General features: G+C 68.2%; 50 protein-coding genes, 2 tRNA genes and 2 pseudogenes (1 of these 54 only partly in view). 30 read left to right on the top strand and 24 right to left on the bottom strand.

Features of this window, described 5'->3' with window-relative positions; all coding sequences use genetic code 11:
- Positions 1–1,760: the 3' portion of an ABC transporter ATP-binding protein gene (locus tag FV218_RS05225; RefSeq protein ID WP_147708943.1), read on the top strand. 112 nt of this gene lie to the left of the window's left edge; the window shows 1,760 of its 1,872 coding nt (coding positions 113–1,872); its start codon lies beyond the left edge, outside the window; the stop codon is at positions 1,758–1,760.
- Here FV218_RS05225 and FV218_RS05220 read toward each other — a convergent pair.
- On the bottom strand, positions 1,739–2,962 hold the full coding sequence (locus FV218_RS05220; RefSeq protein ID WP_147708942.1) for a GGDEF domain-containing protein: 1,224 nt from the start codon (positions 2,960–2,962) through the stop codon (positions 1,739–1,741). The two genes, FV218_RS05225 and FV218_RS05220, sit on opposite strands and share 22 nt — an antisense overlap.
- 319 nt (positions 2,963–3,281) lie before the next feature.
- On the opposite strand from FV218_RS05220, the gene FV218_RS05215 reads away from it, so the two are divergent.
- From FV218_RS05215 to eda, 3 genes are all read left to right on the top strand, one after another.
- Positions 3,282–4,757 carry a SulP family inorganic anion transporter gene (locus FV218_RS05215; protein ID WP_056095009.1) on the top strand — a complete coding sequence of 492 codons (1,476 nt, stop codon included), beginning with the start codon at positions 3,282–3,284 and terminating at the stop codon, positions 4,755–4,757.
- Between the two features lie 115 nt (positions 4,758–4,872).
- Positions 4,873–6,696, top strand: a complete 1,824-nt coding sequence (gene edd / locus FV218_RS05210; RefSeq protein WP_147708941.1) for a phosphogluconate dehydratase — start codon at positions 4,873–4,875, stop codon at positions 6,694–6,696.
- A gap of 28 nt (positions 6,697–6,724) precedes the next feature.
- On the top strand, positions 6,725–7,342 hold the full coding sequence (gene eda, locus FV218_RS05205) for a bifunctional 4-hydroxy-2-oxoglutarate aldolase/2-dehydro-3-deoxy-phosphogluconate aldolase (RefSeq protein ID WP_147708940.1): 618 nt from the start codon (positions 6,725–6,727) through the stop codon (positions 7,340–7,342).
- Positions 7,343–7,591: 249 nt separating this feature from the next.
- On the opposite strand, the gene thpR is transcribed toward eda, so the two are convergent.
- Both thpR and FV218_RS05195 read right to left on the bottom strand, forming a co-directional pair.
- A complete protein-coding gene (gene thpR, locus FV218_RS05200) occupies positions 7,592–8,134 on the bottom strand; it encodes an RNA 2',3'-cyclic phosphodiesterase (protein ID WP_147708939.1) in 543 nt (180 codons plus the stop codon).
- Positions 8,134–8,763 (bottom strand): arylesterase, encoded by a 630-nt coding sequence (locus FV218_RS05195; protein ID WP_147708959.1) that lies wholly within the window; start codon positions 8,761–8,763, stop codon positions 8,134–8,136. The genes thpR and FV218_RS05195 overlap by 1 nt, the downstream gene beginning before the upstream one ends.
- A 183-nt stretch (positions 8,764–8,946) precedes the next feature.
- Between FV218_RS05195 and FV218_RS05190 the strand changes: the two genes are divergently transcribed.
- The 3 genes from FV218_RS05190 to FV218_RS05180 all read left to right on the top strand — a co-directional run bounded on the left by FV218_RS05190 (position 8,947) and on the right by FV218_RS05180 (position 13,217).
- A complete protein-coding gene (locus FV218_RS05190) occupies positions 8,947–9,654 on the top strand; it encodes an ABC transporter ATP-binding protein (protein WP_147708938.1) in 708 nt (235 codons plus the stop codon).
- A gap of 2 nt (positions 9,655–9,656) precedes the next feature.
- On the top strand, positions 9,657–12,233 hold the full coding sequence (locus tag FV218_RS05185) for an FtsX-like permease family protein (RefSeq protein ID WP_147708937.1): 2,577 nt from the start codon (positions 9,657–9,659) through the stop codon (positions 12,231–12,233).
- A 216-nt stretch (positions 12,234–12,449) separates the two neighbouring features.
- The gene (locus FV218_RS05180; RefSeq protein ID WP_056094992.1) at positions 12,450–13,217 is read left to right on the top strand and encodes a Bax inhibitor-1/YccA family protein; all 768 of its coding nucleotides are present in this window, start codon (positions 12,450–12,452) and stop codon (positions 13,215–13,217) included.
- A gap of 72 nt (positions 13,218–13,289) precedes the next feature.
- On the opposite strand, the gene FV218_RS05175 is transcribed toward FV218_RS05180, so the two are convergent.
- Complete coding sequence (locus FV218_RS05175) at positions 13,290–13,664, bottom strand: DUF2794 domain-containing protein (protein WP_056094989.1); 375 nt, start codon at positions 13,662–13,664, stop codon at positions 13,290–13,292.
- Positions 13,665–14,091: 427 nt separating this feature from the next.
- Here FV218_RS05175 and bluB point away from each other — a divergent pair, with 427 nt between their 5' ends.
- Together bluB and FV218_RS05165 are read left to right on the top strand one after the other, a co-directional pair.
- On the top strand, positions 14,092–14,724 hold the full coding sequence (gene bluB, locus FV218_RS05170; protein WP_147708936.1) for a 5,6-dimethylbenzimidazole synthase: 633 nt from the start codon (positions 14,092–14,094) through the stop codon (positions 14,722–14,724).
- Between the two features lie 205 nt (positions 14,725–14,929).
- On the top strand, positions 14,930–15,412 hold the full coding sequence (locus FV218_RS05165; RefSeq protein ID WP_246684996.1) for a L,D-transpeptidase: 483 nt from the start codon (positions 14,930–14,932) through the stop codon (positions 15,410–15,412).
- A 41-nt stretch (positions 15,413–15,453) separates the two neighbouring features.
- Here the strand turns inward: FV218_RS05165 and FV218_RS05160 are convergent, their stop codons facing one another.
- Both FV218_RS05160 and FV218_RS05155 read right to left on the bottom strand, forming a co-directional pair.
- The gene (locus FV218_RS05160) at positions 15,454–15,765 is read right to left on the bottom strand and encodes a cupin domain-containing protein (RefSeq protein WP_056094984.1); all 312 of its coding nucleotides are present in this window, start codon (positions 15,763–15,765) and stop codon (positions 15,454–15,456) included.
- 62 nt (positions 15,766–15,827) lie between these two features.
- Positions 15,828–16,046 carry a DUF1674 domain-containing protein gene (locus tag FV218_RS05155; protein ID WP_147708934.1) on the bottom strand — a complete coding sequence of 73 codons (219 nt, stop codon included), beginning with the start codon at positions 16,044–16,046 and terminating at the stop codon, positions 15,828–15,830.
- Positions 16,047–16,135: 89 nt separating this feature from the next.
- Here FV218_RS05155 and FV218_RS05150 point away from each other — a divergent pair, with 89 nt between their 5' ends.
- Positions 16,136–17,506 (top strand): RsmB/NOP family class I SAM-dependent RNA methyltransferase, encoded by a 1,371-nt coding sequence (locus FV218_RS05150; RefSeq protein ID WP_147708933.1) that lies wholly within the window; start codon positions 16,136–16,138, stop codon positions 17,504–17,506.
- A gap of 31 nt (positions 17,507–17,537) precedes the next feature.
- Here FV218_RS05150 and garD read toward each other — a convergent pair.
- Positions 17,538–17,699, bottom strand: a pseudogene (garD, locus tag FV218_RS23120) (galactarate dehydratase); the annotation flags it as partial.
- 136 nt (positions 17,700–17,835) lie between these two features.
- On the opposite strand from garD, the pseudogene FV218_RS05140 reads away from it, so the two are divergent.
- A pseudogene (locus FV218_RS05140) lies at positions 17,836–18,248 on the top strand (transposase).
- 150 nt (positions 18,249–18,398) lie between these two features.
- Here FV218_RS05140 and FV218_RS05135 read toward each other — a convergent pair.
- Positions 18,399–18,474, bottom strand: a tRNA-Ala gene (locus FV218_RS05135).
- A gap of 122 nt (positions 18,475–18,596) precedes the next feature.
- Here FV218_RS05135 and FV218_RS05130 point away from each other — a divergent pair.
- Both FV218_RS05130 and FV218_RS05125 read left to right on the top strand, forming a co-directional pair.
- Entirely contained in the window at positions 18,597–18,899 is a 303-nt protein-coding gene (locus FV218_RS05130; protein WP_056094975.1) for a YggT family protein, read from the top strand.
- A gap of 33 nt (positions 18,900–18,932) precedes the next feature.
- Positions 18,933–19,979, top strand: a complete 1,047-nt coding sequence (locus FV218_RS05125) for a MaoC family dehydratase (RefSeq protein ID WP_056094972.1) — start codon at positions 18,933–18,935, stop codon at positions 19,977–19,979.
- A gap of 46 nt (positions 19,980–20,025) precedes the next feature.
- Here the strand turns inward: FV218_RS05125 and FV218_RS05120 are convergent, their stop codons facing one another.
- Positions 20,026–20,829 carry a TSUP family transporter gene (locus FV218_RS05120; RefSeq protein ID WP_147708932.1) on the bottom strand — a complete coding sequence of 268 codons (804 nt, stop codon included), beginning with the start codon at positions 20,827–20,829 and terminating at the stop codon, positions 20,026–20,028.
- An 86-nt stretch (positions 20,830–20,915) separates the two neighbouring features.
- Positions 20,916–21,434, bottom strand: coding sequence for a L,D-transpeptidase (locus FV218_RS05115; RefSeq protein WP_246684995.1), 519 nt, complete (start codon positions 21,432–21,434; stop codon positions 20,916–20,918).
- Between the two features lie 280 nt (positions 21,435–21,714).
- On the opposite strand from FV218_RS05115, the gene FV218_RS05110 reads away from it, so the two are divergent.
- From FV218_RS05110 to FV218_RS05100, 3 genes are all read left to right on the top strand, one after another.
- Positions 21,715–22,173, top strand: a complete 459-nt coding sequence (locus tag FV218_RS05110; protein WP_187272964.1) for a hypothetical protein — start codon at positions 21,715–21,717, stop codon at positions 22,171–22,173.
- A gap of 325 nt (positions 22,174–22,498) precedes the next feature.
- The gene (locus FV218_RS05105) at positions 22,499–23,740 is read left to right on the top strand and encodes an efflux RND transporter periplasmic adaptor subunit (protein ID WP_246684992.1); all 1,242 of its coding nucleotides are present in this window, start codon (positions 22,499–22,501) and stop codon (positions 23,738–23,740) included.
- Between the two features lie 3 nt (positions 23,741–23,743).
- Positions 23,744–26,908: a multidrug efflux RND transporter permease subunit gene (locus FV218_RS05100; protein ID WP_056094961.1), complete on the top strand. Its 3,165-nt coding sequence runs from the start codon at positions 23,744–23,746 to the stop codon at positions 26,906–26,908.
- 69 nt (positions 26,909–26,977) lie between these two features.
- On the opposite strand, the gene FV218_RS05095 is transcribed toward FV218_RS05100, so the two are convergent.
- The 7 genes from FV218_RS05095 to FV218_RS05065 form a co-directional block, all read right to left on the bottom strand.
- Positions 26,978–27,781: a succinate dehydrogenase iron-sulfur subunit gene (locus tag FV218_RS05095; RefSeq protein WP_147708928.1), complete on the bottom strand. Its 804-nt coding sequence runs from the start codon at positions 27,779–27,781 to the stop codon at positions 26,978–26,980.
- 64 nt (positions 27,782–27,845) lie between these two features.
- Positions 27,846–29,660 (bottom strand): succinate dehydrogenase flavoprotein subunit, encoded by a 1,815-nt coding sequence (gene sdhA / locus FV218_RS05090; protein ID WP_056094956.1) that lies wholly within the window; start codon positions 29,658–29,660, stop codon positions 27,846–27,848.
- 29 nt (positions 29,661–29,689) lie between these two features.
- Entirely contained in the window at positions 29,690–30,094 is a 405-nt protein-coding gene (gene sdhD, locus FV218_RS05085; RefSeq protein WP_056094953.1) for a succinate dehydrogenase, hydrophobic membrane anchor protein, read from the bottom strand.
- An 11-nt stretch (positions 30,095–30,105) separates the two neighbouring features.
- Positions 30,106–30,507, bottom strand: a complete 402-nt coding sequence (sdhC, locus tag FV218_RS05080) for a succinate dehydrogenase, cytochrome b556 subunit (protein ID WP_147708927.1) — start codon at positions 30,505–30,507, stop codon at positions 30,106–30,108.
- Positions 30,508–30,674: 167 nt separating this feature from the next.
- Positions 30,675–31,994, bottom strand: a complete 1,320-nt coding sequence (locus FV218_RS05075) for an SLC13 family permease (RefSeq protein WP_147708926.1) — start codon at positions 31,992–31,994, stop codon at positions 30,675–30,677.
- Positions 31,995–32,121: 127 nt separating this feature from the next.
- Positions 32,122–34,344 (bottom strand): glycosyltransferase family 2 protein, encoded by a 2,223-nt coding sequence (locus tag FV218_RS05070; RefSeq protein WP_246684991.1) that lies wholly within the window; start codon positions 34,342–34,344, stop codon positions 32,122–32,124.
- 73 nt (positions 34,345–34,417) lie between these two features.
- Complete coding sequence (locus FV218_RS05065) at positions 34,418–34,918, bottom strand: hypothetical protein (RefSeq protein WP_147708925.1); 501 nt, start codon at positions 34,916–34,918, stop codon at positions 34,418–34,420.
- 192 nt (positions 34,919–35,110) lie between these two features.
- On the opposite strand from FV218_RS05065, the gene argC reads away from it, so the two are divergent.
- Both argC and FV218_RS05055 read left to right on the top strand, forming a co-directional pair.
- Positions 35,111–36,049: an N-acetyl-gamma-glutamyl-phosphate reductase gene (gene argC, locus FV218_RS05060; protein WP_147708924.1), complete on the top strand. Its 939-nt coding sequence runs from the start codon at positions 35,111–35,113 to the stop codon at positions 36,047–36,049.
- Positions 36,050–36,177: 128 nt separating this feature from the next.
- A complete protein-coding gene (locus FV218_RS05055) occupies positions 36,178–37,221 on the top strand; it encodes a cytochrome c peroxidase (RefSeq protein ID WP_056094941.1) in 1,044 nt (347 codons plus the stop codon).
- Positions 37,222–37,287: 66 nt separating this feature from the next.
- Here the strand turns inward: FV218_RS05055 and FV218_RS22635 are convergent, their stop codons facing one another.
- Complete coding sequence (locus tag FV218_RS22635) at positions 37,288–37,449, bottom strand: hypothetical protein (RefSeq protein ID WP_187272963.1); 162 nt, start codon at positions 37,447–37,449, stop codon at positions 37,288–37,290.
- A 302-nt stretch (positions 37,450–37,751) separates the two neighbouring features.
- Here FV218_RS22635 and FV218_RS05050 point away from each other — a divergent pair, with 302 nt between their 5' ends.
- Positions 37,752–38,789 (top strand): hypothetical protein, encoded by a 1,038-nt coding sequence (locus tag FV218_RS05050; RefSeq protein WP_147708923.1) that lies wholly within the window; start codon positions 37,752–37,754, stop codon positions 38,787–38,789.
- Positions 38,790–38,819: 30 nt separating this feature from the next.
- Here FV218_RS05050 and FV218_RS05045 read toward each other — a convergent pair whose 3' ends face one another.
- On the bottom strand, positions 38,820–39,167 hold the full coding sequence (locus FV218_RS05045; protein ID WP_338011695.1) for a hypothetical protein: 348 nt from the start codon (positions 39,165–39,167) through the stop codon (positions 38,820–38,822).
- A 378-nt stretch (positions 39,168–39,545) separates the two neighbouring features.
- Here FV218_RS05045 and FV218_RS05040 point away from each other — a divergent pair, with 378 nt between their 5' ends.
- Together FV218_RS05040 and FV218_RS05035 are read left to right on the top strand one after the other, a co-directional pair.
- On the top strand, positions 39,546–42,338 hold the full coding sequence (locus tag FV218_RS05040; RefSeq protein WP_246684990.1) for an EAL domain-containing protein: 2,793 nt from the start codon (positions 39,546–39,548) through the stop codon (positions 42,336–42,338).
- An 838-nt stretch (positions 42,339–43,176) separates the two neighbouring features.
- Positions 43,177–43,365, top strand: coding sequence for a hypothetical protein (locus FV218_RS05035; RefSeq protein WP_147708921.1), 189 nt, complete (start codon positions 43,177–43,179; stop codon positions 43,363–43,365).
- Positions 43,366–43,600: 235 nt separating this feature from the next.
- Here FV218_RS05035 and FV218_RS05030 read toward each other — a convergent pair.
- Positions 43,601–43,676, bottom strand: a tRNA-Thr gene (locus FV218_RS05030).
- Positions 43,677–43,906: 230 nt separating this feature from the next.
- On the opposite strand from FV218_RS05030, the gene FV218_RS05025 reads away from it, so the two are divergent.
- From FV218_RS05025 to FV218_RS05015, 3 genes are read left to right on the top strand one after another with little or no spacing between them, the layout of a single operon-like run.
- The gene (locus FV218_RS05025; protein WP_056094929.1) at positions 43,907–44,374 is read left to right on the top strand and encodes a TerB family tellurite resistance protein; all 468 of its coding nucleotides are present in this window, start codon (positions 43,907–43,909) and stop codon (positions 44,372–44,374) included.
- A gap of 10 nt (positions 44,375–44,384) precedes the next feature.
- Positions 44,385–44,780 carry a CidA/LrgA family protein gene (locus FV218_RS05020; RefSeq protein WP_056094926.1) on the top strand — a complete coding sequence of 132 codons (396 nt, stop codon included), beginning with the start codon at positions 44,385–44,387 and terminating at the stop codon, positions 44,778–44,780.
- Complete coding sequence (locus FV218_RS05015; RefSeq protein WP_056094923.1) at positions 44,777–45,493, top strand: LrgB family protein; 717 nt, start codon at positions 44,777–44,779, stop codon at positions 45,491–45,493. The genes FV218_RS05020 and FV218_RS05015 overlap by 4 nt, the downstream gene beginning before the upstream one ends.
- Before the next feature lie 9 nt (positions 45,494–45,502).
- Here the strand turns inward: FV218_RS05015 and FV218_RS05010 are convergent, their stop codons facing one another.
- Complete coding sequence (locus tag FV218_RS05010) at positions 45,503–47,605, bottom strand: ABC transporter ATP-binding protein/permease (RefSeq protein WP_147708920.1); 2,103 nt, start codon at positions 47,603–47,605, stop codon at positions 45,503–45,505.
- Positions 47,606–47,749: 144 nt separating this feature from the next.
- Positions 47,750–47,965 carry a hypothetical protein gene (locus FV218_RS05005; protein WP_244475062.1) on the bottom strand — a complete coding sequence of 72 codons (216 nt, stop codon included), beginning with the start codon at positions 47,963–47,965 and terminating at the stop codon, positions 47,750–47,752.
- A gap of 245 nt (positions 47,966–48,210) precedes the next feature.
- On the opposite strand from FV218_RS05005, the gene FV218_RS05000 reads away from it, so the two are divergent.
- The 3 genes from FV218_RS05000 to FV218_RS04990 all read left to right on the top strand — a co-directional run bounded on the left by FV218_RS05000 (position 48,211) and on the right by FV218_RS04990 (position 50,421).
- The gene (locus FV218_RS05000) at positions 48,211–48,843 is read left to right on the top strand and encodes a 2OG-Fe(II) oxygenase (RefSeq protein ID WP_056094919.1); all 633 of its coding nucleotides are present in this window, start codon (positions 48,211–48,213) and stop codon (positions 48,841–48,843) included.
- A gap of 212 nt (positions 48,844–49,055) precedes the next feature.
- A complete protein-coding gene (locus tag FV218_RS04995) occupies positions 49,056–49,949 on the top strand; it encodes an AAA family ATPase (protein ID WP_147708919.1) in 894 nt (297 codons plus the stop codon).
- Positions 49,939–50,421, top strand: a complete 483-nt coding sequence (locus FV218_RS04990) for a hypothetical protein (RefSeq protein ID WP_147708918.1) — start codon at positions 49,939–49,941, stop codon at positions 50,419–50,421. Before FV218_RS04995 ends, FV218_RS04990 begins: the two co-directional genes overlap by 11 nt.
- Positions 50,422–50,639: 218 nt before the next feature.
- Here the strand turns inward: FV218_RS04990 and groL are convergent, their stop codons facing one another.
- Positions 50,640–52,283 carry a chaperonin GroEL gene (gene groL / locus FV218_RS04985; RefSeq protein ID WP_056094910.1) on the bottom strand — a complete coding sequence of 548 codons (1,644 nt, stop codon included), beginning with the start codon at positions 52,281–52,283 and terminating at the stop codon, positions 50,640–50,642.
- 91 nt (positions 52,284–52,374) lie between these two features.
- Positions 52,375–52,662: a co-chaperone GroES gene (groES, locus tag FV218_RS04980; protein ID WP_056094907.1), complete on the bottom strand. Its 288-nt coding sequence runs from the start codon at positions 52,660–52,662 to the stop codon at positions 52,375–52,377.
- Between the two features lie 228 nt (positions 52,663–52,890).
- Between groES and FV218_RS04975 the strand changes: the two genes are divergently transcribed.
- The 3 genes from FV218_RS04975 to FV218_RS04965 all read left to right on the top strand — a co-directional run.
- On the top strand, positions 52,891–53,901 hold the full coding sequence (locus FV218_RS04975; RefSeq protein WP_147708917.1) for a magnesium transporter CorA family protein: 1,011 nt from the start codon (positions 52,891–52,893) through the stop codon (positions 53,899–53,901).
- Positions 53,902–54,003: 102 nt separating this feature from the next.
- Entirely contained in the window at positions 54,004–55,455 is a 1,452-nt protein-coding gene (locus FV218_RS04970; protein ID WP_147708916.1) for a polysaccharide biosynthesis C-terminal domain-containing protein, read from the top strand.
- 110 nt (positions 55,456–55,565) lie between these two features.
- Positions 55,566–56,457, top strand: an 892-nt coding sequence (locus FV218_RS04965) for an FAD-binding protein (RefSeq protein WP_147708915.1), incomplete at its 3' end; no start/stop codon positions are given.

Genomic DNA, 56,457 nt, shown 5'->3' with positions numbered 1-56,457 from the left:
GGGCGGCGCTTGCCGCCTTGTTCGTCGTCGCCGTCGTCGCCGGCACCGTCGAAGCGTCGCTCTACCTGCTCATGGGCTGGTTCATCGATCTTCTCAACACCGCCGACCGGGCGACGTTCTGGGCCGATCACGGCACCAAGATCCTCCTTGCGGCCGGATTGGTGCTGGTGGTGCGGCCGATCACGATCTGGCTGCACGAAATCCTGTCGAACCAGCTCATCGTGCCCCAGGTCACGAACCAGATCCGCTGGCGCACGCACCTCTATACCCTCGGCCACTCGCTCTCGTACTTCCAGGCGGATTTCGCCGGGCGTCTCGCCAATCGCGTGGTGCAGGTCGGGCCGGCCGTGCGTGAACTCGCCGTCGTGTTCATCGACACGCTGCTCTACGTGGCGATCTACGCGGTCACGGCGGTGGGCCTGTTCGGCTCGATCTCCCTGTGGCTCGCCCTGCCGGTGGTGCTGTGGGTGGTGGCCTACGCGGCCCTGACCCGGTGGTTCGTGCCGCGCGCCCGCGCTCGGTCGCTGGTCACCGCCGATACCCGCTCGGCCCTCATCGGCCGTATCGTCGACAGCTACACCAACATCCTGACGGTGAAGCTCTTCGCGCGCGACCGCGAGGAACGCGCCGCCGTGCGCGATGCCGTGGACATCCATACCAAGGCGTACCTGCACCAGTTCCGGCTGGTGAGTTCCACCACCACGGTACTGGGCCTCCTCAACAGCACCCTCATCGTCGCAACCGCGGGCGTCTGCCTCGCCCTGTGGCAGCGCGGCGGCATGACCACGGGCGAGGCGGCGGCCGGCCTCGCCCTGGTGCTGCGCCTCATGGCCATGTCGGGCTGGGTGATGCAGACCGTGCGCGGCATCTTCGAGAATGTCGGCGTGATCCAGGAGAGCATGCAGACCATCGCACGGCCCCACGCCATCACCGACCGGCCGGATGCCGCAACGCTGAACGTCACGGGCGGCGACATCCGCTTCGAGGACGTGAGCTTCCACTACGGACGCGGCGATGCCAGCATCATCGAGGGCCTGAACCTTCACATCCGGGCCGGCGAAAAGGTCGGCCTCGTCGGCGTCAGCGGTGCCGGCAAGACCACCGTCACGGCGCTCCTGCTGCGGCTCCACGATCTCGAAGGCGGACGAATCCTGGTCGACGGCCAGGACATCGCCGGGGTCACCCAAGGGTCCCTGCGCAACGCCATCGCCATGGTGACCCAGGACACCTCGCTCCTGCATCGCTCGATCCGCGACAACATTGCCTACGGCCGTCCCGACGCCACCCTCCACGAAGTCGAGCGGGCGGCGCGCTTGGCCGAGGCCGATGGATTCATCCGTGATCTCGTCGATCACAAGGGCCGCACGGGCTACGACGCACAGGTCGGCGAGCGTGGCGTGAAATTGTCCGGCGGCCAGCGCCAGCGGATCGCCATCGCGCGGGTGATCCTGAAGGACGCCCCGATCCTCATCCTCGACGAGGCGACCTCGGCCCTCGACAGTCAGGTCGAGGCGGCGATTCAGGACAGCCTCGACACACTGATGCAGGGCAAGACCGTTCTGGCCATCGCCCACCGCCTCTCGACCATCGCGGCGCTGGACCGCCTGATCGTCATCGAGGCCGGGCGCATCGTCGAAGAGGGGACCCACGCTGTCTTGATTCGCTCGGGCGGCCTCTACGCCCGCTTGTGGGAGCGCCAGTCGGGCGGCTTCCTCGGCGATGCCGCGGTCACCGCGCCCTACGAGGATGCGGCCGAGTAGGCGGGCCCGGAATCGCCGTTGGCCGTCTCCACCCGGATCGGCAGGGCCTCGACGCGGTTCCGGCCCCTGTGCTTGGCGCTGTAGAGCGCCGCGTCGGCGGTGGTGAGAAGGTGACCCGGCCCGACGCCGCAGGCGCCGGTGACGCTGTGTGCGGCGGTGACGCCGATGCTGACGCTCGCGACCCAGGCGGACCCGCCCCGGCCGCAGCGGAACGCCAACCCCTCGACGGCGACGCGCAGACGCTCGCCGAGGTCGAGGGCCTCCTCGGGTGTCGCTCCCGGGAAGAACGCCATGAACTCCTCGCCGCCGTAGCGGGCCAGTAGACCACCGGCCGCCCGTGTCGGTTCGTCGAGGGCGGCTGCGACGGCGACGAGGCAGCGGTCGCCCTCGGGGTGGCCGGCCAGATCGTTCAGGCGCTTGAAATGGTCGATGTCGATGGCCACCACGGCGCACCATCCCGCCTCTCCGCCGACCCCGTTCCACGCTTCGGCCAGGGCGTCGTTGAAGACGCGCCGGTTGGCCAGTCCGGTCAGGGCGTCGGTTGTCGACAGGACCGTCAGGCGGGCATTGGCCGCCTCCAAAGCATGCCGGAGCACGAAGGCCCGCTTCTCCTGGCGCTCGCGCGAGTAGCTTCCCTTGATCGGTACGAGGATCAGGCAGGCCACGAGGACGGGCAGGCCGCTTCCAACCACGTCGGCGGGCGGGATGCAGACCATCCAGCCGCCATAGGCCGCGAAGGCGGTGCCGCAGAAGACGAGGCTGTGCCGGAACGACAGGTCGGCGATGAGGCCCACCACCAGGGGAACGATGACCGCGAGGACGATGTAGACGTTGGCGTGCTCGGCCGGCACGATCCGGGCGCTGTTGAGGACGATGAGCATGTCCGTGAGGCTCACGACCGTCACCACGATGGTCCGGCGCAGGGGCGAGGGCTGCCCGTGCAGGAGCAGGATACCCATGCCGGTCAGGGGTACGAACACCCCGAGGGTGAGGGCGGCCGGAACCGCGAAGGCCTCCGGACCGAACGCGTCGAAGTCGAGCTTCAGAGACAGGATGTTGAACAGGACGAAGACCAGCAGCCACGACCGGAGATAGGCGCCCGAGCGCCGGCCCTGCTCGACCTGGAACCGGTCCTCGAGGGCCGCCGCCAAGCGCAGATCGTACCAGGGACGGCGTGAATTGGACTCGATTTCGGTCTGCATCAGGACGAATCGGGTGCTCCGATGGGTATTCGCGCCTGTTATCGTACGAACGCCCTGCATTTTGCGTAAACTTAGGTTCGGGGTCTCCTGGAAAGACCGGACGGCGCAGCACCGAGTTGCATGATGAGGCCGCCATGGTATGAGCCCGTCATGCTGAAGGATCGCGCACGCCTGTATTGCCGTCTCGGGCCGCCGTAGGCCGCTCGCGAAGCGGAACCCTGCCTCGCATCGGCACGCCCTGTTTCGGCGTGTCTCTTCACGCATCTCCCGACGACGCCGTCCCCTGGGGCCTGGCGCGCGGGGTGGACGGACCTTCTTCATGACCCGACGACACCTGCGGAGCGAGTGGGCTCCCGATATCACGCGCGAACTCCTGGCCGGGACGGTGGTGGCGCTCGCCCTCATCCCGGAGGCCATCGCGTTCTCCCTCATCGCCGGGGTCGACCCCAAGGTCGGCCTCTACGCCTCGTTCTGCATCGCCGTGGTGTCGGCCTTCGCCGGCGGACGCCCGGCGATGATCTCGGCGGCCACCGGCGCCATGGCCCTGGTCATGGTGACCCTGGTGAAGGAGCACGGCCTCGGCCACCTCTTCGCCGCCACGATCCTGACGGGGTTCCTCCAGATCGGTGCCGGAGCGTTGAAGCTCGGCAACCTCATGCGCTTCGTCTCGCGCTCCGTGGTGACCGGTTTCGTCAACGCCCTGGCGATCCTCATCTTCCTCGCGCAGATGCCCGAACTCTTAGGGCAGGGCACCACCGTCTACGCCATGACGGCCGCCGGACTCGCGCTGATCTACGGCCTGCCGTATCTCACGAAGGCCGTGCCCTCCCCACTGGTGACCATCATCCTGCTGACCGCCGTCGCCATCGCGTTCGGCCTGCCGATCCACCGCGTCGGCGACATGGGGGCGCTGCCGACCGAACTGCCGGTCTTCGCCCTGCCACAGGTGCCGCTGACCCTGGAGACCTTGCGGATCATCCTGCCCTACGCCCTGACCCTCACCATGGTCGGGCTGCTGGAGAGCTTGATGACGGCGGCCATCCTCGATGAAATGACGGACACCGGGTCGAACAAGAACCGCGAATGCGCCGGCCAGGGCCTCGCCAACATCACGGCCGGCTGTTTCGGCGGCATGGCCGGCTGCGCCATGATCGGTCAGTCGGTGATCAACGTCACGTCGGGCGGGCGCGGCCGGCTCTCGACCCTGTGGGCCGGGGCGTTCCTGCTGTTCCTTATCGTCGTCCTCGGACCCTACGTCTCGCAGATCCCGATGGCGGCCCTGGTCGCCGTGATGATCATGGTCTCCATCAACACCTTCCAGTGGCGCTCGCTGGTTACCCTGACGACGAACCCGAAGAGCTCGAGCGTCGTGATGCTCGGCACCGTGGCGGTGGTGGTGGCGACCCACGACCTCGCCCGGGGCGTGCTGTTCGGCGTGGTGCTGAGCGGCCTGTTCTTCGCCCACAAGGTGACGCGGTTCTTCGCCGTCGGCTCCGAGCGCACCGGACCAACGCGGACCTACCGGGTGACGGGACAGATCTTCTTCGCGACGGCCGAGGCCTTCCACGCCGCCTTCGATTTTCGCGAGGGTGATCTCGACGGCCTCGTCATCGACCTCTCGGCGGCGCATTTCTGGGACATCACCGGAATCAACGCCCTCGACCGGGTGGTGCTGAAGTTCCGCCGCCACGGCGTACCCGTCGAGATCGTCGGCATGAACGCCGCGACGGCCTCGATGGTGGAGCGCCTCGCCATCCACGACAAACCCGGCGCGGCCCTTGCCTCAGGGCATTGAGCCCGCCACCGACAGACGCCCCCGTCTGTCCAGGCGAACGGGATCGCCCCGGTAGCCACGGCGTCACCACCGTGGTTTGAAGGGTTCCAGACTTCGCGCCACGCGAGGAAGAGTCATGACCGAGCTTCACCCCGAGATTGCCGCCGTCACCGCGCGGGTGATCGAACGCTCCCGTCAAACGCGACAGGCGTATCTCGACCTCATCGCCCGCGAGCGCGACCACGGCGTCCAGCGGCCGATGCTCAATTGCGGCAACCTCGCCCACGGCTTTGCCGCGTCCGGGGAAGACAAGCCGGCGATCCGGTCCGGACGCACCATGAACATGGCCATCGTCACGGCCTACAACGACATGCTCTCGGCCCATCAGCCCTACGGGCGCTACCCCGAGCAGATGAAGATCTTCGCCCGCGAGGTCGGTGCGACGGCGCAGGTGGCGGGCGGCGTGCCGGCCATGTGCGACGGCGTCACCCAGGGCCAGCGCGGCATGGAGCTGTCCCTGTTCTCGCGCGACACCATCGCGCTCTCCACCGCCATCGCGCTCAGCCACGGCATGTTCGATTCGGCCGCTTTGCTCGGCATCTGCGACAAGATCGTGCCGGGCCTCATCATCGGGGCCCTGCGCTTCGGCCACCTGCCGATGATCCTGATCCCGGCCGGCCCCATGCCCTCGGGTATCGCCAACAAGGAGAAGCAGCGCGTCCGCCAGCTCTACGCCGAGGGTAAGGTCGGTCGCGACGAGCTGCTCGAATCCGAGTCCGCCTCGTACCATGGTGCGGGCACCTGCACCTTCTACGGCACCGCCAATTCCAACCAGATGATGATGGACGTCATGGGCCTTCACATGCCCGGCGCGTCGTTCATCAACCCCGGTACGAAGCTGCGCCAGGCGGTGACGCGGGCCGCCGTCCATCGCCTGTCCGAGATCGGCGCCAACGGCAACGATTACCGGCCGCTGGGCCGCTGCGTCGACGAGAAGGCCATCGTCAACGCCGTGGTGGGTCTTCTCGCCACCGGCGGCTCGACGAACCACGCCATTCACCTCCCGGCCATGGCGCGCGCCGCCGGCATCGTCCTCGACTGGGAGGATTTCGACCGGCTCTCGGCCGTGGTCCCCCAGGTCGCCAAAGTCTATCCCAACGGCTCCGGCGACGTGAACCACTTCCACGCCGCCGGAGGCATGTCCTACGTCATCGCCAGCCTCGTGGACGCCGGGCTGCTGCACGACGACATCCTCACGGTGGCCGGCTCGCGTCTCCGCGACCATGCCCGCGACCCGAAGCTCGTGGACGATGCCCTGGTGTTCGAGGATGCGCCCGAAAAATCCCACGACGAGAGCATCCTGCGCGGCCCCGCGCATCCGTTCCAGGCCGACGGCGGCATGCGACTGGTGAAGGGCAACCTCGGCCGAGCCACCTTCAAGACCAGCGCCGTCGAGCCGTCGCGCTGGACCATCGAAGCGCCAGCCCGCGTCTTCGACGATCAGGACGACGTCATGGCGGCGTTCAAGGCCGGCGAGCTCGAGACCGACGTGGTGGTGGTGGTCCGCTTCCAGGGCCCGCGCGCCAACGGCATGCCGGAGCTTCACAAGCTCACCCCCCAGCTCGGCGTCCTGCAGGATCGCGGATTCCGTGTCGCCCTCGTCACCGACGGCCGAATGTCGGGGGCGTCGGGCAAGGTTCCGGCAGCGATCCATCTCAGTCCCGAGGCCCTGGGCGGCGGACCCCTGGCGAAAATCCGCGACGGGGACGTGGTGCGCCTCAGTGCCGAGGACGGCAGCCTCGAAGTTCTCGTCGATCCCGCCGAGTGGGAGTCGCGCGCTGACGCGACGGCGCCGCCCCCGGCCTTCGGGACCGGGCGTGAGCTGTTCGCCTTCCTGCGCCACGGCGCCGACGGGGCCGAGCAGGGTGCCTCCGCCATGCTGGCCGCCGCCGGCCTTTGACCCACCCCGCACCCTTGAGGACCGTCCCATGACCAGCATCGACGCGCTGATGCGCTCCGTTCCCGTCATCCCCGTCCTCGTCGTCGAGGACGCGGCCCATGCCGAGCCCATCGCCCGGGCCCTGGTGGCCGGCGGACTCACCGCCCTGGAGGTGACCCTGCGCACCCCCGCGGCCCTCGAGGTGATCCGCATCATGTCGCGGGTCGCGGGCGCCGTGGTGGGGGCCGGCACCGTGCTCAACCCGCGCGATCTCGACGCCGCCATCAACGCGGGCGCGCAGTTCATCGTCAGCCCCGGCCTCACCGAGCCGCTGACCCGCGCGGCCATCGACCGGGGCATCCCCTACCTGCCGGGCATCGCCAACTCGGCCGACATCATGCGCGGCCTCGACCATGGCCTCGACCGGTTCAAGTTCTTTCCAGCCGAGGCCGCTGGCGGCATCAAGGCCCTGAAGGCGCTGGCCGGCCCGTTCCATCAGGTCCGCTTCTGCCCCACCGGCGGCATCACCGAAGCCACCGCGCCCGACTGGCTCGCCCTCAAGCCCGTGATCTGCGTCGGCGGTTCCTGGGTCGTACCGGCGGGACTGCCCGAAGAGGCGGTGATCCGCCGTTCCGCCGAGGTCGCGAGCCGTTTGCGCACCGCCTGAACCGCGGCGGCCCGCCGGATGCCCGTCGGAAAAGCAGTCCCATCCTGCAGCTCGCCATCCCGGCGAAGACGGCGTTCGGGCGCCTGGGCGGGTCACGCGCGATGCGGCCGCTACGAGAGCCGGTTCCTCGAGCGCCGTCCCATCGCAAGCGCCTGAATGTGCCGACCTCGGGCAAGTTCCGCACGAACTTCCAGGGCATTAGTTTCCAGGATTGACCGCCGCCTTTGGGGATCCCATGCGGGGCGCCTCCTATCCGTCCAGAGGGTAGGCGGCCTCGACGAGGTAGGGGCCGCCCCCCATCGAGGCGCGGGCCGAGAAGAGGGCGACCCGTGTCGCGGTGAAGCGAAGGGGTGGGAAGCCCCCCGATTCCGTGAGGTATTGCGCTACGTCGGATGCGCTCGTCTGACGGTTGAGACGGGCCAGGGTGACGTGCGGCGTGAACCGGCGGGTGTCGGGTTCCGCACCGGCATCGCGGGCCAGCCGCTCGTGCTCGGCGTGCAGTTCCGCCAGCGCGGGGTCGCCTGCGACGGTGGCCAGGATCGAGCGCGGCTTCGCGCCACCGAAGACGCCGATCCCGTCGAGGACGATATCGAGGGGCGGGCGGGCACGCGCCTCGGCGAGTCCGTCGTGCAGGGACTCCGCCACTGTCTCGTCCACGTCGCCGAGGAACCGCAGGGTGACGTGGTAGTCGGCGGGCTCGATCCAGCGCGCACCGGTCAAGGCTCCGCGCCGCAGGGCGAGGATCTCGCCGATGGCGGGCGGGATTTCCAGGCCGGTGAACAGGCGCGGCATCAGCGGCTGACGGCCTGCAGACGATCAAGGAAGGTTTCGACGCTCGGCAGGATGCCGGCCACGATGGTTTCGACGCCCTTCACGTTGGGGTGCAGCCGGTCCTCGAGGTTGTAGGCCTTGTCGCCGGCGATGCCCGCGAGGAAGAACGGGTACAGGACGAGGCCGAATTCCTGCGCGAGATCGGGATAGATCGCGTCGAACCGCGCGACGTACTCCGAACCGAGGTTCGGAGAGGCGCGCATGCCGGCGAGCATCACCGGAATGTTGCGGGCCTTCAGGCGGGCAATGATGGTGTGGAGGGCTTTGCGGCTCACGGCCGGATCGGTGCCGCGCAGCATGTCGTTGGCACCGAGTTCGAGAATCACCCCATCGGTCCCATCCGGCACCGACCAGTCGAGGCGATCGAGGCCGCCCGTGGTGGTATCGCCGGAGACGCCCGCATTGGCCACGGTGACGGCCCGGCCCTTGGCCTGAAGCGCCCGTTCCAGCACCGCCGGGAAAGCGGCCAGGCCGGGGAGGCGGTAGCCGGCCGTGAGGCTGTCGCCGAACGCCACGAGGGCAACCGGGCGCTCGCCCGGTGCCGTCCGCCCGGGGGAGGCGGTGACGCCGAGTGCGGCAAAGAGCGCCATCACGGCGACCACGGAGAAGCGAACGTGGCGCCGCGCAGCCCGGCGGGCCATATCGGAAAGGCGTGACCGCGCAGCCCGGAGGGCCGAGCGGGTGAAACGTGACACTGAGCACCGACCCATTCCGACAAAACCCCGACGCTGCCTGTTTTCGATCCCATCTCCCCACAGATCGGTTTCCCATTGATGTCCGGCAAGGCCGAACCCGCCCGCGCGCCCCACGCCATCTCCCTCACGGGTCTCGACCTCAGCCTCGGGCGGGGAGCGGCCCGTGTTCACGTCCTGCGGGGAATCTCCCTCGATGTGGCGGCGGGCGAGGCGGTGGGCCTCGTCGGACCCTCGGGGTCGGGCAAGTCGACCCTGCTCATGGTCATGGCCGGCCTCGAGCGGCCCGATGCCGGCTCCATCGTGGTGGAAGGCACGGACCTCGGCGCCCTCGACGAGGATGACCTGGCGCGGTTTCGCGGCCGGCGCATCGGCATCGTGTTCCAGGCCTTTCACCTCGTGCCGACCATGACGGCCCTGGAGAACGTGGCCCTGCCCCTCGAACTCGCCGACAAGCCCGACGCCCATGCGCGCGCCATGGCCGAGCTCGAGGCCGTCGGCCTCGGCCACCGTCTGCATCATTATCCGGCCCAGCTCTCGGGCGGCGAGCAGCAGCGCGTCGCCATCGCCCGGGCCATTGCGCCGGACCCAGCCATCCTCGTGGCCGACGAGCCAACGGGCAACCTCGACGAGGCCACGGGCCGGCAGATCGTCGATCTCCTGTTCGCCCTGAAGCGCGACCGGGGCGCCACCCTCGTCCTCGTCACCCACGATCCCGGCCTCGCCCGGCTCTGCGACCGGACCGTGAGCCTGCGCTCGGGCCGGGTCGAAGCGGCCCTGGCGGCCTGACCATGCACGGAACTCTCACGTCCTCGAACGCCCGCAAGCGTCGACGCGGCTTGCCCCTCACCCTCCGCCTCGCCAGCCGCGAGTTGCGCGGCGGGCTGTCGGGCTTTGCGGTGTTCCTCGCCTGCATCGCCCTCGGGGTCGCGGCCATCGCGGGCGTCGCCTCCATCGCCCGCTCGCTCAGCGACGGGCTCGGGCGCGAGGGCGCACGCATCCTGGGCGGCGACCTGACCTACAGCCTCATCAACCGCGAGGCGACGCCGGCCGAGCGCGACCTGCTCACCGCGCAGGGCCGCGTCTCCGTGGTGACGACGCTGCGCGCCATGGCGCTCGCCGGTGACAGGGACGCGGCGCTCGTCGAACTCAAGGTCGTCGAGGACGGCTATCCGGCAACGGGCGAACTCGTCACGGAGCCGGCCGCACCGTTGGCCGATCTCCTGGCACAGGGGGAGGGGGCGTACGGCGCCGTGGTCGATCCCGTGCTGCTCACCCGCCTCGACCTCAAGATCGGTGACCGCATCACCGTGGCGGGCACGCCCATCGTGATCCGCGCCACCCTGGTCTCGGAGCCGGACCGCATCGCCAACGGCATCGGCTTCGGCCCCCGGATGCTGATCTCCCGCACCGCCCTCGATGCCACGGGCCTCATCCAGCCGGGCAGCCTCAACCGCTGGAGCTACCGCCTGCAGCTCCCGGAAGCGAGCGACGCCGAACTCGATCGCCGGGCAGCCGTCATCGCGGCCGCAGCACCCGAGGCCGGCTGGGAGATGCGGGCCCGCTCCAACGCCGATCCGCGGTTCGCGAAAAGCATCGAGCGCTTCACCCAGTTCCTCACCCTCGTCGGCCTCACCGCCCTCATCGTCGGCGGTGTCGGCGTCGCCAATGCGGTGGCGGCCTTCGTCGAACGCAAGCGCGGCTCCATCGCAACTCTGAAGAGCGTTGGCGCGCCCGGCGGCCAGATCGTGGCCCTGTACCTGACCCAGGTGATGCTCATCGCCGGGCTGGGCACCGCCATCGGCCTCGGGCTCGGCGCGGGCCTGCCCTTCGCCGTCGACGCCCTGTTCCATACATCCCTGCCGCTGCCCCTCAACCCGACATTGGCGCCGGACGAACTTCTCCTCGCCGCCGCCTACGGCCTGCTGACGGCGCTCGCCTTCGCGATCCTGCCCCTCGGCCGCGCCCACGACATTCCCGTCTCGGGCCTGTTCCGCGACGTGGTCGATCCGGGCTCGGCGAAGACGCGCCTGCGCTACAAGCTGATCCTCGCCGCGGCCCTCGCGGCCCTCGTGGCCCTGGCGCTGGCCACGGCCTTCGACCGGCGCCTCGCCCTGATCTTCATCGCCGCCTCGGCCATCGCCTTCGGGCTCCTGCGCCTCGTCGCCCTCGGGCTGATGGCGCTCGCCCGGCGCCTGCCGCGCCCGCGCTCGGCCGCCCCCCGCATGGCGCTCGCCAACCTGCACCGGCCCGGCGCGCTCACGCCCGCCATCGTCCTGTCGCTCGGCCTCGGGGTCACGCTCCTCGTGACCCTGAGTCTCATCGATGCCAACGTCCGCAACACCCTGAGCAACTCCCTGCCGGCCCGGGCGCCGAACCTGTTCTTCCTCGACATCCCGGCGGCCGATTCGGAGGGGTTCCACGCTTTCCTGGGCGCTCAGGCGCCCGGCGCCAAGATCGAGCGCGTGCCGATGATGCGGGGACGCATCACCGCCATCGACGGCGTGCCCGCCGCCGCCATCAAGCCGCCGGAGGACGCCGCCTGGGTCCTCGATGGCGATCGGGGCATCACCTACGCCGAGGACATCCCCGAGGGCTCCCGCCTCGTCGCCGGCAACTGGTGGAACGCCGAAGAAGCCCGTACGCCCCTGGTCTCGTTCGACGCCGAACTCGCCCGCAGCCTGAACCTGTCCGTCGGCGGCACCGTGACGGTCAACGTGCTCGGTCGGACGCTGACCGCCAAGGTCGCCAACCTGCGCAAGGTCGAATGGCGGTCGCTGGGCATCAACTTCGTCATGGTGTTCTCGCCCGGTACCTTCCGGGGCGCACCGCATTCGGACCTCGCCACCCTGACACTGCCCAATGGCTCCAACGCGAAGGCCGAGGCGATCATCCTGCGTGACGTCGCGAAAACCTACCCGTCGGTCACCAGCGTCCGGGTCAAGGAAGCCTTGGAGGCCGTCAACGACGTGGTCGGCAAGCTCGTGCTCGCGATCCGCGGCGCCAGCGGCATCGCCGTGGTCGCGAGCCTGTTCGTCCTCGCGGGCGCGCTCGCCGCGGGTCACCGCGCCCGTCTCTACGACGCCGTCGTTCTCAAGACCCTGGGGGCGACGCGGGGGCGCCTGCTCGCCGCCTACAGCCTGGAGTATGGCACGCTCGGCCTCGCCACGGCCGTGTTCGGGCTGCTCGCCGGGACGCTCGCCGGATGGGTCATCGTCACCCGGGTGATGAAGCTCGAATTCACCCTCGACCTGTCGGGCGCCCTGATTGCGGCGGCGCTGGCGGTGGTGTTCGCCGTCGTGCTCGGCCTCGCCGGCACCTGGCGCATCCTCGGGCAGAAGCCGGCACCCTACCTGCGTCAGTTCTGACCGAATGGGGCGAAACGCATTTTAATCCCGAATAACCCCAATAAAAACAGGCCCCGCAGGGTCGAGATTCACTCGGGCGAAGCTCGGCCGGCCTCTTGTGCGAAGCGGGAGGACGGAACATATTTGTGTTCGAGGCATCTTAGGGTGCCAGAGGTCCTGTGCGTGAGCCTCGTTTCATAAAATCACACGCTGAGAGAGCTTCCAAAGGAATCTCCCATGGCATTCGATAACAGTCCCTTCCGGGTCGGCGCCCAGCCGACGGGGTACGCCGGCACCCAGGTCGACATCGATCAGGGCCTGCGCACCTTCATGCTCGGCGTCTACAACAACATGGTCATCGGCCTCGGGATCTCCGGTCTCGTGGCCCTCGGCCTCAACATGGCCGCCGTCGCGCAGACGGCGACCGGACGCGTGGCGCTGACCCCCTTCGGCCAGCTTCTCTACACCAGCCCGCTCAAGTGGGTGATCATGCTGGCGCCGCTCGCCTTCATCTTCATCTTCTCCATGCGGATGGAGCGGATGTCGGCGGCCTCGGCGCGGCTGACCTTCTTCGCCTTCGCGGCGGTGATGGGCGCGTCCATGTCTTCGCTGCTCCTCGTGTTCACGGGTGCCAGCGTCGTGCGGGTGTTCTTCATCACGGCGGCGACCTTCGGTGGTCTCAGCCTCTACGGCTACACGACGAAGCGTAGCCTGTCGGGCATGGGCTCGTTCCTGATGATGGGCCTCATCGGCCTGATCATCGCCTCGGTGGTGAACATCTTCATGGCCTCGTCGGCCCTGCAGTTCGCCATCTCGGTACTCGGCGTGCTCATCTTCGCCGGCCTCACCGCCTACGACACGCAGAAGCTGAAGGAGATGTTCCTCTACAGCGGCGCGGATGCCGAGGGTGCGGCCAAGCTGTCGGTCAACGGCGCCCTGACCCTGTATCTTGACTTCATCAACATGTTCCAGATGCTCCTGTCCCTGCTCGGCGACCGTCGCTAAGGCGAACGGCGGGCCGACATGACAAGGCCCCGGCGGGTAACTGCCGGGGCCTTTTTCATTGCGCGCAGCGGTTCATACCGCGCGCAGGGGCGGCTCCAGCACGGCGAGCACGCGGGCGAGATCCTGGCCGCGCTTCATGACGAGGCCCGAGGCCGCCACCACCGCGTAGGCGCCCTGGCGCCGGGCGAGCTTGGGGTCCTTCTCGACCCGGTAGAGCGGCATCTCTGAGCTGCGCCGGTAGATGGAGAACACCGCCTTGTCGCGACGGAAATCGAGGGCGTAATCGCGCCACTCGCCCGCCGACACCATGCGGCCGTAGAGGTTGAACAGCACGCGCAGTTCTGCCCGGTCGAAGGCGATCTGCGGAGGGACGGGCGCGGACGGAAAGGGAATGATCCGGGCCGCGGGCTCGGATGACCTGGGTTCAGCGCCTGTCCTCTCGCTCATCGTCGCTCCTGATCCCGATTGTCCTGTCGTCCCGATGATGGTCCCGCGTCCGTGCCCTCGCAAGGGTCGCCCGCAGCGCAGGGGCGGAGCGTATCCGGTTGCCGGGCCATGTGGGAGCGAGCCCCGGCCTCGTCGGCAACAGGTGCGCTGACGCACCACCATCTTTCCGCCGTGATAAGGCCCCGCGTGCGCCGCGTTGAGCGGGCATACCTGTTGCCGAACCTCGTCGGTTCCGTCGGCCGGTTCGGCACCCGAACCCTACGGCTCCCCAGCTCTCGGGGGCTGGACCAGCCTCCACGGACCGACACTCCAGAGGTTTCGAGACCCAAGGACTTCAGGCCGCCTCTTCGGAGCGCGGCCCTTTTTTCGCGCGCTCGTCCGAATCGCGCTCTATGAAGGGTTCGTGCGCTCCATAGGACGATAGGTCTTGGTCCAGTTCGATGCCGGTTTCCGTGAAACCCTCGCGGACCTGTTCGCGTGGCGCCGCGACGTGCGCCGGTTTCGCGACGATCCCGTGGATGAGACTCTCCTGCGCCGCTGCCTCGACCTCGCGGCGCTGAGTCCCTCCGTCGGCAACAGCCAGCCCTGGCGCTTCGTCCGGGTGACGGACCCGGCGCGCCGCGCGGCAGTGACCGGGAGCTTCGAGCGCTGCAACGAAGCCGCCGCCACGGGCTACGCGGCCGAGCGGCGCGACGCCTATATCCGTCTCAAGCTTGCTGGCCTGCACGACGCGCCGGTGCACCTCGCGGTGTTCTGCGACGAGGCCACCGAAGCCGGCCTAGGCCTCGGCCGCGCCACCATGCCGGAGATGCTGCGCTACTCGGTGGTGGGCGCCGTGCAGACCTTCTGGCTCGCCGCCCGTGCGCATGGACTCGGGGTCGGCTGGGTCTCGATCCTCGAACCGGAGACCGTGTGCACGGTCCTCGACGTGCCCTGCGCCTGGCACCTCGTCGCCTATCTCTGCGTCGGCTTCCCCGTGGAGGAACATGCCGACCCCGAACTCGTCCGCCATGGTTGGCAGGACCGTATCCCGGGGGGGGCGGGCCTCGTCGAACGTTGAACCGTCACAGGGTAAACCAACGCTTGAACAGCCGTGTGGTTTTGCGCCTACCCGGAAACACTTGCCTTGACGGTCTTGCGAACTCCCTGTGCGTTCGCCCCGCGTACCGCAGCGACGTAACCGGACCGGCAACTTCGGCCGCCGATTGTCACCGTCAGGACTTCAAGTGACGGGGATGGCAATCATGGTCGGGCTCAAGGAATGCATGTTTGCGGTGGGGATCGGGGCGCTCACGACCGGGCAGGTCTTGGCCCGCGAGGTCGTCGCGTTTCAGGACAATGTCAGCCCGGGCACCGTGGTGGTCCGGACGGCCGAGCGCCGGCTCTACCTCGTCAACGGCGACGGCACGGCGATCCGCTACCCCGTGGCGGTGGGCAAGCCCGGCAAGCAATGGACCGGGACGCGGGAGATCGACGGCAAGTACGTGCATCCGGCCTGGTCGCCGCCCCACGAGGTCAAGCGGGACAATCCGCGCCTACCCGACGTGATCGCCGGTGGGTCGCCGCACAACCCGATGGGATCGGCGGCGCTCACCCTCTCTGGCGGCGAGTACGCGATCCATGGCACGAACCGCCCGAACTCCATCGGCTCCTACGCTTCGTATGGCTGCATCCGCATGTACAATCAGGACGTGGTCGACCTCTACAGCCGTGTCTCGGTGGGCACACCGGTCTACGTGCTGCGGTGATCGCGACCCGGTCGCCGGATGACCCGGCGACCGGGTGTGGCTCATGCGGCCGGCGGGGCGGTGGCCTCGACGGCCGTGAAGGTCTCGAGAATGGTATAGGTGTGCTCGGCGCCCGCCGGTACCAGCCAGGAATCACCCGGCTCCAGGGTGGTGGTCTCGCCGTTCACCACGAGTTCGGCACGGCCCGCCACCACGTAGCCCACGGTCTCGTAGGGGCGGCTGGCACTCGGTTTGTCGGCGTTGGGCTCTTCCTCGCGCCACATCCGCAGGGCGACGGATTGGCCGCCGGCGAGGGCGATCTCCCCGTGGGCGCCGGCTTTGGCCGTGCGGCTCGAAATCTTGGTGATGGCCATGATGATCCTCGTACGCGATGGTGCGGGGCCAACCGTGGCGGAGCACCGGACGTTCCGGCCCCTCAGAAGTCGACGGCGATCCCCTTGATCTCCCAATCGTCGTAGCGGACCGGCTCCAGGCCGCCGCGGCCCTGGCGCTCGCGCGCCGTGGCGATCTCGGCGGCACGGGCGTCGATGTCCTTGCGGCGGGCCTCGGCCTCGGCCAGGGCCCGGGTGGCGGCGCCCGAGAGGGGGGAGCGGGGCGAAAGCCCCTGATTTTCCGTGTCGTCCTGCATCGGCATGGCTTGCATCTCGGCGGTGAGGGGTGAAAGGGCTGTCCCGAAGGATGCCCGGCCCGGTCGGGCGCGGTCTTTCAGGAGAAGTGGCACTCATGGCGACACGCCGCAACGCGGACGGGCCGATCACGCCCATCGACCGCACCGTCGCGGGCCTCGCCGCCCGCCAGGTCGCCCACGGCGCCGTGGCCGATCTCCTGGCGAGCAACCACGCCTTCGCTTTGGAAGATGCCCTGGTGCAGGCCGGGCGCGATGCCGCCCTGGACGGTGCCGATACGGCCCTGGCGCGGGCCATCGCCACCGCGACCTTCCGACGCCTCGGCTTCCTGAAGCGGGTGCTCGCCGCCCGGCTGTCGCAAGGGCTGCCCGAGGGCCAGCCCCGACTCGTCGCCGTCCTCGCCACGGGCGCAGCGCAGATCCTCGACCTCAACGTGCCCGATCACGCCGCCGTCGATCTCGGGGTGCGCCTCGCCAAGGGCGACCCGCAGCTCCAGCACCTGTCCGGCCTCGTCAACGCCGTCCTGCGCCGGATCGTGCGCGAGCGCGCCGAGATTCTGGCCGAGATGACCGATCCCCTGGCGCACAATACGCCGGACTGGCTCGCCGGGCGCTGGCGGGACGCCTACGGGGTGGAAACCGCGCAGGCCATTGCGGCGGCGCACCTCGCCGGCGCCGCCCTCGACATCACGGTCAAAGGCTCGGCTGTCGAATGGGCCGAGCGTCTCGGCGGCGTCGCCCTACCGACGGGCAGCGTACGCCTGCACGAAGTCCGCTCCGCCGTCTCCGACCTGCCCGGCTACGCGGAGGGTGCGTGGTGGGTGCAGGATGCGGCGGCCGCGATTCCCGCCCGGCTGCTCGGCGTGACGTCCGGCCAGCGGGTGGCGGATCTCTGCGCGGCACCGGGCGGCAAGACCGCCCAGCTCGCCGCGGCGGGGGCCACCGTCGTCGCCGTCGATCGCTCGGCCCCCCGGCTGGAGCGCCTGCGCGAAAACATCGCGCGCCTCGGGCTGGACGCGGAGATCCGTGTCGGCAACGCCCTGGACGTCGAGGAACCGGGTCAGTTCGATGCCGTGCTCCTCGATGCGCCGTGCTCCGCCACCGGCACCATCCGCCGGCATCCGGATGTGGCCTGGACCAAGGAAAGCAACGACATCCTGCGCCTCGCCGCCCTGCAGCGGCGGCTGTTCGACAGGGCCGCGATCCTGGTGAAGCCCGGCGGCCGGATCGTCTACTGCACCTGCTCCCTGGAGCCGGAGGAGGGCGAGCGTCAGGTCAGGGACTTCCTCAAGCGCAACGACGGGTTCGAGCGCGTGCCGGTGATGCCGGACGAGCTGGGCGGCCTGTCCGCGCCCATCGACGCCCAGGGCGACCTGCGCACTCTTCCGTCGCAGCTCGACGGGACCACTCCCGACCAGAGGGGCGGCCTCGACGGCTTCTTCGCGAGCCGCCTGCGCCGGAAAATCTGACCACCGGCCGCAAGCGGCACGAAGGGGCCCATCAGGTGATCGGCGCCGGATTGAACAGCGTGAGGCCGTTGAACAGGCCCCAGCGATCCGACCACGGCTGCCTGCGACCGCCGGCGACGTCGAGGATGAGGTGGAACAGGTCCCGGCCGGTTTCCTCGATGGTGGAACGACCCGTGGCGATGCGGCCGGGATCAGGCGCTCTGAGACCAGCTTCTCGCAGCTGAGGCCGACCACCATGACCGCGCCGCCGAAGTTCGAGTTCCGGGCGGGGCTCTGGAGCGTCTCGGCAAAGGGTTCACGGGCTGGGTGACGGGCCCCGTGTTGTGGGGATGCGACCCTACGAACTGACCGATTCGCAGTGGGAGCAGGTCGCCCCGTTGCTGTCTCCGCAGAAGCCGCGCACGGGTGCGCCCTTGGCTGATCTGCCGGCCCGCGACGGTGCACGCCGGTCCGGCGCCATCGGGGGGTGAGGGGACGGTCGAGGGAATTGGTGAAGCGCTCGGGCGCAGCCGGGGCGGGTTTTCGACCAAACTGCATCTGCATCGAGCCAGTCATTCCGACCCGCAAAGATCAGCCGCGGCAGCCCGACTTCGACAAGGCTGCGTACCGGGAGCGCAACAGGGTCGAGCGGCTGATCGGACGTCTCAATCAGTATCGCCGCATCGCCACCCGCTACGAGAAGCGGGCGGCCAACGACCTCGCCATGGTCACACTCGGCATGACAATGCTCTGGCTCACATGACTTTGCGAAGACGCCCTAGCCGGCGATGGCGCGCGTGCCGATCTCGACGGGATCGATCCCCCGGCCGACGCTGAAAACTTTGCTGATTGTCTACGGCGGCGCGGCGCTGACCGAGGATCGCATCACCACCGATCTCCTGGGAGAAAACGGTGGTGGAGCTGAGCGGGATCGAACCGCTGACCTCCGCAGTGCGATTGCGGCGCTCTCCCATCTGAGCTACAGCCCCGTTCCGGGGTGCGGGCCTTTTAGGCTTGCGCACGCCGGCCTGTCAATTCCGGAAATCCTGCTGCCGAGCGGGCGCGTGAACCGTGCCCGGAGCGCGGGACCACGAGGACATCGATCCCCCGCATGAACGCCTTCCTCTGGCTCTTCGACACCGTCGTCCAGCTCTACATCTACGTGCTCATCGCCAGCGCCGTCCTGAGCTGGCTCGTGGCGTTCAACGTGGTGAACGTCCGCAACCCCATCGTCTCGCAGATCGGCGAAGTGCTCTACCGGCTCACCGAGCCGGTGCTCCGGCCGATCCGCAACATCCTGCCCAACCTCGGCGGCGTCGACCTGTCGCCCATCGTGCTGGTGCTGCTGCTGCTGTTCGCCAGCCGCCTGCTCCACGAATTCATACCGGTGCAGGCCACCGTCTACACGCGCTGAGCGCCCCATCCCTTCGAGAGACGACCCGCGCCCATGAAGACCAATCCCGGCCGCTTCTTCGAGGATTATCGCCTCGGCGAGACCATCCGCCATGCCACGCCGCGCACGGTGACCACGGGAGACGTGGCGCTCTACACGGCGCTCTACGGCCCGCGCTTCGCCGTGCAGTCGTCGGACGCCTTCGCGCGCAAGCTCGGCTACCCGCAGAGCCCGCTGGACGATCTGCTCACCTTCCACGTGGTGTTCGGCAAGACCGTGCCGGACATCTCGCTCAACGCCCTGGCCAACCTCGGCTACGCCGAGGGCGGCTTCCGCCGGCCGGTCTATCCCGGCGAGACCCTGTCCACGGTCTCCGAGGTCATCGGTCTCAAGGAAAGCTCCAATCGCCAGACCGGCGTGGTCTACGTTCGCTCGACGGGCTCGGACGCCAACGGCGAAACGGTGCTGAGCTATTGCCGCTGGGTCCTCGTCAAGAAGCGCGACCCCGAGGCGATCATCGCGCAGGAGCACGTGCCGACCTTCGCCAAGGTGGTGTCGCCGGCCGACCTCGCCGGGGCGCTGCCGCCGCTGGATGCGGGCGCCTACGATGTCGATCTTGCGGGAAGCCCGCACCGCTTCTCGGATTACGTCGTCGGCGAGAAGATCGACCACGTCGACGGCATGACCGTGGAGGAGGCCGAGCACCAGATCGCCACCCGCCTGTTCCAGAACACCGCCAAGGTCCATTTCGACGCCTTCGCCACCAAGGACACCCGCTTCGGCCGGCGGCTCATCTACGGCGGCCACGTGATCTCGCTGGCGCGCGCGCTGAGCTTCAACGGTCTCGCCAACGCGTTCGCGCTGGCCGGCATCAACGCCGGCCGCCACGTGGCGCCGCTGTTTGCCGGCGACACCGTCTATGCCTGGAGCGAGGTGCTGGAGACGGCCGAACTGCCCGGCCGGTCCGATGTCGGGCTGCTGCGCCTGCGCACGGTGGCGACGAAGAATCAGCCCTGCGGCAACCACCCGGACAAGCAGGGCGACGCCTACGACCCGTCGGTGATCCTCGACCTCGACTACTGGGCGTTCATGCCGCGCTGAGGCTTGCCGCACTGAGGCTTGTTGCGGTGAAAGCTTGCCCCGCCGATCAACCGGCGGTGAACAGACCGACCACGGCGTGCCGGAGCGGGTTCGCCGGGTCGGACAGCAACCGGATCGCCATGGCGCACGCGATGGTGACGAGGAGCGGTCGGATCAGGCGGGCGCCGAGGCGGATGGCGAGGCGGGCGCCGATCTGCGCGCCGAGAATGGCGCCCACGGCCATGACGAGACCGATGGCCCAGAACACGTGCCCCCCGAACGCGAACAGCGCGAGGCTCCCGAGGTTGCTCGCCGCATTGGCGAGCTTGGTGTGGGCGGTGGCGCGCACGACGCCGAGGCCCAGCAGCGTGACGAATCCGATCATGTAGAACGCGCCGGCGCCCGGACCGAACACGCCGTCGTAGAACCCGACGGCGGGGGCCCAGGTCAGGGCGAACATCGCCGGACTCATCCGTGCCGTGGCGTCCTCGGCGCTCATGCGCCGGGCGGTGGCGAAGTAGAGGGCGATTCCCACGAGCAAGATCGGCACCCCGGCATCGAGCACGGGGCGCGGCAACAGGCTGACGCAGAGGGCGCCGGCGATGGAGGCGAATCCAGCCGAGACGGCGATCTTCCAGGCCGCCGGCCAGTGGATCAGGCCGCGCCGGGCAAACGCAAGCGTGGAGGAAACGGCGCCCGCCGAGCCCTGGAGCTTGTTCGTCGCGATGGCGCTGACGGGGTCGAGGCCGGCGAGCAGCAGGGTCGGCAGGGTGATGAGGCCGCCGCCGCCCGCGATGGCGTCGACGCAGCCGGCTGCGACCGCCACGGCGAACAGCCCCGCGAGCAGGCCGGGATCGACACCGAAGATCATGTGCCCTCTGGCGATTCAGGATGAGCCGACCAGAGGCGGGCGGGGGATGCGTCGAGACCCGGGCGCTTCCCCCGAGTCTCAAAAAATCAGTTGCGGACCACAACCTTGGTGCCAACCTTCACGCGGTCGTAGAGATCGACCACGTCCTTATTGGTCATGCGGATGCAGCCCGACGAAACGGCGGCGCCCATGGTCTCGGGCTCGTTCGACCCGTGGATGCGATAGAGCGTGGAGCCGAGATACATGCCCCGCGCTCCGAGCGGATTGTCCTGTCCGCCCGCCATGAAGCGCGGCAGGTCGGGCCGGCGGGCCAGCATCTGTGCCGGCGGGCGCCAATCCGGCCATTCCTTCTTCATGGTGACGGTCTTCTGGCCCGACCACGAGAAGCCCTGGCGGCCGACGCCGACGCCGTAGCGAACGGCCTGACCGCCGGGGAGTACGTAGAACAGGCGCCGCTGGCTCGTGGAGACCACCACGGTGCCGGGCTTCTCGGCGCCCTTCCAGGCCACGGTCTCGCGCGGGATCGCCTGCTCGCGGAAGATGTTCATGAAGTCGGCGATGGGGCCGCTGTCGAACGGGTTGCCGGCCTGGGCGGCGGGCGTCATCGCGAGGGTCAGGGCCACTGCGAAAGCGGAAGCGGCGAAGCGCGTCTGCATGATGGTTTCCTCCAGCCGAAGCGGGTTCGGCGTTGTGGCACCGTCGTTTCGGACGGGCGCAGCGTCGTTATCCGGAGCCTTGGCCCCCAGGGCCGGGGCGGTCAACGGGGACGGCGGCGACAGGCCAACCCTGTGTGATCCCGGCAACGTCCGTCGCGGCGCCCTCACAGACCGGAACAAACCGACCGGACAGGAAACCTCTCGCCCAAGGACAGAATGCCGCAGGAACTTGTCGCGGGTAGTCTCACACACCAGTCTTCAGAACGTGAGAGGCTCCGCACCGCATCCCCAGTCGCCCTTCGGCGCAGACAAGTCGCTCTTCGGCGCGAACTCCATTGGTTCGCCGCATCGCCGGGACTGGCGCCGCGTCCTGCCGCGCCTTCTCCATGTCCTCGCGCTGCTCCTGATGGCCATCCCGATCCTGCCGGATGCGGGACAGCCCACACTCGCCCACTCCGTTGCCGCCCTCGCCGTCTACGAGGCGGGGGACGATCCGGCCCCCGCCGACATTCCGAAGATGGCTCGTGCCGCGTACGATGCCGACGATCTGCGCGAGGCATTCGCCGTGCACGGCCCCCGACTGCTGGCGGTTGCCGAAGCGGCTGCCGCGTTCGATCCCATGCCGGCGGACGAGCCGCACACCCGCGAGGATCATCCGCCGATCCGGCCTCCAAGGCCCCTGGTCTGAGACAGGCCGGCCCTTCACGGTTCCTTGTGTCGCGCCCAATAGAATCCCGCCCGAGGCGAAGTCCGTCCCGATCCGGGGGCCGTCGTCGGATCGCCAAGATCATCTGTCAGACAGCCCGTATGACAGGCAAGGTGCGCAGCCCATCGCCGTTGCCGCCCTCGGTGCCACGGGCATCTTATCGTCCGGTCATGTCTACCGTGGCCCGGAGCTTGCCGCGCGACCGCTCCGATCCTGGAGACGGGACGGCGCGAACCCTTGAACGCATCGTGAGCGGCGTGCCCGCGGCAGCCGCGCATCGACCGAATTCCGCAGGAGCGAAGTGATCGTGACGTCTCCCTCCCTACGCGTGTTCTGGGCGCGCCCGGCCTCCGTCGCCGTCGGCATCGTCCTCGTCACCCTGTCGGCCTGCAATCAGAAGCAGCAGGCGGCGGCACCGGTGCCGGCCCCACCGCCGGAGGTGAGCATCGTCACCGTGCGCGAGCAGCCGATTCCCTACGTGCGCGATCTGCCGGGTCGGGTCGCTCCCATGCGCATCGCCGAAGTCCGCTCGCGGGTCTCGGGCCTCGTGATCAAGCGGACCTTCGAGCAGGGCAGCTTGGTCAAGGAGGGTGACGTCCTCTACAAGATCGACCCGGCGCCGTTCCAAGTGGAACTGCAGAGCGCCGAGGCCGTGCTCGCTCGCACGGAGGCGGCGCAGGTCCTGGCCGGACAGCAGGCCGACCGCCTGGAGCAGCTTCTGTCACGCCAGACGGCGAGCCAGGCCCAGTACGACAGCGCCTATGCGGGTCTCAAGCAGGCGCAGGCCGAAGTCGCCGGCGCCAAGGCCGCCCGCGACCGGGCCAAGCTCAACCTGAATTACACCGATGTTCGCGCCCCGATTTCGGGCCGCATCGGCCGTGCCCTTCTCACCGAGGGCACCCTGGTCGACCAGGGCGCCACCTCGAACCTCGCCACGATCCAACAGCTCGATCCGATCTACGTCGACATCACCCAGTCCGTTGGCGAGCTGAACAAATTGCGCCGGGATCTCGCTAGCGGCGAGCTCTCCCGCCTGTCCGGCGACACCGCCAACGTCCACCTCATCATGGATGACGGCTCCCTCTACGGCTCGGCCGGACGGCTCCTGTTCTCGGACGTCACCGCCGATCCGAGCACGGGGCAGGTGAACCTGCGGGTGCAGTTCCCCAACCCGCACGACGAGCTGTTTCCCGGCATGTACGTGCGCGCCCGGATCAAGCAGGGCATCGATACCGACGCCCTCGCCGTTCCCCAGCAGGCGATCCAGCGCACCAACGACGGCAAGGCCGAGGTCTGGGTGGTGCGGGACGACAACAAGGTCATGCTCCAGCCCGTGGAGGTCGGCCCGGTTGTCGACAACCAATGGATCGTTCGGGAGGGCCTGAAGGCCGGCGATCGTGTCGTCGTCGAAGGTGTCCAGAAAATCTCGGCCGGTCAGCAGGTGAAGACCACCGAGCTCCATCCGGCCTCGGAGGACAAGGGGCCCAAGCCTCACGACACGGACGTGGTCGAGAAGGCCGCCCCGCAATCCGCCGCACAGGTGCGCTGACCCATGGCCCGTTTTTTCATCGACCGGCCGGTCTTCGCCTGGGTCGTTGCCCTGTTCATCATCCTCGGCGGCGCACTCACGATCCCGCAATTGCCGGTGGCGCAGTATCCGGTGATCGCGCCCCCTTCCATCGCCCTATCGACCTCCTTCCCCGGTGCTTCGGTCGAGAACCTTTATACGGGTACCACCCGGCTCATCGAGGATGAGCTGAACGGCGCCGCCAACATCCTCAGCTTCGAATCGGCGAGCGACGCGTTCGGCGTCGTCGAAATCACGGCGCAGTTCCAGCCGGGTACTGATTCGAGCCTTGCGGGCGTCGAGGTCCAGAACCGTCTGAAGCGCATCGAGGCGCGCCTGCCGGCGGAAGTGCGCCAGCAGGGCACCCTCGTCGAAGAGGCTTCGGCCGCGACCCTACAGATCATCACCCTGATCTCGCCGGACAAGTCCATGGACGAGATCGCGCTCGGCGACTTCCTCATCCGCAACGTCATCAACGAGATCCGCCGTATCCCCGGCGTCGGGCGCGCGACGCTCTACTCGACGGAACGGTCCCTGCGCATCTGGATCGATTCGGACAAGCTGCGCGGCCTGTCGCTCAACGCATCCGACGTCTCGAAGGCGATCTCGAACCAGAACGTCCAGATCGCGTCGGGCGCCGTCGGCGCCATGCCGAGCCCGGCGAACAACCCCGTCAACTTCCCGATCATCGTCAAGGGCCAGATGACGGCGCCCGAGGAATTCGGCGCCATCGTCCTGAGGGCCAACCCGGACGGCTCCAACGTCCGTCTGCGCGACGTGTCCCGGATCGAACTCGGCGGGGAGGACTACAAGTTCACCACCCGCCTCAACGGCGGCGAAGCAGCCGGCATCTCCGTGACCCTGGCCCCCGACGGGAACGCGCTCCAGACCGCCTCCGCCATCCGCGCCAAGATGAAGGAGCTGTCGCAGTTCTTTCCCTCCAACGTGCAGTGGGACATTCCCTACGACATCACGCCCGCCGTCGAGGCCTCCATCGAGAAGGTGCTGCACACCCTCGTCGAGGCAGTGGTGCTCGTGTTCGTGGTGATGTTCATCTTCCTCCAGAACATCCGCTACACCCTGATCCCGACCATCGTCGTGCCCATCGCCCTCATGGGCACCTGCACGGTGATGCTGCTCGCCGGCTTCTCGGTGAACGTGCTCACGATGTTCGGCATGGTGCTCGCCATCGGCATCCTCGTCGACGACGCCATCGTGGTGGTGGAGAACGTCGAGCGGATCATGAACGAGGAAGGCCTTTCCCCGAAGGAGGCCACCCGCAAGGCAATGGAGCAGATCACCGGCGCCATCATCGGCATCACCCTGGTGCTCATCGCGGTGTTCATCCCGATGGCATTCTTCCCGGGCTCCGTCGGCATCATCTACCGCCAGTTCTCCATCGCCATGGTGACGTCCATCGGCTTCTCGGCGCTCCTCGCCCTGTCCCTGACCCCGGCCCTGTGTGCCACGATCCTCAAGCCCATCGAGAAGGGCCACGGCCATTCCAAGGGCGGCGTGTTCGGCTGGTTCAACCGGGTGGTGGACCGCGAGACGGCGCGGTACGGCCGCGGCGTCGCCGGGCTCATCAAGCGCTCGGGCCGAGTGATGGCGATCTATCTCGCCATCGTGATCGGCACCGGCTACGCCTTCGCCCGCCTGCCGGAAGGCTTTCTGCCGGTGGAGGACCAGGGCTTCTTCACGGTCGACATCCAGACTCCGCCCGGCGCCTCGTTCAATCGAACCGAGGCGGCGGTGAAGAAGGTCGAGGAGCATCTCCTCGCCCAACCGGGTGTTGCCACCGTGACGGTGGTCAACGGGTTCTCGTTCTCGGGGCAGGGCCAGGTCACCTCCCAGGCCTTCGTCACCCTGAAGCCGTGGGGGGCGCGCAACGCGGACAACTCGGCCGCCAAGCTGGTGGAGGGCACCAACAAGGCCCTCGCCAGCTACAAGGATGCCGTGATCCAGGCCCTCGAGCCGCCACCCATCGACAACCTCGGCAACGCCTCTGGCTTCAGCTTTCGCCTCCAGGACCGCGCACAGAAGGGCTACTCGGCCCTGATGGCCGCCCAGGAGCAGCTCCTGTCCCTCGCCCGCAAGAGTCCGGTCCTGCAGAAAGTCTACGTCGAGGGCCTGCCGCCGGCGCCGCAGGCCGAACTCGTCATCGACCGCGAGAAGGCCGCGGCCCTGGGCGTGGCCTTTGAGGAGATCAACAACACGATCCAGGTCAACCTCGGTTCGGTCTACACCAACGACTTTCCCAACCGGGGCAAGATGCAGCGCGTCATCGTCCAGGCCGAGGATGCGCAGCGCCTGAAGGCGGCCGACATCCTGAATTATGGCGTCAAGAACAGCCAAGGCACCATGGTGCCGATGTCCTCCTTCGCCGACCTGAAATGGAGCATCGGCCCGGCACAGATCATCGGCTTCAATGGCTATCAGTCCGTCCGCATCACGGGCGAACCCGCGCCGGGCTACACCTCGGGTGACACCATCGCCGAGATGGAGCGGCTGATGCAGCAGCTCCCCAAGGGCTTCGGCTACACCTGGACCGGGCAGTCCCTGCAGGAGAAGCAGGCCGGCAGCCAGGCGAGCCTGCTGCTGGCCCTGTCGATCCTGATCGTGTTCCTGTGCCTTGCCGCCCTCTACGAGAGTTGGTCGATCCCGTTCTCGGTGCTGCTCGTGATCCCCCTGGGCGTCATCGGGTCGGTGGCGGCGGTGTACATGCGCGGCCTGCCCAACGACGTGTACTTCAAGATCGGTCTCATCACGATCATCGGCCTGTCCGCCAAGAACGCCATCCTGATCGTGGAATTCGCCAAGGATCTCTGGAAGCCCGGGAAATCCCTGGTGGACGCCACCATCGAGGCGGCGACCCTACGCTTCCGCCCCATCGTGATGACCTCACTCGCCTTTATCTTCGGCGTGGTGCCGCTGGCCATCGCGACGGGCGCCGCTTCGAAAAGTCAGCAGGCTATCGGGACCGGCGTGCTCGGCGGCATGATCTCGGCGACGGTGCTGGCGGTGCTGTTCGTACCGGTGTTCTTCGTCGTGGTGATGCGCCTGTTCCGGCGCAAAGACGCCACGGAGGGCATCCAGCCGGAGGCGGAACCCACCGCCCAGGCCGGGCCTCATCCGGCACCGGCGGAGTAAGCCGGAAGATGAAAAAGGGGCGCGCGGTTCGTACCGCGCGCCCCTTTTTCGTTCCCGCCGCAACGCGAATCAAACCTCGCGGGCGACCATCATCTTCTTGATCTCGGCGATGGCTTTCGCCGGGTTCAGGCTCTTCGGGCAGGCGTTGGCGCAGTTCATGATCGTGTGGCAGCGGTAGAGCCGGAACGGATCGTGAAGGGCGTCGAGGCGCTCGCCGGTGTTCTCGTCACGGCTGTCGATGAGCCAGCGATAGGCCTGGAGCAGGGCCGCGGGGCCGAGGAAGCGGTCGCCGTTCCACCAGTAGCTCGGGCACGAGGTGGTGCAGCAGGCGCAGAGGATGCACTCGTAGAGGCCGTCGAGCTGGGCGCGGTCCTCGGGCGTCTGCTTCCACTCGCCTTCGGGGGCCGGGGTCTCGGTCTGAAGCCATGGCTCGATGGAGGCGTGCTGGGCGAAGAAGTTCGTCAGATCCGGCACGAGGTCCTTGAGGACCGGCATGTGCGGCAACGGGTAGATCCGCACGGCGCCGGTCTTCTTGCCCTTGGCGTGCTCCTGACACTCGTCGATGCCCATGGTGCAGGCGAGCGCGTTCTGGCCCTCGATGTTCATGGCGCAGGAGCCGCAGATGCCCTCGCGGCAGGAGCGGCGGAACACCAGGGTCGAATCGACCTTGCTCTTGATCCACAGGAGCGCGTCGAGGACCATCGGCCCGCAATCGTCCCGGTCGACCTGATAGACGTCGACGCGTGGGTTCTTCCCGTCGTCGGGGTTCCAGCGATAGATCCGGAATTCCTGGAGGTTGTTGGCGCCGGCGGGCCGGGGCCAAGTCTTGCCCTCGGTCATTTGCGAGTTTTTGGGAAGGTTGAACTGAGCCATGATTTGGCGTGCCTAATTCCGTCTCGAGAGATTCATCGTTGGAAGCACGTGCGGTACTGATTCCTCAGTACACCCGTGCCTTCGGCTCGATGTACTGGATCTCGTTCGACATGGTGTAGGTGTGCACCGGGCGGTAATCGATGGTGACCTGTTTGGATTTATCGTCCATCCAGGCGAGGGTATGCTTCATCCATTCCTTGTCGTCGCGATCGGGGAAGTCCTCGCGGGCATGCGCCCCGCGGCTCTCCTTGCGATTGGCCGCCGATTCCATGGTGACCACGGCCTGGCCGATGAGGTTGTCGAACTCCAGGGTTTCGAGGAGGTCGGTGTTCCAGATCAGCGAGCGGTCGGTGACGTGGATGTCGGCAAGCCCCGACGCGACCTTGTGGATGAGGGTCTTGCCCTCTTCCAGAACTTCGCCCGTGCGGAAGACGGCGCAGTTGTTCTGCATGGTCTTCTGCATCTCGGCGCGCAGCTCCGAGGTCGGCGTGGCGCCGTCGGCGTAGCGGAAGCGGTCGAGGCGGGCGAGCGCCTTGTCGGCCGAGTCCTTCGGCAGGTCCATCTGGCGCCGGCCCGGCTCGACGATCTCGGCGCAGCGGAGACCCGCGGCCCGGCCGAACACCACGAGGTCGATGAGCGAGTTCGAGCCGAGGCGATTGGCGCCGTGGACGGAGACGCAGGCGGCTTCGCCCAGCGCCATCAGGCCCGGCACCACCGTGTCGGGGTTGCCGTTCTTGAGGGTCAGGACTTCGCCGTGATAGTTCGTCGGGATGCCGCCCATGTTGTAGTGGACCGTCGGCAGCACCGGGATCGGCTCCTTGGTGACATCGACGCCCGCGAAGATTTTCGCGGATTCCGAAATACCGGGCAGGCGCTGGTGCAGGATCGCCGGGTCGAGGTGGTCGAGGTGCAGGTAGATGTGGTCCTGACCCTTGCCGACGCCGCGCCCGGCCCGGATCTCCATGGTCATAGAGCGCGAGACCACGTCACGGGAGGCGAGATCCTTGGCGCTCGGCGCGTAGCGCTCCATGAAGCGCTCGCCCTCGGAGTTGGTGAGGTAACCGCCCTCGCCGCGGGCGCCCTCGGTGATGAGGCAGCCGGCACCGTAGATACCGGTGGGGTGGAACTGCACGAACTCCATGTCCTGCAGCGGCAGGCCGGCGCGCAGGACCATGGCGTTGCCGTCGCCCGTGCAGGTGTGGGCGGAGGTGGCCGAGAAGTACGAGCGGCCGTAGCCGCCGGTGGCCAGGATCGTCTGCTGAGCGCGGAAGCGGTGGATTTCGCCGGTGGCCTGATCGATGGCGATGACGCCGAGGCAGCGGCCGTCCTCGTCCATGATGAGGTCGAGGGCGAAGTACTCGATGAAGAAGTTGGTGTTGTTCTTCACCGCCTGTCCGTAAAGCGTATGGAGCATGGCGTGGCCGGTGCGGTCGGCGGCGGCGCAGGTGCGCTGGGCGGTGCCCTTGCCGTACTCGGTGGTCATGCCGCCGAAGGGGCGCTGATAGATCTTGCCTTCCTCGGTGCGCGAGAACGGCACGCCCCAATGCTCGAGCTCGTAGACCGCCGCGGGGGCGTTGCGCACGAGGTATTCGATGGCGTCCTGGTCGCCGAGCCAGTCCGAGCCCTTCACGGTGTCGTACATGTGCCAGCGCCAATCGTCCGGCCCCATGTTGCCGAGGGAGGCTGAAATGCCGCCCTGTGCCGCCACCGTGTGCGACCGGGTGGGGAACACCTTCGAGATGCAGGCGGTGCGCAGGCCCGCCTGAGAGCAGCCCACCGTGGCGCGAAGGCCGGCACCGCCGGCCCCGACGATGACCACGTCGAAGGTGTGGTCGTTGATCGTGTAGGCGGGGGCGCCGTTCGATCCGTTGCTGGCCATGGGAAAGTCCCTTCGGTTCTCGGATGCGGTCAGACGAGGCGGGCGAGGCTCACGCGCAGGATCGCGTAGAGGCAGGCCACCGCGACGGCGACGGCGTAGGTGGTGTTGGCGAACAGGGCGGCGAACTTCAGGCCCTTGTCGTGGACGTAATCCTCGATGACGACCTGCATGCCGATGCGCATGTGCAGGGTCACCGAGATCACCCCGCCGATGAGGATGAGGGCCGCCAGGGGGTGCGACACCAGGGCGACGGCCTCGGGGTAGGGCCGCCCGGCCATCATCGCGATGATGACGATGAAGCCGATCATCAGGGGCACGTTGGCGGCTGCGGTGACGCGCTGCTGCCACCAATGCCCGGCCCCGTGCCCGGAGGCGCCGAGTCCCTTCACGCGGGAGCGGGCGGTGCGCAGGGAGGTCTTTGCGGTCTCGGCCATGGATCAGGTCCTCAGCGCACGAGAAGGGCGACGGCCCAGATCGCCACGGTGACGATCACGGAGGCGATGAGGGTGCCGCGTGCGAGGTTCATGCGGCGCGCACGGTCGAAACCCTGGCCGACATCCCAGACGAAGTGGCGCAAGCCCCCGAGCATGTGGTGCATCAGGATCCAGGTGTAGGCGAACAGCACCAGCCTGCCCAAGATCGAGCCGAAGAACCACGCCACCCAGGCATAGGCCGCAGGGCCGGAGGCCAGGGCGACGAGCCAGATCGCCACGAGGGCGGTGCCGCCGTAGAGCGCGGTGCCGGTGATGCGGTGGAACACCGACATCGCCATGGTCCAGGTCCAGCGGTAGATCTGGAGGTGGGGCGAGAGCGGCGCTGTGACCGTGGGTCGGGCGGTGGGAGCCATCGTGTTTCGCAGTCCTCGATGGTGGTTGCGCGCCATGCCGACGCTGCAGTGCAAAAAGAATTTGGATCGTCTCTAATCTGACCGTGGCCGGGCGCCAATCCGCAACCTGTCGCGGAGGAACGGGAGTGGCGACAGTTTTCTCGGATCGTAAGTCGGGCGCGGAGGCTTCACGGCAACCTCCCGAGGACGCGCCACCAGGCGTAATCCAGTGGTGCGACGATGAGCAGCGACGCCGCGCCGAGCACCAGGGTGAGCTTCGTTGCCTGGACCAGCGGCACACGCCCGAGATCCATCGCCATGACGATGGGCGGCGCCTGATAGGGCAGGAACAGGGTCGAGTAGCCGACCACCTGCACCATCACCACGCTGGCGAGATCGAGGCCGCTCACTCGCGCCATCTCGCCGGCCAAGGCCGTATAGAGCGCCGGCGCGCCGTTGGCGGTGACGACGAGGGCAAGCACCGCGCTGATGCCGGTGAGAATACCGAAATTGTAGGCCGGCGCGTCGGGCGCCAGGGGCGCAAGGGCGAGAAGCGCATGTCCGAGGCTGGCCCCAAGTCCGGTGGCGTTCACCGTGGCGACGAGGCCGAGCAGGGCCGCGACGTAGAAGCAGGTGCGCAGATTGACGGCCCCGAAGGCGTCGGCCGGCAGCACGCCGATGCGTGGCATCAGGCAGATCACCGCCGCGGTGAGTCCGATCCAGGCCGGCGCAATGTGGTGCAGGCTGTCGGTGACCCAGAAGCCGAGGGTGGCAATGAGGATCACGGCGAGACGCCGCGCCTCCGGTGTCATCGGCGCGACGGCGAGGGCGCCGTCATCCACGGTCGTGAGCCGGTCGGGGAACAGCCGGACGACGCAGGCGACCAGGATCGCGCCCTTCACCAGGGCCAGCACCGGGGCGTGCAGGAGGAGGTAGGGCAGGTAGGCGAGGTGCAGGCCGTATTGGGCCTCGGCCGTGCCGGCCATGACGAGATTGGGCACGTTGGCCGGCAGGATCGCGGCGGACAAGATCGGAGTGGCGACGCCGACGGCCAGGACGGCACCGTGGCGGCCGGGCCGCCCGGGGCCGAGGCCGTAGGTGTCGCAGAGGGCGAGCACCACCGGCACCAGCAGGGCGATGCGCCCGAGGTTGGACGGCATCACGAAGGCGATCCCGAAGGCGAGCGCCACCAGGCCGGCGATGAAAACCGTGTAGGACCCCGACAGGTGGCCCGACAGGCTTCGCGCCAGGCGATCCCCGAGGCCGGTGCGGGTCATGGCCAAGCCCACGACCATGCCGCCGAGCACGAGCCAGAACGCCGACGAAGCGAAGCCCGAAAACACCACATTGGCGGGCGCCAGCCGGAACAGCATCGCCACGGCAAAGAACAGCAGGGCGGTGACGATCTCGGCCACGAGGCCGCTCGCCCACAGGCCCATGCAGAGCACGAGCAGGGCGCCGGTCAACCAGACCGTCGCGTCTCCCCCCAAGCTCTGGACTGACTGCATGCCGCGATTCCAGTGGCGGAGCGCATTTCACGCATCGCCGGAGGGCGGACAGAACCGCGAATTAGACTGGTTCGCAATTCGGGAGTCCGGCACCGAGCCTTCGCGACAAGCGAAGGCTCGAGCGCGTTCAGAACCGTGCCGGGTCGAGTTCGAAGGTCGGCGGAAGGGCCTCGAACCACGGGCTGTAGTACGGATCCTGCGGGATTTTTTCCGCCCAGCGCGCCCGGAACCGATCATGCTCGGCCGGATCGACGGTGCGGGCGCGGTTGCGGCTCTCGTAGTGGTAGAGTTCGGCCTGAGCGCAGTAGACGATGCGCTGGCCCCGCTCCCAAAGGCGCAGGCACAGATCGACGTCGTTGTAATTGACGGCGTAGTCCTCGTCGAAGCCGCCGAGCGCTGCAAAATCGTCATGCCGGACCATCAGGCAGGCACCGGTCACAGCGAGGTAATTGCGGTTGCCCACCGTCGAGAAGAAATGCCCCGGATCGTCGCCGGGATAGCCGCGCCGGACATGATCGGGCGTGGCATCGACGATGGAGACGCCCGCGTGCTGGATCTCGCCGGTCTCGAACAGCAGCTTCGGGCCCACCGCGCCGACACCGTCGATCTGGAGCAGCGCCAGCATCGCCTCGATCCAGTCGGGGGTGATCACCGCGATGTCGTCGTTGAGGAAGACCAGGATCTCGCCGGTGGTGGCGCCGGCCCCGAGGTTCATCTTGGCGGCGACGTTGAAGCCGGGCTCCGCGTAGGTGACCTGCCGCGCCTCATGACGTTCGAGGGCGGCCCGGGTCCCTGCGCGAAGGTCGCCATTGTCGACGACGACGATCTCGATGTCCCGATAGGTGCTCTTCGCCCGGATGCTGGCGAGGCATTCGGCGAGGAGATCGACGGTTCGGCCGGCGACCACGCTGTCGCGGCCGGCGCTCGGGATCACGATGGAGACCCGCGGCGTGCCGACGATTTTGCGGCGCAGGAAGAAGCAACCGGCATAGGGGGAGGGGCGGACGAAATCGAGGGTGCCGGTGCGCCGTGCCCGGTCCTCGAGACCGCGCACGGCCGCCGCGATGACGTAGTCCTTGTTGTCCATGGTCTGGGCGGTGGAGCCCGGGATGGCGCGCCAGTGGTAGAGCACCTTCGGCACGTGACGAACATTCCGGACGTGCTCGGTGTAGCGCAGGGCGAAGTCGTAATCCTGCGCGCCGTTGCATTCGTCGCGAAACCCGCCGATGCGCGCGACGATGTCCATGCGGTAAAGGGCCAAGTGCGCCGTGTACATGCACGCCTCCAGGGCCTCCGGCGACCAGTCCGGCTTGAGGAACGGATCGTAGCGCACGCCCTCGACGGAGATCTTGTCCTCGTCCGAGTAGAGGAAGTCGACGCTCGGATCGTCGTTGAGGACCCGGACGAACTCGTAGAGCGCGTTGTCGGGGATCGCGTCGTCGTGGTCCATCAGCGTCATGTAGGCGCCCGTCGCCAGCGCCATGGCGTCGTTGGAGGCCGCCGAGATGCGCCCGTTCCGCTCGCGCCGGTGCAGCTTGATCCGGGGCTCGGCGGCGGCGAACGCCTGGAGCATCGGCCAGACATGCGGGCTCGGCGAGTTGTCGTCGCAGAGGCACAACTCCCAGTTCTCGTAGGCCTGCGCCCGCACGGAGGCGATGGCGGCTTCGAGCCAGACCTTCGGCGTGTCGTAGACCGGCATCACGATGGAGATGCGTGGAGTGACCCCGAACCCGGCGATGGCCGCCCGCATGGCGGGCACGGACGGGCGGCCGGGCGTCTCCACCGCCTCGATCCAGGCGGCGTAGGAAGCCGGCACCGGGCGCGGCTTCGCGCTGGCGAGGAAGTCGCGCCATAGGGCGCGGGTCGGGCGGCGCCGGATCAGTCCCGCGACGCGGGCGGCGAGGCGGGGGAGGGAGCGTTCGGCGGGCGGCAGTCGCGCCACGAGGCGCCGGGCGATCTCCGCGCAGGCGGCCGGGAAGCCGAGATGGTCGAGGGTGACATCGTGAAGGGTGAACCCTCCGGCGCCACTTAAGGGATCGAGGCGCAAGCCGCGCACCCGGCGCGGCAGGCGCACAAGATTGTCGATCCCGGCCTCGCCCCGTTCGAGGGGAATCGTCAGGGCCTCGCGAAATCCATGGCCGTCGTCGATGTAGAGCAACGGCACCAGCTTAGTCCGGCCCAGCGGCGCGAGGTCGGCGCGGATGCGGACCCAGCCGCCGCGATGTCGGCGCCGGCCCTCGGGCGGCAGGATGCGGAAGTAGGGGTCGGAGCCGACCGCCCGCCACGCCCCGGCCGCCTCGGCCACGATCTGATGGACGGGATCGAGGCGGCAGCGCACCGGTCGCGACACGTGGGGAGCCTTTCCTCGAACGATGAATCCGCCCGTGGTCTAGGCGCCGTGCCCGGGAACGGCAATCGCTCGCTCAGGTGTGCAAGGCGCGGGCGAGTTCGTCCTTCGACATCTTTGAGCGGCCGGGAACGTTCTTCTCACGGGCCTTCGCCAGGAGATCCGCCTTGGTCCGCCCGTCCGCGTCGCGGGCCGTCGCGGCCTTCTTCGCCACGTCGGCCGGCTGCTTCGAGTGCTGGCGGCCCTTGGCGGAATCGGCACGCTTCTTCTTCGTCGACCGATCGTATTCCGCATCGGAAAGCTTTTCGCGGGCGGCCTTCGGCAGGTAGCGCTCGCCGGTCTCGCCGCTCTTCTCACCCGACTTCGTGTCCCACTTCTCCTCGGTCCATTCCGTCAGGTGGTTGTCCGACGACTTCTTGCCCGCGTAGCCGCCGCCCGCATCCTTGTAGGCCTTGGTCGCGGCCTGTGCCTTTCGGGCCGACCATTGGCCAGGCTTGCCGCCCTTGTCGGATTCGGTGACCTCCTTCTTCACCTTCTCCCACAGGGCCGGATCGGTCTTCTTCGCGGTGGCGGACATGGGCGCATCCCGGATTGCTGGTTCCGGGAAACAACCGGAGGGGCAGCCCTGCGTTCCGTACCGACCATGGCATCCCATCTGTCATGAAATCGTCCTTTGGCCCGGCGATAGCATCGCCTCGACAAGGCGGCCGTCGCGTCGCATCACGCGGGGCGACGGCGCGGACGGACCAGCGGCAGGAACGACACGGCAATGAGCGAGCACGGTACGGGGCACAAGCCCACGGTCTTCATCGACGGCGAGGCGGGTACCACCGGTCTCGGCATCCGCGAGCGCCTGGAACGCGAGGACCGCGTCGCCCTGAAGAGCATCCCGCACGAGAGCCGCAAGGACATCTCGGTCAAGCGCGCCCTGATGGAGTCCGCGGACCTTGTGGTCCTGTGCCTGCCCGACGACGCGGCCCGCGAGACGGTGGCGCTCGCGGATTCCATGCCCGGCGGCGGACCGCGCATCCTCGACGCCAGCACCGCCCACCGGGTCGATCCGGCCTGGGCCTACGGCTTCCCCGAGCTGACGCCGGGCCAGCCGCAGACGATCCGCGAGTCACGCCGGGTGGCGAACCCCGGCTGCTATCCCACGGGCGCCATCGCGCTGATCCGGCCCCTCGTGGAGGCCGGCCTGATCCCGGCCGATTCACCCATCAGCATCAACGCGGTGAGCGGCTACAGCGGTGGCGGCAAGGGCATGATCGAGACCTATGAGGCGGGGGAGGGGGCGCCGTTCCAGCTCTACGGCCTCGCCTTCACCCACAAGCACCTGCCCGAAACGCAGGTCTATGGCGGCCTGACGCGGCGGCCGATCTTCATTCCGTCCGTCGGCAACTTCCGCCAGGGCATGCTGGTGAGCATCCCGCTCCACCTCGATACGCTCCCGGGCAAGCCGAAGGCGGCCTCCCTCGAAGCGGCATTGCGAGCCTACTATGCCGGCTCCGACCTCGTCAGCGTCATCCCCGGTCCGCATCCCGAGCGCCTCGAGCCGGAAGATCTCAACGACACGGACCGCCTCGAATTACGGGTCTTCGGCTCCGATCCCTACGGCCAGGCGGTCCTCGTCGCGCGCCTGGACAACCTCGGCAAGGGCGCGTCGGGCGCAGCAGTGCAGAACATCGGCCTGATGCTCGGCCTCGACTGACTCTCCACTGCCGCGCTGCCCAGGTCTTGCCGGTCATGCGGAGTCGGAAGCTTGCGACGTATGACCGGCCGAGGTGACGAATTGTTCACTCCTGAGCGGTAGCCTTCCGGGTCCCTCAGGAGACCACGATGCGGTGGAAGATCAGCGGCGCCTGCGCGGTGGCCGGGCTGGTCGCTTACGCGGCGAGCCTTGCCATGGGCACGATTCCCGGACCGGCCCAGGCCGTGTCCGATATCGCCGATGCGCGGGCGGCATTCCTGACACCGGACGAGCCGGTGTTTCCCGCCACCAATCCCTATAGCGCCGAGAAGGCTGTCCTCGGTCAGCGTCTCTTCTTCGATCCGGCCCTATCGGGCACCCGATCGATGTCCTGCGCCTCGTGTCACGATCCGTCCAAGGGCTGGAGCGAGAACCGGCCGCGCGGGATCGGCGAGGTCGGCATGCCGATGAAGGTGCGCACGCCGACTCTCCTGCACGCGGCGATGGCACCGATCCTCGGCTGGGATGGCAAGTTCCGCTCGCTGGAACACGTGACGTTCACGCCGATCACGTCACCCACGGTGATGAATCTGCCCGAGAGCGTCCTGATCCAGCGCCTTCGGGGGGACGCCGCCTATGTCCGCGCGTTTGCCGCCGCGTTCCCGAACGACGCGATCACGCGCGCCACCATCGAACAGGCTCTCGCCACCTACCAGCGGACGATCCGGCCGGGCCCCTCGGCCTTCGACAGCTGGATCGCGGGAGACACGCGGGCGATTCCGATACGGGCCCAGGACGGGTTCCGCCTGTTCACGGGCAAGGCCCGCTGCGCGGAATGTCATGGCGGTGCGGCGTTCACCGACGCCTCGTTCCACGATATCGGCGTCGGCCAGGGCGAAGACATCGGGCGGGGCGCCTTCTTCCCGACCTCACGGACCCTGCGCTACGCCTTCAAGACGCCAAGCCTGCGGGACATCGCCATCCGGGCGCCCTACATGCATGACGGTTCCTTGCCGACCTTGGAGGCGGTCATCGACCTCTACGACCGCGGAGGCATCGATCGCCCGAGCCGCGCGCCGGATGTCCGGCCCCTCAACCTGACGTCCTCCGAGAAAGCCGATCTGATCGCCTTTCTCCAGACGCTGACGAGCACGGCCCCTTCTGCAACGGCGGGCGCTCCCACGCCGCGCTGATCCGTCGGCGCGAAGCCCGAATCCTCACGCGGCGTCGATCACGACCATTCCCATGCGAGGCGACCGTCAGCGCGCGAGGGGGAGGCACGCGCCGATGAGGACGAGGCCCGCCAGCAGCAGGCGACCGCTCCAGAGCTCGTAACGCTCCGTATGTTCGGGCGCCCGGATGGAGGCGTACGACAGGGCTCCGCCCGCGAACAGACTTGTGGCACTCAGAACGACGACCATCGGCGGGCACCCCAGCAGAGACGACACCGGCACGCTGAACCCGAGCAGGTTACCGAACTCCTCGGGCCGGTCTCCAACCCTTCCACACGCTTCACAAAAGGTTTCCACGCCCGCCAAACGGCGTAAGCCGGCGGCCGATCAAAGACGGTGCATGGCGTTAACCATTGAGTTATCTTTGTTAACGGAAACCTTCCGCATCTCGTTAAAATTGCGTAGATTTCATCGTGCCGGGGACGACATCCCGACCCCGAGCTGGACGTTCCGAAGTCTTCCGTAAAAGTCTTCCGTCAGGATTTTCCCCGATGCGTATCCCGAGTGCACGGCTGCCGCGCCCGGCAGCCTGGACGGCCGCGGTTTGCCTGAGCCTTACTGGGGCAGGTGCGGCCGAAGCACATGTGAAGTGGTTCTGCGCCTACGACGTCGTCGGAGCGCCGCGCGGACTCGAGACCGTGCTCTGTGACGACTTCGAGAAGCTCGCCGCCCTCTCCGTCCTCGCCCTCGTGGTCGGCGGGCTCCTCGAAGGCACCGTGCTCGGCGCGGCCCTGACCCGATCCCTCGACCGGGTAACGGGCTGGGCGCGCGCCAACACGGAGCTCCTGTTCCGCGCCGTGTGCGGCGGGTTCTTCGTGGCCCTTTGGTCCCTCGGCGGCGTCATCCTGACGCCGGAGCTCACCACGACGAACGCGGCACTGCCCTGGCTGCAGCTCGCCATTGCGGTCGGCTTCCTGTGGCGCGCGACCCTGCCGTTCTCAGCCGCCGGCATCGTCGCGCTGTTCGCCATCGCGGCGAGCCAGTACGGCGCCTTCCATCTCGCCGATTACCCAATCTTCCTCGGCGTCGCCGTCTACCTCGTGCTGACGACGTTCCAGCGGAAGCTGTTCGGCCTGCGCCCCCTCGACGTGGTGCGCTACGCCGCCGCCATCACCCTGATGTGGGCGTCCGTCGAGAAATGGGCCTATCCCCAATGGACGTTCCCGCTCTTCCTCGAGCACCCGGCCATGACCATGGGCTTCGATGGCGAGTACTTCATGAAGGCCGCCGGCGCGGTGGAGTTCGTCCTCGCCTTCGCCCTGGTCTGCACGCCCCTGATCCGCCGCATCGCCGCGATCCTGCTGGGCGCAGCCTTCGTCTCCGCGATCTTCCAGTTCGGCAAGATCGACGCCATCGGGCATGCCCCGATCATCGTCGCCATGGTCGCCATCGCCGCGGACGACGTGGCTGTTCCGCAGCGCCTGCGCCGGCTCGTGACGATGCCGGTCGGCTACGCCACGGCGCTCGCGTGCTTCATCGGTCTCTATTACGGCGCCCACGCAGCCCTGTACGGCTCCGCGATCCTCTGAGCCGGGTCACTGCCACGGCCTGTGGCGGCCTCAGCGCGCCTCGACGGTCACCGTGAGCTTCATCTTCGGATGAATGCCGCACAGCACCGCGAAGGTTCCGGCGACGGGAAACACGATCCTGGCCTTCTCGCCCGGTTCCTGATCCCCGGAATCGAACGTGAAGTCCGGTGCGTCGACATAGGCATGGTGCAGGAGGTCGGCGTCGTCGTTGAGAACCTGCACGGTCTCACCGCGCTTGATCACGAGGGCCGCCGGCTGGAACGCCCGCCCCTTCTGCGAGACCTCGTGGACGCGTCCACCGATGGCCGAGACCATCATGACGGTGGCGCCCGTAGCCGCAAAGGCCGCCATCGCGGCGATACGAAACAGAGCGTGCATGGACCCTCCTGTCCGGCGGTTCGGCCGGATGTCGCTGCGCCGAGACATCGGGGGGCGAGCCCAGCCATTGCCATTCGGGGGTCACGGTGCCGCCAGCGAAGTAAAGACCGGGTTAAGTACCTGCTTCAGCGTCCTCTGGGTACGCCGTGCTGTCGGACGCCGAAACCCGTGGTCGATCGGAGTGTCGCCATGCATTGGCGGACAGCGGGACCGCTGCAGGACCGCAAGGTCACCTTAACCTGTTGCTGGCAAGGCTTGGGGCTCCATGCCGAGACCTAAGAATTCGGCCACGGGAACCTGTCGATGATCCCCCCTGAGAGAGCTCCCTCTCACCGCAAATCTCCATTCCCGCATGCCGCCCTTGCCGGCGCCCGGCGGATGCTTGGCACGATCCGCGGCCGCATCACCGTCGCGTTCCTCGTCACCAGCACCATCACGGCGACCCTCGGCCTGTCCGCCGCCACCAGCATCCGCCGCGCCGACGAACTCGTGAGCCGGACGTTCGACAATTCGCTGATGTCGATCAATTACGCACGCGCGGCCGCCGCCGATTTCGCCGGCATGCGCGCCGCCGATGCCCGACGCTGGACGACCAACGACGCGACCATGCGCGGCGCCCTCAACCAGCGGATCGCCGCCCTCCGGCAATCCTATACGGAAAGTCTCGAAATCGCCGTCGACCGGGCGCAATCGGTCCGGGCGAGCCGGGCGGCCGTGGCCGTGGCCGGCGAGGTGGAGGAATGGCTCGGTGCGCGCCTGAAGCTCTCGGACGGACCGGGTCAGGAGGCGGCCTGGGCCGCCCTCGACCGGCACGCCGTGGCGGCCGAGGAGAACTTCGACCTTCTCATCAACTACACCGCCGGCGACGGCTTCACCTACCGGCAGGAAGCCCGTGCGGTCGTCGCCCGCGAGACGATGCTCAACCTCATCGGCACGCTCATCGCCATCCTGCTGTCCGGCACGGTGGCATACGCCCTGGGCCGCCGCATCATCCGCCCCCTGGCCGATGCCTCCCAGGTCGCATCGCGGATCGCTGCGGGTGATCTCAGCGGCGACATCCCGGCCGGTAGCGCCGACGAGGTCGGCCGGCTCCTCGCCTCGATGGAGGTCATGCGCGCCAACATCCGCAGCGCCATGGAGCAGGAGGTCGCCCAACGGGTCACCGCCGAGGCCCACCTCGCCGACGCCCTCGAGACCTCGCAGGAGGGTATCGTGGTGGTGGATGCGGAGGGGCACGTCACCCTCACCAACGGCCAGGCCGAATCCTATCTCGGCGTGGACGCGGGTTCGATCCCACCCGGCACCACCGTGGCGCAGCTCGCCGCGGCCACATCGGATTCGACCAATCTCGCCCGCGCCCTCCTTCACCCCTCCCACGAGAACGGCGAGCACCGACTGAGCGACGGCCGCTGGTTGCGGATCGGTCGGAGCCGGACCCAGGATGGCGGCTTCATGGCCGTGTGCAGCGACATCACCCTGCTGAAGGAGCAGGAAGCCGATCTCGTCTCGACCAACCTGCGCCTGGACACGGCCCTCGACAACATGTCCCAGGGCCTGTGCCTGTTCGATGCCGAGGGCCGGCTCACCGTCGTCAACCGCCGCTATCTCGAAATCTTCGATCTGCCGCCGGATTCCAACATTCTCGGCCTCGCACACGAGAAACTCGTCGCCCTCGGGGGCATTGCGGCGCTGGGCCGTGAGGTTGCCCTGACCGGACCGGAGGGGACGATCAAGGGACGGGACCTGAAGCATCTCAAGAACGGCCGGATCATCGCCATCTCCCACAAATCCGTGGCCGGCGGCGGGATGGTGGCGACCTACGAGGATGTGACCGAACGGCGGCAGGCGGAGGCGCGCATCGCCTTCATGGCCCGCCACGACGTGCTCACCGGCCTACCGAACCGGACGGTCTTCGTCGAGCGTATCAACGAAGCCCTGGCCCATCTCGGACGCGGCAGCCGGTTCTCCGTGCTCTGCCTCGACCTCGACCGGTTCAAGGAGGTCAACGACACCCTGGGGCATCCCGTCGGCGACGCGCTCCTGCGCGCCGTGGCCGAGCGCCTCGGTGCCTGCGTGCGCGAGGTCGATACGGTCGCGCGCCTCGGCGGCGACGAATTCGCGATCATCCTCAGCGACATCCATCGCCCGGACGACGCCGCGGTGCTGGCCCGGCGCATCGTCGAGGTGATCAGCACGCCCTACACCCTCGACGGACATCAGGTCAGCGTCGGCGTCAGCATCGGCATCTGCTTCGCACCGGGCGACGGCACCAGTTGTGACAAGCTCCTCAAGAACGCCGACGTCGCCCTGTACCGTGCCAAGGCCGACGGTCGGGGCACGTGGCGCTTCTTCGAGATCGACATGGACATCCGCCTTCAGGCCCGGCGTGCCCTCGAGCTCGACCTGCGCGAGGCCCTGGCCAACGGCGAGTTCGAGCTGCATTACCAGCCCATCTACGACTTCCGGGCCCGGCGCATCGGCGGGTTCGAGGCCCTGGTGCGCTGGATCCACCCGACGCGCGGCCTCGTCTCGCCGGGCGAATTCATCACCATCGCCGAGGAAATCGGCCTCATCGTGCCGCTGGGCGCCTGGTGCCTGAAGACCGCCTGTCAGGAGGCCATGCGCTGGCCCGACGGCATCAAGGTCGCGGTCAACGTCTCGGCCGTGCAGTTCCGCGACGAAATCATCGTCGCCTCCGTGCGCGAGGCCCTGGCGGCCAGCCGGCTTCGGCCCGAGCGCCTCGAACTCGAGATCACGGAATCCGTCCTGCTCAAGGACAACGTCGCCACCCTGGCGACCCTGCACGCCCTGAGGCGCCTCGGGGTCCGCATCGCCATGGACGATTTCGGCACGGGCTACTCGTCCTTGAGCTACCTGCGCAGCTTTCCCTTCGACAAGATCAAGATCGACCAGTCGTTCGTGCGCGACATCACGCCGGCATCCGATTCCGGTCTCATTGTCCGGGCAGTGATCGGACTGGGCTCCAGCCTGGGCATGCGGACCACCGGCGAGGGAATCGAGACCCAGACCCAGTTCGACCGCCTCCAGGCGGAGGGCTGCGACGAGGGCCAGGGCTACCTCATCGCGAAGCCCGGCCCTGCCGCCACCGTGCCGGAGACGATCGCGCGCTGGTCCGGAACCCGGCCGATCCCGTCGCGGGCCGTCGCCTAGGGTCGATGGGCGTGATCCGATGGTCCGGTCCCCGTCGGCCTTGCCCTCCTCACGATGTTTGTCTTCGGTGGCTCGGCGCTCCGGCTTTTCGTGCGTCGGCATGAGGCCCGCCTACGCGAGCAGGCCGAGACGGCGGTTCGAGGTCCCCTGATGTATGTCGCGTCTGTTCCGCCGTTCCTCGGATGACATCGCGCACCGAGCTGGCGGAGCAGAACCCTGCTACTGCGCCAACCCACCAACCGGTGGAGCCTGTGTGAACCACCAGAAGGTGACCGCCCCGAGCGTGATCAGGAGGATGAAGAGAGTGATCTGGATCCAGCGTGTCATGCTGCTGGACTAGCATGGTGCTGGTGAGTGGGCGAGACGGTGCGCCGAACTCACATGATGAAGCCGGTCGGGGGCCGGCGACCGGTATGAGGATGGATGCGGGCCTCGTTCGCCCCTTTTGGTCAGAACCCGCCCTGCACGCAGGAACCTCGGCAAGCAGCTCGCATCGAACCCGGTCGCCGAGTTTCGATTCGAATGGAGGCCCGTTGGGTCATGAACGTGACCTGCTCCCGGGCAGCGCACCTCGGCGAAACGGCGTGACGACGGCACAAGCCTCCATCGTGGAGAAACCCGTGCGGCCCGTCTCCGCCCTAGACACAACGTTGAGCTCTGGAAGCGCTGGAGCAGGCCGTCGCCGGAGAAAGTCAGGCCGGTCATGGTGGGTCCGCTTCCTGCCAAGCGCAGAACCGAGGCTCATGGCACATGCAACCTGTGCACGGTTCCCGAATCAGGACGGATCGGGCTATCTCAAGCTTCGCCGTAAGTGCGGCGCACCACCTGAGGAGCCTGGATGACCAAAGACGTGCAGCACGATCGCTCCGCCTCGCCGCTCGCATCTGTCTCTGACGAGATCCATCCAAACCCACTCAAGCGAATGCCGGACATACCGTCCGAAGACGTTTCCCCGACACCCGCAGAAGACGCGGATCTCGCGGCCTTCCATACCGAGAGCTTCGAGGGCTTCAGCTCCTTCGGCTGATCACGGCTCGGAATCGTGGACGGCCTGCGGCGGGCGTAAAACCTGTCGTCCCAGGCCGTCCCCTTCATCGTCTTACGACGAAACGGCGCGATCGTTGCTCGGTTCGCCCCTGGATCGAACCCGACCCGTGCTGCTTTTCAGGGAACGGGCCACCAGCGGGTCGAGGTCCGCGGACGCCTCTCCGAGCTGATCGAAGAGCGGGCGTTTCCGGCCGGGCGCTGCAGTGGGGAATCGGTGGTGCCGCAAGAGGGATTCGAACCCCCGACCCCCTCATTACGAATGAGGTGCTCTACCAGCTGAGCTATTGCGGCGCGAGGCGGTGCGGACCGTGAGGTCGGCGCGGCGTCGTTGGCAGGGTCATATCCGGCCGGGTCGGAATTGGCAAGATGGTCCGGGACGGCGCGGCGGTTACGGGGTGTCGCGATGCAGGCGGGACACTATGCGCGGGCATCGTGCGGTCGGCCGGGGCAGGGCGGGCCGGCTTGCTTGACGGGGGCTCCCGCGGATTCGAAGGGTTGGGGACCGTCTTCGAAGGATCGCCATGTCGCTCTTCGCCCGCCTGCGCGCCTATGCCGCCGACGCCTTCGGGCTCGGGCAGCCCGCCGACGTCGCCGAGGGGGCCGACGAGCGCCTTGCCGCCATCGCGCTCCTCGTCCACGTGGCGCGGGCCGACGGCATCCTGGCACCGGAGGAGACCGAGCGCCTCGCCCGTCTCGTCGAGGGGCGCTTCGCCGAAACCCGGGGCGAGGCCGAAGCCCTGATCGCGCGCGCCGCCGCCTTCGATGCGCAGACCCGGGACATGGCGGCCCTGGTGGAGATGATCGGCCACGAAGCCGGGCACGACCAGAAGGCGCGGCTGCTCGCCATGGCGTGGTCCGTCGCCGCGGCCGACGGGACCGTCCACGAGTTCGAGGAGGCCCTGGTCTGGCGCCTCGGCGGATTGCTCGGCTTCGACGAGGCCGGCATCGCCAAGGCCCGCGCCGGAGATCCCCTCGCGGCCGTTCCGTAGGAACGGTCTCATGATCATCGGCCTGACCCTGATCCTGGCGGCCCAGCTCCTGGGCGAGGCCCTGGCCCGAGCCACCGGGGTGCCGGTGCCCGGCCCCGTCATCGGAATGGCCCTGCTGCTCGTCTTCCTCGTGGTCCGCGACCGCTACGCGCGCGTCGCGGCCAAAATCCTGCCGCCGCCCCTGGTGAACGGGCAGCTCGAGGGCGCCGGGCGCGGGCTCCTGGCCAACCTCTCCCTGATGTTCGTGCCGGCCGGCGCCGGCATCGTCGGACGCCTCGACGTGCTCGCCGTGCACGGGGCGGCCCTGGCCGTCATCGTCGTGGTCTCGACCCTGACGACGCTCGCCGCCACGGCTCTCACCTTCGTCTGGGTCTCGCGCTGGATGCGCTCGGGGGAGGGGGCGTGACCGGCGACTTCGCCGTCTGGGTCTACCTGTCGCGGACGCCGCTCCTGTGGCTCACCGTGACCCTGGTGGCCTACGTGGTGGCCGACCGGATCGCCACGGCGACGAACCGGAATCCCCTGGCCAACCCGGTGCTGGTGGCCATCGCCCTCACGGCCGCGGTGCTGGAGGTGACGCGGACACCCTACGCCACGTATTTCGAGGGCGCGCAATTCGTGCACTTCCTCCTGGGGCCGGCCACCGTGGCCCTGGCATTCCCGCTCTACGAGTACCGCGCCACGGTCCTGCGCGCCCTGGCGCCGATGCTGGCTGCCCTCGTCGTCGGTTCCGTCGTCGCCCTGTCCTCGGCCCTGACCCTCGGCCACCTCTTCGGCGTGCCGCGCGAGGTGATCGTGTCGCTGGCGCCGAAATCCGTCACCACGGGTGTCGCCATGGGCATCGCTCAGACCCTCGGCGGCGACCCGACGCTCGCCGCCGTCATCGTCATGCTGACGGGCATGACCGGCGGCATCCTGGTCACCCCGCTCATGAACCTCCTGCGCATCCGCGACATGCGCGCCCGGGGGTTCGCCGCCGGGCTCGCCGCCCACGGGGTCGGCACGGCCCGCGCCTTCCAGGTCGATGTGGTGGCCGGTGCCTTCGCGGGCATCGCGCTTGGGCTCAACGCCTTCCTCACGGCGATGCTGGCCCCCATCGCCGTGAGTTTCTTGCGATAAGTTCGTTCTTTATCCGACCGCCACGGGCGTCGGCACGAACCGGCCATCTGCGCCGGCACGCATGTCAATGCGCCGGTCGTGCAGGGCGTGCAGGGTCGAGCGGTGGCCGATGGAGACGATGGTGGTCTCGGGCAGGCGCGCGCGCAGCATCCAGTAGATCGCCGCTTCGGTCGGCTCGTCGAGGGCGGCGGTGGATTCGTCGAGGAAGAGCCAGTCGGGCTTGGCCAGAACCGCGCGGGCGACGGCGAGGCGCTGCTGCTCGCCCCCCGAGAGGCGCTGATCCCAGGCATCGACTTCGTCGAGGCGGTCGACGAGCTGCGGCAATTGCGCCGCCGCCAAGGCGTCCCGGATCGCGTCGTCCGAAAACTGGTCGGTGGTGGCCGGATAAACTACGGCCCCACGCAGAGTGCCGAGGGGAATGTAGGGCCGCTGCGGCAGCACCAGGGCGGACTGGCCCTTGGGCAGGTCGATCCGGCCCTTTCCGAACGGCCAGATGCCCGCGATCGCCCGGAACAGGGTCGACTTGCCGGACCCGGAAGGGCCCGTGAGCAGGGTCGCTCCCCCCTTGGAAATCGTGAGCGTATCCGCCGCGACGATCGTGCGCCCGTCCGGCAGGCCGAGGGTCAGGCCAGCGGCGGTGACGTCGCCGCGCGTGTCGTTCCCCTGGAACAGGCTCTCGCCGGTGCCGCCGATGGCCTCGGCTTTCGTCATCGCGCGCTTGAACGAGGACAGGCGGTTGGTATTGGCCCGGTAGGCCGCGATGGTCACGTAGGAGTTGATGAAGAACGACAGCGAGGATTGCACGCTGCTGAAGGCATCACCGGTCTGCTGGAACTGGCCCAGGGTGATCTTCTTCAGGAAGTAGGAGGGTGCCGCCAGGATATACGGGAAGACGACGCTGATCTGGCTGTAGGACAGGGTGAAGCTGCCGAGCTTGATCCGCCGGACGATGATGCCGAGGTAGTTGTCGACGATCTCGTGGAACAGGCTGCCGAGGCGTACCGTTTCGGCGCGCTCGCCGCGCAGCAGCGCGATCTGCTCGCCGTAGATCCGGGTGCGGGCCAGCGAGAAGCGGAAATCGGCCTCCACCTTCTCCTGCCGGAAGTCGAGCCCGATCAGCGGGCGGCCGATGATGTGGGTGAGCCAGGTGCCCACCACCGCGTAGCCGACGACGAGCCAGACCAGGAAACCCGGGACGACGGTGTCGGTGAAAGGGAGCACGAAATCGCGCGACAGGCCCCATAGGATGACCATGAAGGAGACCAGGGTCGCGGCCTGGGACAGCAGCCGGATGGAGAGCGTCGTGGTCTGCGAGATGAACAGGTTCACATCGCTCTGGATGCGCTGGTCCGGGTTGTCCGCGTGCTCGTCGGTGAACGGCACCCGGTAATGCGTGCCCGCGTCGAGCCAGCGGCCATAGAAGCTGCGGGTGAGCCAGGTGCGCCAGCGAATATGCAGGGAGGCGTCGACGAAGGTGTCGAACATGCCGACCACGACCCAGATCGTGGCGAGCGGCGTGAACACCCAGACGAGCTGATACCAGAATGCGTCGGCGTTGTATTCCTGCAGGGCGTTGAAGAGGTCGCGGAACCAGAAGTTCAGGCGTAGCTGCAGGGCGACCTGCGCGAAGGTGACGAAGATCGACAGCGCGACGAGGCGTTGACCGATCTTGCCCTCGGAGGAGCCGAACAGTCGGAACGGCCCGATTTCCCGCGTCGGCTTGTCGGTGGTGGCGAAGTAGGGGTCGGCGATGAGCGTGATCGCGCGGATCGGTTCGAGATGCGAGACCGCCAGGACGATTCCGGCGAAGACCACCGCTCCGGTGGCGGCGAAGCTCGGCGGCAGCAGGGCGGCCAGCGTCGTCGGAAGCAGACTGAAGGCCGCGAGTTGCTTGGCGCCCGCGAGGAACAGGTAACCGACGCCGTAGACCGAGACGAAGACCTTCAGGTAGGCCGAGAGCTTCCCCGAGGCGAGCAGGATGCCCACCATGGCGAGACCGCTTAAGGAAACGTAGAGCGGGGGTGACGCTTCCCCGGGTAACGCCAGCAGGACGAGCGCGAACAACGCCGTCACGGCAGCCTGCAGGCCGAGGCCCGTCCTCAATACGGCCACGTGCGTCTTCTCCCTGTGATGATCTTTAGGTCCGCGCGCCGTGGCGGAGTTCAGGGGTGCGGGAGTGACGGCGGGTCGTGGCGAGATCGTGGCCGCGCGCGCGCAGCGCCCCCCGGCCGGATCGATCCACGAAACCGCGAGCGATCACTGCCAGTCCCAGTCGCCGTAATCGGGCTCGCGGCAGCGGTAACCGATGGGGCATTCGGGGTTGTCGCGGGTCGGGACAAAGCGGAGATCGGCGATCTCGGTGATCTCGCAGAAGCTGCGGTCGCGGACGAAGCGCTGGAAGGTCTGGTTGCCGGTATCGAGAAGGATTGCTCCCTGGCGCTTCACCAGCGCCATGGCATCGGCACAGGTCATGCGACCGGTGGTCTGGGCGCTCGCGGGCGTCGCCAGGACGACGCAGAGGGCGAGGGCGAAGCATCTCGTCACGATGGCGGGGCGCCGTTCAGAATGGTTCCGATCGGCCAAGCATGGCAGTTTCCATGGGTCGCGAAAAGGGCAGCACCGTCCCCTGCCGTCCGCTTGCCGCAATCCGGCGCTCTATCCACCGACTGTTGCGCCAGCCGGCGCCGATCAGTGTACGGAACGGTACAGGGGCAACCATGTCGGGACTTTCTATCCTCAACCTCGAGGCCGTGCGCGCCGCTCCCGTGTCGCGCGAGCCGTACACCTTCTTCCTCGGGACGGATGTGCTCGACCACGGCGCCATCGACGCGATCCGCGAGGATTTCCCCACCATCGCCAAGCCCGGCTACCTCACCGTCGACGAAGTGGGGCTCAAAGGTCGGTTCAAGGCGCTCATCGACGAGCTGGAGAGCGACGAGTTCTCGCGCATCCTCGGCGAGAAGTTCGGCCTCGACCTCGTCTCGTGCCCGCGCCTGACCACCATCATGAAGAAGAGCCAGCCGAAGTACGGCTCGATCCACACGGATGGCCCGTCGAAGGTGATGACCCTGCTGGTCTACATGAACGACGCCTGGGACGCGCCCGCCGCCGGGCGCCTGCGCGTGCTCTACGACGGCAAGAACTACGAGCCCTTCGCCGTCGAGGTGCCGCCCACCATGGGTACGATGTTCGCTTTCCTGCGGTCCGACAATTCCTGGCACGGCCACGAGCCGTTCGAGGGCGAGCGCCGGGTGGTGCAGGTCGCCTGGGTCAAGGACGCGGCCGAGTTGGAGCGCAAGAAGAAGCGCAACCGGACGGCGCAGTTCCTGAAAGGCATCTTCGGGCGCTGAGGGAGGCCGGACCGACCAGTCGATGCGGACGCGGGTTCGCAAGCGCCGCGATCGGGATTTGATGTACACAAGGATTGTCGCCAGCCTGACCTGATCAGCCAAGACTCGTCCCGCGCCTTCGACTACGTAGTCGCTCCAGCGCCCGATAAAGCTCCGAACTTCGGAAGAGCAGACCGGGTCCAAGGAGACGAGCGCGGAATGGGTCGCGGGGCATGACCGGCAAACTGATCGCGGTGGCCAACATGAAGGGCGGCGTGGGCAAGACCACGACGGTCATCATGCTGGCCGAGGCCCTGGCCGCCGACGGAGCCCGCGTGCTCGTCGTCGACCTCGATCCCCAGGCGAGCGTATCGGTCTGCCTCGCGGGCGAGGCGCTGCTGGCCGAGTTGATCGCGCACGGGCGGACCCTGGAAGCCTACCTCGCCCTCAAGCTGATCGCCCGCGAAAAACCCCTGCTCCAGCCGCGCATCCGTGCCGGCGTGAGCGTGACGATGCATCGGGGCGAGCCCCTCGCCCTCTCCCTGCTTCCGGCGGGGCCGCACCTGCGCCTGGTCGAACGGGAAATCCTCTACGCGCTGACCGCCCGGAACCTGTCCATGCGGGGAATCGACGCCAAGCTGCGCAAAATCTTCACGGACGAATTCCGGCCCCTGGCGCAGGCCTACGACTATGTCCTGTTCGATTGCGCACCCGGCCTTTCGCCGATGACCGAAGTGGCCATCCGCGGCGCAGACCTCGTGCTCGTCGCCTCGATTCCCGATTATCTCTCCACCTACGGGCTGGATGCCTTCGTCCAGATCGTCTGGGAGCAGGGGCGGGACGAGGAAGGCTCCGCGCCCCGGCGGCCGCCGCATGTCCTGGTGACGCGTTTCCAGCAGCAGGTTCGGCAACATCAGCACATCCTCGCGCGGCTGGAGGCCGAAGCGGCATCGGGCGATGCCGGGTTCCGCCTCCTTGCCACACGGATTTCGCAAGCGGCCTCCCTGGCGGAAGCGCTAATGCCGCGCGCCGTCCCGCCGACCTTCTCCGCCAAGTACGGGCCGCACGTGTCCGGCATCCTCCGTCCGCTGATCGGCGAAGTGAAGGAGATCTTCCGTGCCGCTTGACGTGGATGGCCTGGCGATCCTGAAGGCCATCCTGGCGGCGCCGGACGCGTTTCCCGACATCGGCGGGGAGGCCGACAGGGCCGCCCGCATGCTGGTGATCCGGCAGTTGAAGGCGAAGACCTTTCCCCTGTCCGGCTTGCGCCGGGTGTACGAGGTACTCGGACACGAGGTGTTCACCCTCGTGGTCGATGACCTCACGGAGGCCGAAACACGGAATTTCGTGGTCCGCTTCGATCCGCGGCATCCCGATGGAAGGACGGCCCCGCCCCATTGGCTGCGCCGCCAGATCGTGGCGCTGGCGGGCGGCGCCGAACCGCACGCCGGTGGCGAAGTGGCCCGGACGCCGCGTCTCTCCCTCCCGGCCGCCGCTCCGGCGGTCCGTGCCATCGGGAGTCCCGCCTTCACCGCGCGCTGGGACGGAAAGGATCACGATCCACGCCCCCGCAAAGGTAAACGCAAGGCCGGGGATTGATCGTTCGGCGCCACCGCTCGACGCTGTCCCCATCGGTCCGAGCCGCGTCCCCTCAAGCCGATGTCTGGACGTCACGAAAAAAGGGCCGCCCTTCGGCGACCCCTTTTTCGTCGTGATCGGAAGGACGCCTTTCGAGAATCCTGCCCCCGGCCGGACCCTTCTGAGCGAGCCCGGCCGGGGGAGGGTGTCCGAAGACGATCCTTGAGCGCCTGGACTGCTTAGAAGTCCATGCCGCCCATGCCGCCGCCGCCCGGCATCGAGGGGGCGCCGCTGTCCTTCTTCGGAGCATCGGCGATCATGGCTTCCGTGGTCACCAGCAGGCCGGCGATGGAGGACGCGTCCTGCAGGGCGGTGCGCACGACCTTGGCCGGGTCGACGATGCCGGCCTGGATCATGTCGACGTACTCTTCGGTCTGGGCGTTGAAGCCATAGGTGATCGAAGAGGTGTTGTCGGTGATCCTGCCGACGACGATGGAGCCTTCGACGCCGGAGTTGGCGGCGATCTGACGGATGGGGGCCTCGAGGGCCTTCAGCACGATCTTGATGCCGGCCTGGACGTCCGGGTTGTCGCTCTTGAGGGCGCGAACGGCCTCACGGGCGCGGAGGAGGGCGGTACCGCCGCCGGGGACGATGCCCTCTTCCACCGCAGCGCGGGTGGCGTTGAGCGCGTCGTCAACGCGGTCCTTCTTCTCCTTGACCTCGACCTCGGTCGCACCGCCGACGCGGATGACCGCGACGCCGCCGGCGAGCTTGGCCAGACGCTCCTGGAGCTTCTCACGGTCGTAGTCCGAGGTGGTCTCCTCGATCTGCGCCTTGATCTGGGCGACGCGGGCCTCGATGTCCGACTTCTCGCCGAGACCGTCGATGATCGTGGTGGTCTCCTTCTCGATGCGGATGCGCTTGGCGCGGCCGAGCATCGGCAGGGTGACGTTCTCGAGCTTGATGCCGAGATCCTCGGCGATCATTTGACCCTGGGTCAGGATCGCGATGTCCTCGAGCATGGCCTTGCGGCGATCGCCGAAGCCCGGAGCCTTGACGGCCGCGACCTTGAGGCCGCCGCGCAGCTTGTTCACCACGAGTGTGGCGAGCGCCTCGCCCTCGATGTCCTCGGCGATGATGACGAGGGGCTTGCCGGTCTGCACCACGGCCTCGAGAACCGGCAGCATCGCCTGGAGCGACGAGAGCTTCTTCTCGTGGATGAGGATGTAGGGGTCCTCGAGCTCGGCGACCATCTTCTCCGCGTTGGTGATGAAGTACGGGGAGAGGTAGCCGCGGTCGAACTGCATGCCCTCGACGACGTCGAGCTCGGTCTCGGCGGTCTTGGCCTCTTCGACGGTGATGACACCCTCGTTGCCGACCTTCTGCATGGCGTGGGCGATCATCTCGCCGATTTCCTTGTCGCCGTTGGCCGAGATGGTGCCGACCTGGGCGACTTCCTCGGACGAGGCGACCTTCTTGGCGCGGCTCGTGATGTCCTCGACGGCAGCCTTCGTCGCGAGGTCGATGCCGCGCTTGAGGTCCATCGGGTTCATGCCAGCGGCGACGTACTTGGCGCCTTCACGGACGATGGCCTGGGCGAGCACGGTGGCGGTAGTGGTGCCGTCGCCCGCGATGTCGTTGGTCTTCGAGGCCACTTCGCGCACCATCTGGGCGCCCATGTTCTCGAACTTGTCGGCGAGCTCGATCTCCTTGGCGACGGTGACGCCGTCCTTGGTGATCCGGGGAGCGCCGAAGCTCTTCTCGATGACGACGTTACGACCCTTGGGGCCGAGGGTCACCTTCACTGCGTCGGCCAGGATGTCGACGCCGCGCAGCATCTTCTCGCGGGCGTCGGAGCCGAAACGGACTTCTTTCGCTGCCATGTTGAATTCCCTATCTGGTGAGAAGCCCCGAGGCGCTGAAGAAGCGCGCTCAAAGGGCTCGGGTTAAGGACGAAGGAAGGGGTCGGCCGCTTTAGGCGACGACGCCCATGATGTCGGATTCCTTCATGATCAGGAGATCCTGACCGTCGATCTTGACCTCGGTGCCGGACCACTTGCCGAACAGCACGCGATCACCGGCCTTGACGTCGAGGGGGTTGATGCGGCCGGCCTCGTCACGGGCGCCGGGGCCGACGGCGACGATCTCGCCCTCTTGCGGCTTCTCCTTGGCGGTGTCGGGGATGATGATGCCCCCCTTGGTCTTCTCTTCGCCTTCGATACGGCGAACGACGACACGGTCGTGCAGCGGACGGAACTTCATGAGCTGCCCTCTTGCTCTAAATTCATGGATGGCGTTGATGCGGCGCGGCAGCGCGCTCAACCCAGGCCGTTAGCACTCTCGATCGGTGAGTGCCAACGATGCCGCGGAGGTAGGCGCATGCCTTCCGTGAGTCAAGACTGTCGCAGGTCAGCGCGACGGTCGCGCGACGGCTTTCCTCTCCTTCTCCGCCCCGCCACGGACCATCCTTCCCCCAATGATCCTTCAGCGATGATCAGCCTCCATGGACCACACGGCGCGGTCGAGCCCCAGGCCTCGGAGGCCGCCGATGCGACGCCGACCGCCGCCATCTGGATCGATCTCGACGATCCGAACGCCGAGGAGGCCCAGCAGGTCGAGGCTACGACGGGCATCCGCGTCCCCTCTCGAAAAGCCCTGAGCGAGGTGGAGAATTCGAGCCGGCTGCGGCGGCTCAAGAACGGCTTCTCGCTGTCCACGCCGATGATCACCTTCGACAAGGTCGATTCGTCGTTGAAGCCCCTGGGCTTCGTCCTGACCAAGGACCACCTCGTCACCGTGCGGTTCCACGATCTGCGCGCGTTCGCGGAGGTGAAGAAGCGCATCGCCGAGGGCGACGGCCCGGGGACCACGAGCACGGAGATCTTCCTCCTGCTCGTCGAGGAGTTGGTCGACAGCCTGGCCGATGCCCTGGAGGACATGGGCGCCGACCTCGATGCCCTTTCGACCCGGATCTTCGACTTCGACGTGCGTGGCGGTGCGCCCGCCAGCGACGACAAGCTCAAGACTCAGACGCCGCGCCGCCGCGACCTGGCCCTGCGCCGGATCCTGCGCGGCATCGGTCGGCGCGGGAAGGCGCTCGGCAAGATCCGCTCCAGCCTCCTTGGCCTGGAACGCATCGTCCCCTTCGTCGCCAACGAGTGCGAGCATCTCATCGGTGCCGAGCAGGGGCCACGCTTCGAAGCCGTGCGGCGCGATATCGCCTCCCTGGACGAGTTCGAGATCCGTCAGTCGGAGAACGTCCAGTTCCTCCTCGACGCGACGCTCGGCCTCATCAACATGGAGCAGAACAACACCTTCCGGGTGCTGACCGTGGTCTCCGTGGTCGGTATTCCGCCGACTCTCGTCACGTCCCTCTACGGCATGAACTTCAAGCACATGCCCGAACTCGACTGGGCCTACGGCTATCCCTACGGCCTCGCCCTCGTCGTCCTGAGCGCCCTCGTGCCGATGGTCTTCTTCCGGATGCGCGGCTGGTTCTGAGCGCCGCCCCGCCATCCGGTTGACGGATTCTTCGCGCACGTCCGCTTAGCCTGCCCCCAGAGGCGCGAGCTCCCCCTCGACGCAAGGCTGCCCGTTCCCGTCATGGCCGTGATCTGCGCCTTCATCCTCAACGCCGGGCTCAACTTCGTCCTCGGCCTGCTCATCGCGAAGCTGCTGGGCCCGGCGGATTTCGGTCTGTTCGCCCTGGCCACCGCCGGCGCCATCGTGGCCAACACCGTCTTGTTCGAGTGGCTGCGCCTGTCGGCGACGCGGTTCTACTCGATGCGCGTCCGCGAACAGGAACCGTGGATCCGCCAGGGCCTCGACCGGGCCTACGCGGTGCTTGGTGCCGTGCTGCTCGCCGCCGCCCTGGCCTGCGCCGGGCTCGGGCTGGAGGCCGGCCCGGAGAGCCGCGCGGCCATCACGGCCGGCGCGGGCATCGCCGCCCTCGGGATCGGCGTGTTCGACTACCACGCGGCCCTGGCCCGGGCCCGCTTCGATGGCGGCCTCTACTTCCGGCTCGTGGCGATCAAGAACATCCTGGCCTTCGTGCTCATGGCCGGGACGGCATGGCTGCTGCCCCAGCCCGCCTGGGTGCTGGCCGCCGCCGGTCTCAGCCAGTTCCTCGCGACCGCGATCCTGTGGCGGCCCATGCGCGATCCGGTGAGCCCGCGCCTGCGCGTGCGCCTCGCCGAAACCTGGCGCCTGTTCCTCGCCTACGGCCTGCCGCTGATCGCTGCCAACGCCATCTACCAGCTGCTGCCGTTCCTCAATCGCGGCACCATCGCGGCGCAGGCCGGACTCGCCGAAGCCGGCTACTTCGCCCTCGCCGCCGACGTCACCACGCGCAGCATCGGGACCCTCGGCACCGCCCTCGACCTCCTGCTGTTTCAGCTTGCCGTGCGCGTGGAAGAAGAGGAGGGCCGTGCGGCCGCCGAGGCCCAGGTCGGACGCAACGTCGGCACCGTGGTGGCCCTGCTGCTGCCCTGCGCCGTCGGGTTCTGGGCGATCCTCCCCGCCCTGCAGGCCCTCGTGGTGCCGGACGCCTATCGCGGTCCGTTCGCGGCCTATGCCGGCCTGATGATCCCCGGCTTCTTTTGCCTCGCGATGATGAACTTCGCCCTCAATCCGATCTTCCAGATCCGCCGCAGGACCCTGCCGGTCATCGCCGCCGCCGTGCTCGGGCTCGCCGTCGATGCCCTCGGCCTGTGGCTCCTGCCGCCGCTCATGGGACCGGAGGGCATCGCCGCGGCACAGACGGCGGGCCTCGCCGCCGCCACCGGTTTCCTGGCGATCCGCGCGCTGACGGGACGGGAGCGGCTCCGCTTGCCGTGGTGGGACCTCCTGGCGGCACTGGTCGCCTGCGCCGCCATGGCCCTGTGCCTCGTGCCCCTGCGCCATCTCGAACCCGTGCGGGCGCTGGCCCTCGGCCTGCCCCTCGGCATCCTCGTCTACGGCGCGTTCACCTGGGCCTTCGATATCGCCGGCCTGCGCAGCCTTGTCGCGGCACGGCTCGCCGAGCGGCGCGGCACGGCACCGAAAGCGGCGGAATAGCCCACGCTCGGTGGTGCGGGACCGGATGCAATCGCGAACGATTCTCATTAGGATCGGGGCACAAAATACGAAGACGGACCGGGCGCACCGCCCGGCCAGGGCGGGAAACGATGCGGTCATACGAGCCTCACGACGCGGACGCGGCGGCGGACATCGTCCGGGCGGCCGCCGCCCGGACAGAGCACCTGCGTCTCGTCGGCGGCGGCACCAAGGCGGGAATCGGCCGTCCGGTCCAAGATCCCGCATCCGAGGACGAGGCGACGCTCTCCACCGCCGGGCTCTCGGGCATCACCCTGTACGAGCCGGCCGAGATGGTGGTCTCGGCGCTCGCCGGCACGCCGCTCGCCGAGGTGCAGGCGCTACTGACCGGGCGCGGCCAGATGCTGCCGTTCGAGCCCATGGACCATCGCCGCCTCATGGGGACGGACGGCACGCCGAGCTTCGGCGCGGTGGCCTCCACCAACACTTCCGGTCCGCGCCGGATCAATGCCGGGGCGGCCCGCGACAGCCTCATCGGCGTGCGCTTCGTCAATGGCCGGGGCGAGATCATCAAATCCGGCGGCCGGGTGATGAAGAACGTCACCGGTCTCGACCTCGTGAAGCTCATGGCCGGGGCCTGGGGTACCCTCGGCCTGCTCACGGAGGTGACGTTCAAGGTCCTGCCCGTGCAGGAGCGGATCTCCACCCTCGTGTTCTCCGGCCTCGACGATGCCCGCGCCGTCGCCGCCCTCGCGGCCGCCCTCGGTTCGCCGTTCGAACTGACGGGCGCCGCCCACTTGCCGGCCGGGATCGGCGGCCCCGAGGCCCGCACCGCCCTGCGCGTCGAGGGATTTTCGGACTCCGTGGCCTATCGGCTCGGCGAACTGACGACGTTGCTCCGGCGCTTCGGCGCCCCCGAAATCGTCGAGGGTGATACCGGGACCGACCTCTGGACCGGCATCCGCGACGCCGTCCCCCTGGCCGAGCCGGCCGGTGCCGCCATCTGGCGCATCTCCACCGCCC

Source organism: Methylobacterium sp. WL69, from assembly GCF_008039485.1.
In the GTDB taxonomy this organism is placed as follows: Bacteria; Pseudomonadota; Alphaproteobacteria; order Rhizobiales; family Beijerinckiaceae; genus Methylobacterium.
This window is presented reverse-complemented; position numbering and strand designations above follow the sequence as displayed.

Bases quoted from the DNA above. Each gene is read 5' to 3' on its own strand.
- FV218_RS05130 (WP_056094975.1), top strand. From the start codon at position 18,597: ATGAACGCCTTCCTCTGGCTCTTCGACACCGTCGTCCAGCTCTACATC.
- FV218_RS05185 (WP_147708937.1), top strand. From the start codon at position 9,657: ATGCACGGAACTCTCACGTCCTCGAACGCCCGCAAGCGTCGACGCGGC.
- argC (WP_147708924.1), top strand. From the start codon at position 35,111: ATGAGCGAGCACGGTACGGGGCACAAGCCCACGGTCTTCATCGACGGC.
- FV218_RS05095 (WP_147708928.1), bottom strand. From the start codon at position 27,781: ATGGCTCAGTTCAACCTTCCCAAAAACTCGCAAATGACCGAGGGCAAG.
- FV218_RS05075 (WP_147708926.1), bottom strand. From the start codon at position 31,994: ATGCAGTCAGTCCAGAGCTTGGGGGGAGACGCGACGGTCTGGTTGACC.
- FV218_RS05195 (WP_147708959.1), bottom strand. From the start codon at position 8,763: ATGGCGCTCTTTGCCGCACTCGGCGTCACCGCCTCCCCCGGGCGGACG.
- groL (WP_056094910.1), bottom strand. From the start codon at position 52,283: ATGGCAGCGAAAGAAGTCCGTTTCGGCTCCGACGCCCGCGAGAAGATG.
- FV218_RS05040 (WP_246684990.1), top strand. From the start codon at position 39,546: ATGCTTGGCACGATCCGCGGCCGCATCACCGTCGCGTTCCTCGTCACC.
- sdhD (WP_056094953.1), bottom strand. From the start codon at position 30,094: ATGGCCGAGACCGCAAAGACCTCCCTGCGCACCGCCCGCTCCCGCGTG.
- FV218_RS05100 (WP_056094961.1), top strand. From the start codon at position 23,744: ATGGCCCGTTTTTTCATCGACCGGCCGGTCTTCGCCTGGGTCGTTGCC.
- FV218_RS05125 (WP_056094972.1), top strand. From the start codon at position 18,933: ATGAAGACCAATCCCGGCCGCTTCTTCGAGGATTATCGCCTCGGCGAG.
- FV218_RS05150 (WP_147708933.1), top strand. From the start codon at position 16,136: ATGGCGACACGCCGCAACGCGGACGGGCCGATCACGCCCATCGACCGC.
- FV218_RS05065 (WP_147708925.1), bottom strand. From the start codon at position 34,918: ATGTCCGCCACCGCGAAGAAGACCGATCCGGCCCTGTGGGAGAAGGTG.
- sdhC (WP_147708927.1), bottom strand. From the start codon at position 30,507: ATGGCTCCCACCGCCCGACCCACGGTCACAGCGCCGCTCTCGCCCCAC.
- FV218_RS05180 (WP_056094992.1), top strand. From the start codon at position 12,450: ATGGCATTCGATAACAGTCCCTTCCGGGTCGGCGCCCAGCCGACGGGG.
- FV218_RS05045 (WP_338011695.1), bottom strand. From the start codon at position 39,167: ATGCACGCTCTGTTTCGTATCGCCGCGATGGCGGCCTTTGCGGCTACG.
- FV218_RS05035 (WP_147708921.1), top strand. From the start codon at position 43,177: ATGACCAAAGACGTGCAGCACGATCGCTCCGCCTCGCCGCTCGCATCT.
- FV218_RS05160 (WP_056094984.1), bottom strand. From the start codon at position 15,765: ATGGCCATCACCAAGATTTCGAGCCGCACGGCCAAAGCCGGCGCCCAC.
- FV218_RS04970 (WP_147708916.1), top strand. From the start codon at position 54,004: ATGGCCGTGATCTGCGCCTTCATCCTCAACGCCGGGCTCAACTTCGTC.
- FV218_RS05020 (WP_056094926.1), top strand. From the start codon at position 44,385: ATGATCATCGGCCTGACCCTGATCCTGGCGGCCCAGCTCCTGGGCGAG.
- FV218_RS05000 (WP_056094919.1), top strand. From the start codon at position 48,211: ATGTCGGGACTTTCTATCCTCAACCTCGAGGCCGTGCGCGCCGCTCCC.
- FV218_RS04995 (WP_147708919.1), top strand. From the start codon at position 49,056: ATGACCGGCAAACTGATCGCGGTGGCCAACATGAAGGGCGGCGTGGGC.
- FV218_RS04975 (WP_147708917.1), top strand. From the start codon at position 52,891: ATGATCAGCCTCCATGGACCACACGGCGCGGTCGAGCCCCAGGCCTCG.
- FV218_RS05175 (WP_056094989.1), bottom strand. From the start codon at position 13,664: ATGAGCGAGAGGACAGGCGCTGAACCCAGGTCATCCGAGCCCGCGGCC.
- FV218_RS05165 (WP_246684996.1), top strand. From the start codon at position 14,930: ATGTTTGCGGTGGGGATCGGGGCGCTCACGACCGGGCAGGTCTTGGCC.
- FV218_RS05115 (WP_246684995.1), bottom strand. From the start codon at position 21,434: ATGACGCCCGCCGCCCAGGCCGGCAACCCGTTCGACAGCGGCCCCATC.
- thpR (WP_147708939.1), bottom strand. From the start codon at position 8,134: ATGCCGCGCCTGTTCACCGGCCTGGAAATCCCGCCCGCCATCGGCGAG.
- FV218_RS22635 (WP_187272963.1), bottom strand. From the start codon at position 37,449: ATGGTCGTCGTTCTGAGTGCCACAAGTCTGTTCGCGGGCGGAGCCCTG.
- FV218_RS05050 (WP_147708923.1), top strand. From the start codon at position 37,752: ATGCGTATCCCGAGTGCACGGCTGCCGCGCCCGGCAGCCTGGACGGCC.
- FV218_RS05025 (WP_056094929.1), top strand. From the start codon at position 43,907: ATGTCGCTCTTCGCCCGCCTGCGCGCCTATGCCGCCGACGCCTTCGGG.
- FV218_RS05220 (WP_147708942.1), bottom strand. From the start codon at position 2,962: ATGCAGACCGAAATCGAGTCCAATTCACGCCGTCCCTGGTACGATCTG.
- sdhA (WP_056094956.1), bottom strand. From the start codon at position 29,660: ATGGCCAGCAACGGATCGAACGGCGCCCCCGCCTACACGATCAACGAC.
- FV218_RS05190 (WP_147708938.1), top strand. From the start codon at position 8,947: ATGTCCGGCAAGGCCGAACCCGCCCGCGCGCCCCACGCCATCTCCCTC.
- groES (WP_056094907.1), bottom strand. From the start codon at position 52,662: ATGAAGTTCCGTCCGCTGCACGACCGTGTCGTCGTTCGCCGTATCGAA.
- FV218_RS05005 (WP_244475062.1), bottom strand. From the start codon at position 47,965: ATGACCTGTGCCGATGCCATGGCGCTGGTGAAGCGCCAGGGAGCAATC.
- FV218_RS05120 (WP_147708932.1), bottom strand. From the start codon at position 20,829: ATGATCTTCGGTGTCGATCCCGGCCTGCTCGCGGGGCTGTTCGCCGTG.
- FV218_RS05155 (WP_147708934.1), bottom strand. From the start codon at position 16,046: ATGCCGATGCAGGACGACACGGAAAATCAGGGGCTTTCGCCCCGCTCC.
- eda (WP_147708940.1), top strand. From the start codon at position 6,725: ATGACCAGCATCGACGCGCTGATGCGCTCCGTTCCCGTCATCCCCGTC.
- FV218_RS05215 (WP_056095009.1), top strand. From the start codon at position 3,282: ATGACCCGACGACACCTGCGGAGCGAGTGGGCTCCCGATATCACGCGC.
- FV218_RS05055 (WP_056094941.1), top strand. From the start codon at position 36,178: ATGCGGTGGAAGATCAGCGGCGCCTGCGCGGTGGCCGGGCTGGTCGCT.
- edd (WP_147708941.1), top strand. From the start codon at position 4,873: ATGACCGAGCTTCACCCCGAGATTGCCGCCGTCACCGCGCGGGTGATC.